The sequence below is a fragment of the Isoptericola sp. NPDC055063 genome, from assembly GCF_053608125.1.
Genome location: NZ_JBSGUW010000010.1, coordinates 177,386 through 221,872, shown reverse-complemented (window position 1 = coordinate 221,872; position 44,487 = coordinate 177,386). Strand labels below are relative to the sequence as shown.

Sequence of the window (44,487 nt, the reverse complement as noted above, 5' to 3'; positions counted from 1 at the left end):
GCCCAGGGCAGCGGTGGGGGCGTCGACGAGGCAGGCGCGCTCGCGGGCGCCGCCGGCGCGGCGGCACGGGCGGAGGGCGCGGCGCTCGGGGCCGACGTCGCGCCGAACGGCGAGTCCGAGCCTGCGCTCGACCCCGTGGTCGCGAACGGCGACCGGCGCGCCGGGCCGTCGGGGCGTGGAGCCACCGAGGCGGGCGGCGTCGCCGCGGGCGGCGCGGCGCTCGCCGGGGCGGACAGGGGCGGCAGCGTCATGCCGGTCGGGGCGGGAGACGGTGCCGCCGACGGCGCGCCGAGGTCGCGACGTGCGGAGGTGCGCACGGGGGCCGCCGGGGCGCTCGGCGCGGCGGGCCGGGCCACCGGGGCGGGTGCGACCGCGCGGGACATCTCCCCCGTGGGGCGCTGGATCGGGGCCAGACGACCCGTCTCGTCCAGGCCGCGGACGCCGGCCGAGGCCGACGGCGGGCGCACCATCGGCGCCGGGGCGGGCGCGGGCGCGGGGCTCTGCTCGCGCAGCGACCGGCGCGACGGAGCGCTCGCCGGCGGAGCGGCGAACCGCGACGCCGGGGCGCCGCCCGTCGACCCGGCGGGCGGGCCGAACGGAGACGGCGCGGCGGGGCGCCCGTAGTCCGGGCCGGCCGCGGGCGGGGCTGCGGGGGCAGGGGCGGCCTGCGCGGCGGCGGCGGCCTGCTCCCGCTCGCGGATCTCGCGACGGGTCAGCGGGCGGGACGGGTTGTTGTCACTCATCGAGACCTCGATACAGACCGTGCTTGGCGATGTACTGGACCACGCCGTCCGGCACCAGGTACCACACCGGTTGACCGGCCTGCGCCCGGCGACGGCAGTCGCTCGACGAGATCGCCAGCGCCGGGACCTCCAGCGTCGTGACCCCGTCGTGGGGCAGCCCGTCGACCGTGAGCTGGTGCCCCGGCCGCGTGACAGCCACGAAGTGTGCCATCTCCCACAGGTGGGCGGCATCCTTCCAGGTGAGGATCTGCTCGATCGCGTCGGCGCCGCTGATGAAGAACAGGTCGGCGTCGGGGCGTTCGTCGCGCAGGTCCCGCAACGTGTCGACGGTGTACGTGAGCCCGGGGCGGTCGATGTCCACCCGGCTCACGGTGAAGCGCGGGTTCGACGCCGTCGCGATCACCGTCATGAGGTAGCGGTGCTCCGCCTCGGTGACGTGCTGGTGCTGCTTGAAGGTCGGCTTGCCCGTGGGGACGAAGACGACCTCGTCGAGATCCAGCAACGCCGCCGCCTCGCTGGCGGCGACCAGGTGCCCGTGGTGGATGGGGTCGAACGTGCCGCCCATCACGCCCAGGCGCGGACGGCGCGGCTGCGACGACGGCTCGTTCACGCTGGCCGGACGGCGGTCGTCAGTGGCGGTTGGACACGTTGCGGAAGGCGTACGTCACCACGAGCGCGGCGACCAGGCCACCGAACGCGAGGAGACCCATCGCGATCGGGGAGATGGTCTCGGCGTGCTCGGCGGCCTCCTGGGCCACCTGGACGGCGGTGTGCAGCACGGGTTCCTCCTGTGTGCGGTCGTGGACTGCGGGTGCGGTCGGGGGTCAGTCTCTCACGCGGGCCGGACGTGCCCGTCGCCGTGCACCACCCACTTGGTGGTGGTCAGCTCGGCCAGGCCCATCGGGCCGCGGGCGTGCAGCTTCTGCGTCGAGATGCCGATCTCGGCGCCCAGGCCGAGCTGGCCGCCGTCGGTGAAGCGGGTCGAGGCGTTCACCATCACCGCGGCCGAGTCCACCTCCGCGACGAACCGCTCGGACGCGGCGAGGTCGCGGGTGAGGATCGCCTCGGTGTGCCCGGACGACCAGGTGCGGATGTGCTCGATCGCCTCGTCGAGCGAGCCGACCACGCGCACCGCGAGCTCGAGCGCCAGGTACTCGGTGGCCCAGTCGGTGTCGGTCGCCGGGAGCACCTCGACGCCGGCGGGGGCGAGGGCGGCGGCGCCGGCGTCGCCGTGCAGTACCACCCCGGCGCCGGCGAGGGCGGCCAGGGCGGCCGGCAGGAACGCCTCGGCGGCGTCGGCGTGCACCAGCAGCGTCTCGGCGGCGTTGCAGACGCCGACGCGCTGCGTCTTGGCGTTCAGGACGATCTCGACGGCCTGCGCGACGTCGGCCGTCGCGTCCACGTACACGTGCACGTTGCCGACGCCGGTCTCGATGACGGGCACCGTCGAGGACTCCACGACCGTGCGGATGAGGTCCGCCCCGCCGCGCGGCACCAGCACGTCCACCAGCCCGCGCGCCTGCATGAGCGCCACGCCGCCCGGCCGGCCGTACGCGTCGATCGTCTGCACGAGGTCGGCGGGCAGGCCCTGGGCCTCCAGCGCCGCGCGCAGCACGTCCACGATCACCGCGTTGGACGACGACGCCGCGCTGCCGCCGCGCAGGATCACGGCGTTGCCGGACTTCAGCGCGAGGCCGGCGGCGTCCACCGTGACGTTGGGCCGGGCCTCGTAGATCATCCCGACCACGCCCATCGGCACGCGCAGCTGGCGCAGCCGCAGACCGTTCGGCAGGGTCTGGCCGCGCACGACCTCACCCACGGGGTCCGGCAGCGCCGCGAGCTCGCGCAGGGCGTCCGCGATGGCGCCCACGCGCTCGGGGGTGAGCGCCAGCCGGTCGAGCAGCCCGTCGGCGAGCCCGCGCTCCCGGCCCCGGGTGAGGTCGTCGGCGTTGGCGGCGACGATCCGGTCGGCGGCGTCCTCGAGCGCCGCGGCCAGCGCGCGCAGCGCGGCGTCCTTGGTGGCCCGGTCCGCCGTCGCGAGCGTCCGCGACGCGACCTTGGCGCGCCGCGCGACCTCGTGCACGGCGGAGGTCACGTCGGCGGCCTCGTCAGCACCATGGCCGCTGCCGGCGGCCTGCTCGGGGAGGGTCGTGGTCATCCCCCGAGGGTACGACGCGCGGTCCGCCGCGAGGAGCCCCCTCTCACCAGGAGGGACGGGGCGCGCGCGGGGGCACGAACCGCGTGAACGCGGGCGCGTGGTCGAAGGTCTGCAGCGTCACGACCTCGAAGGTCGCCCGGTAGTCCGGGCCCAGCGCGTCGGCCGCACCGTTCAGCTGCCGCGGGGCGAGCGAGGGCCACCGCCCGCTGTCGATCCGGCGCTCCAGGGTGCGCAGCGCCACGAGCTCCTCGCCCAGGCTGACCGACAGGTGCGCGCCGCGCTCGACGTACAGGCTGCGGAGGTTGCCGGGGTCGCCCACCTCCCGCACCCGCTGCGCGAAGGACCGCTCCCCCGACGGCGGGGCGCCGCCGTCGCCCGTCGTGTGCAGGGTGAGGACCGGCGACGGCGTCGTGCCCTCCGGACGGTGGGAGATCATCGCCGCGCGGGCGGACGCGTCCGCCACGATCGGGTCGGCCGCCTCCAGGGCGGCCAGGTCGGCGCGCAGGTCCAGGCCCGCCGCGGCGTACGCGGCCCGTACCCCGGCGCCGTCCCCGGACCGCGCGAGGCGCGCCCGCAGGCGGGTGAGGTCGGTGCTGCTGGGGTTGCCGCCCAGCGTGGCCTCGAGGTGCACGCGCGCCGTGGGCCCGAGCCCCAACGTGTACGCACCGATCAGCCACTGCGCCTGACCGCGGGCCCACGCCTCGGCGTCCGCGGGGCGCGGCTCGTTCATCCAGTACCACCCGGTGACCGTGTTGAGCGAGGCGATGAGGGAGATCCTCGCGCGCCCCTCAGGAGTCTCCGCGGCCGCGGTGAGCGCGGCCACCAGCGCGTCGCGGCTGGCCTGCGGGTCGGCTGCGTCGACGAGCTCGATCGGGCTCCCGTGGGCGTCGGTGCCGTCGGTGAGCAGCACGCGGGTCGCGAGGTTCATGTCGAGGATCGCGTCGAGCTGCCCCACCCAGTCGATGACGCCGCCGACGGTGAGCACCCCGTCGATCCGGTCGGGCTCGGCCTCGGCGTGCTTCACCGCCGTGACGGCGCCCATCGACTGCCCGTAGGTGATGGTGCGGTCCGGCTCCCCGACGTGCGCGGTGAACCAGTCCAGGAGGCGCGACTGGTCGGCCACCGCCGTCGGCACGGTGAAGTCCAGCCCGCCGCCCTGGAAGAGCGAGGCCGCCACGGCGTACCCCTGGTCCGTGAGCGTCTGCTCGCTCAGCTCCTGGTTGCCCAGCAGGTGCGGCACCGGGAAGCCGCCGAAGAACTCCGACGGGTAGTGCCCGTGGCTGAACATCACGAGCGTGCCGTTCCAGTCGCGCGGGACCAGCACGCGGTAGCGGGCGCCCGCGAGCTCCCCCGTGTACTCGGTCGGTGGAGCCGCGGCCGGCGCCGCCGCGGGGGACGGGCGGGGCGCCGCCGACGCCGGGGCGACGGCGAGGACCAGCGCCGTACCGGCGGCGGTGACCAGGGAGGTGACGAGCGCGAGGACGGGGTGCGGGCGACGCATGGGGGCCTCCTGGGGCGGGGGCGCGCGTCGCGCGCCGCTGCCCCTACCGACGCCCGCGACGCGCCGAACTCATCGCCGCGTCGTCAGCGCCGGTGCTCCAGCACGAGGTCGTCGCGGTGCACGACCTCCCGGTCGTAGCCCTCCCCCAGCTCGGCGCGCAGGTCGAAGGTCGACCGGCCGAGCAGGCCGGGCAGCTCGCCCGAGTCGAACGCCACGAGGCCGCGCGCGAGCACGACGTCGTCGGGCCCGACCAGCTCCACGGGATCGCCTGCCTCGAAGGTCCCCTCGACGCGCGTGACGCCCGCGGGCAGCAGGGACGCCCGGCCGCCCAGGACGGCGCGGGCCGCTCCGGCGTCCAGGTGCAGGCGGCCGTGGGACTGCGCCGCGTGCGCGATCCACAGCCGCCGCGCCGTCGTGCGGCGGCCGGTCACCTCGAAGAACGTGCCCACGTCCTCGCCCGCCAGCGCGGCGGCGACGTGCGTCGCGCTGGTGAGGACGACCGGCACGCCGGCGCCGGTCGCGATCCGCGCCGACTCCAGCTTGGTGACCATGCCACCCGTGCCGACGGCGCTGCCGCGCGCGGTGACCTCGACCCCGGCCAGGTCGGCGAGGTCGGCCACGTGCGCGATGCGCCGGGCGCCGGGCCGCGACGGCGGGGCGTCGTGCAGCCCGTCGACGTCGGTGAGCAGCACCATCGCGTCGGCCCGCACGAGGTGGGAGACCAGCGCGGCCAGGCGGTCGTTGTCGCCGAACGTCAGCTCGTCCGTCGTGACCGCGTCGTTCTCGTTCACGACGGGCACGACGCCGAGCGCCAGCAGGCGCTCCAGCGACCGCTGCGCGTTGCGGTACCGCGACCGCCGCACCGTGTCCTCCGCGGTGAGCAGCACCTGCCCCATCTGCAGGCCGTGCGCGGAGAACGCCTCGGTGTACCGGGCGACGAGCTGCCCCTGGCCCAGCATGGCCGCCGCCTGCATCGTCGCGACGTCGCGGGGCCGGGCGCTGAGCCCGAGCGGGCCGATGCCGGCCGCGATCGCGCCCGAGGAGACGAGCACGACCTGCCCGCCGTCCGCCACCCGCGCGGCCAGCACGTCGACCAGGGCGCGCAGCGCGCCGAGGTCGAGCCGGCCGTCCGGCCCGGTGAGCGACGACGACCCGATCTTCACGACGATCCGGTGTGCCGTGGGCAGGCTGGCGCGAGAGAGGGCGGCGTTCACCCCGGCATTCTCGCCGGAACCGCGGTCAGGCGTCGTCGGGGTCCGTCCAGTGACCCGACTCGCGCTCCGTCCACAGCTCGCGGCGCGCCTCGGTCTTGGCGTCCATCCGCTCCTGGTGCTCGCGGCGCTTCTCGCCACGGGTCGGGCGGGCGCTCTCGTCGAGGCGCAGGTCGGTGCCGCGCGCGCCCAGCAGCTCGGGGCCGGTGGTGAGCGTGGGCTCCCAGTCGAAGACGACGGCGTTCGTCGGGTCGCCGATGCGCACCTCGTCGCCGGCGACCGCGCCGGCCTTGAGGAGCTTGTCCTCGACCCCGAGCTTGGCGAGCCGGTCCGCGAGGAAGCCGACGGCCTCGTCGTTGTTGAAGTCGGTCTGGCGCACCCAGCGCTCGGGCTTGGACCCGCGCACCTCGTAGTAGACGCCCTCGTGCTCCCGCTTCCGGGTGACGGTGAACCCGGCCTCGTCGACCGCCCTCGGACGCAGCACGACCCGGGTCGGCTCGGGCGCGGGGGCGGCCGCGCGGGCGCGCTCCACGAGCTCGCCGAGCGCGAAGGTCAGCGGCCGCAGGCCCTCGTGGCTCGCCGTCGACACCTCGAAGACGCGCAGCCCGCGCGCCTCCAGCTCCGGGCGCACCAGCTCGGCGAGCTCGCGCGCCTCGGGGACGTCGATCTTGTTGAGGACCACGAGCCGCGGGCGCTCGGTGAGCGGCACCCGTCCGCCCTCGATCCCGAGGTCACCGGCGTACGCGGCGAGCTCGGCCTCGATGACGTCCAGGTCGCTCAGCGGGTCGCGGCCCGGCTCGAGGGTGGCGCAGTCCAGCACGTGCACCAGCACGGCGGTGCGCTCGACGTGGCGCAGGAACTCCAGGCCGAGGCCCTTGCCCTCGCTCGCGCCGGGGATCAGCCCCGGCACGTCGGCCACCGTGTAGCGGGTCTCCCCCGCCTGCACGACGCCGAGGTTCGGCACGAGCGTGGTGAACGGGTAGTCGGCGATCTTGGGCCGCGCGGCGGAGATCGCCGCGACCAGCGACGACTTGCCCGCGCTCGGGTACCCGACGAGCGCGACGTCGGCGATCGTCTTGAGCTCGAGGACGACCTCGCGCTCCTCGCCCGGCTCGCCGAGCAGCGCGAAGCCCGGCGCCTTGCGCTTCGGGGAGGCGAGGGCGCGGTTGCCGAGCCCGCCGCGGCCGCCCTGCGCGACGACGTACTCCGCGCCGGCCCCGACCAGGTCGGCCAAGACGTTGCCTTCGCGGTCCTTGACGACGGTGCCGTCCGGCACGCCCAGCACGAGGTCGCTCCCGTTGGCGCCGTCGCGGTCGTCGCCCATGCCCTGGGTGCCGTTCGTCGCGCGGCGGTGCGGCGAGTGGTGGTACTCCAGCAGCGTCGTGGTCTGCGGGTCGACGACGAGGCGCACGGTGCCGCCGTCGCCCCCGTTGCCGCCGTCGGGGCCCGCGAGGGGCTTGAACTTCTCGCGGCGGATCGACGCGACGCCGTGGCCGCCGTCACCGCCCACGGCGTGCAGCACCACGCGATCGACGAAGCTGGCCATGGTCAGATCCTCTCAGGCAAAGCGACGAGGGGCGCACCGCGACGGTGCGCCCCTCGTCGTCGACTCGGATGGGAGTCGAGGAAGTGTGTTGCGGCTCAGACCTCGGCCGCGACGATGTCGATGACCTTGCGGCCACGACGCGTCGCGAAGGCGACCGAGCCGGCGGTCAGCGCGAACAGCGTGTCGTCGCCGCCACGGCCGACGTTCTCGCCGGGGTGGAAGTGGGTGCCGCGCTGGCGGACGATGATCTCGCCGGCCTTGACGACCTGGCCGCCGTAGCGCTTCACGCCGAGGCGCTGCGAGTTCGAGTCACGACCGTTGCGCGAGGAGCTCGCGCCCTTCTTGTGTGCCATCTGTCAGACCTGCTTTCTGCGAAGAACGAGGGAATCAGTGCCGCGGGCCGTGCTGCGGGGTGTCGCGCTCGGCCCGGGGGTGAGTCACTTGATGCCGGTGACCTTGAGGCGGGTCAGCGACTGGCGGTGACCCTGGCGCTTGCGGTAGCCGGTCTTGTTCTTGTACTTGAGGATCGTGATCTTCGGGCCCTTCTCGTCCCGCACGACCTCAGCCGTGACCTTGACCTTCGCCAGCTTCGCGGCGTCGGTGGTCACCTTCTCCCCGTCCACCAGAAGCAGAGCGGGCAGCTCCACCGTGTCACCGGCCTGGGCCTTGAGGCGGTCCATGACGACGATGTCCCCGACGGACACCTTCTCCTGACGGCCACCGGCCTTGACGATCGCGTACACCACGTTGCTGCTCATCTCTCCTGGTCTGGGCATGCCGCACGACGTTCTTCACCGACTTGGTCTGCAACTCGGCCCGCCGCGGCGGTCGAGTGCGGTGCGTCCTGGGCACACGGGACTGGCACACCAGAGGCGCGCCGACGTCCAAGACTACGCGAGGGAGCCGAAGGGTTCAAACCTCCGGCGGGCGCGCAGGGCGTGACGTCGCCCACCGCCGGGCGGCGGCGGGCGCGCCGTACAGGCCGGGGAGCCCTCAGTCGTCGAGGACGAACGTCACCTGCATGTCCACCTGCCACGCGACGACGGCGCCGTCGGACACCTCGATCTTCTGCTCCTTGACCCAGGCGCCGGTGATGTTGCGGACCGTCCGGCCGGCGCGCTCGAGGCCGACGCGGATCGCGTCCTCGAAGCTCGTGTCCGAGCGGGCGGTGATCTCCGTGACGCGTGCGACCGTCCCTGCCATGCCGTCCTCCGATCTCCGGGGCCGGCGACGGGGTGCCGGCCGGTCCCTCGATCGTCACGCCCTGCCGGCTCGCTCGCCCGGTGTCCGGGCGGCGCCGGAGTGACGATGGGGGGATGGCCGGACGCACGGGACCTGCCGACCTGCCGACGGGCGCGGGAGGGGTCGACGACGCGGTCGCCGACGCGCTGCGCGACGTCGACCGGCGCGGCTTCCTGCCCCGCGCCGCGGCGCGCTGGTCCGCCGCCGACCGGCCCCTCGAGATCGGGCACGGGCAGACCTGCTCGCAGCCGTCGACCGTCGCGGCGATGCTGCGCCTGCTGGCCGTGCCCGCCGGCGCGCGGGTGCTGGACGTGGGGGCGGGCTCCGGCTGGACGACGGCGCTCCTCGCCCGGCTGGTCGGGCCGGAGGGCACGGTGCTCGGCCTGGAGCGCCACCCCGACCTGGCCGCGCGCGCGTCGGGTGCCGTGCGGCGCACCGGCATGACCTGGGCGCACGTCGTCCACGCCACGCCCGGCGTCCTCGGGGCGCCCCGGGACGGCGGCTGGGACCGCGTGCTCGTCTCCGCCGCGGCCACCCGGCTGCCGGACGAGCTGGTCGACCAGGTGGCGCCAGGCGGCCGCATGGTGATCCCCGTACGGCACGTCATGGTGCTCGTGACGCGCGACGACGACGGCAGGGTCCGCACGTCCGAGCACGGCACGTACTCCTTCGTCCCCCTGGTCGAGGACTGAGGGACTGCGGCGGGGCGTGCCAGGATGCCGCACGTGACGCACCCCACGGACGCTCCCCCGACCTCGCCCGCGCCCGAGCCCCCACCCGAGCCCCGCCCGTCCGACGTGGAGGTCGCGATCGCCGCCGCCCTCCGCGGCGCCGCGGAGGTCGCCGCCGCGTTCGGCCGCCCCGTGACGCGGCACGCGAAGTCCGCGCTGGACTTCGCCACGGACACGGACGTCGCCGCCGAGCGGGCGGTCCGCGAGGTGCTGGCGGACGCGCGCCCGGACGACGCCGTCGTCGGCGAGGAGCTCGGCACGTCCGGCGGGGACGCGCCGCGGCGCTGGTACGTCGACCCGCTGTGCGGCACCCTCAACTTCGCCGCCGGGGTCCCGTCCTTCGGCGTCAACGTGGCGCTCGCCGAGCAGCAGGACGGCACCGAGCGCGTCGCCGCGGCGGCCGTCGCCGACCCGCTCACCGGCGAGGTGCTGTGGACCGACGGGGCCCGCGCGTGCCGCCGCGCGCCGGGCACGGGCGCCGACACCGACCTCTCCCCCACCCCGGTGACGCGGCTGGTCAACGTGGACGTCGACAACGGCGGCGCGGCCCCCGGCCTCGTCGCGGACGAGGCCGTGCGCGCGGCGTTCGCCGTCCGCGTGGCGTCGACGTCCCTCGCCCTCGCCTGGGTGGCCGCCGGGCGCCAGGCCGCGTACGTGACGGGCGCGCACGTCGACGGCAGCGTGCACTTCCTGCCGGGCGTCGCACTGTGCGAGGCGGCCGGGTGCGTCGTCACCGACCTCGACGGCGGGCAGGTCCGCGGGGGGCGCGGGATCGTCGCCGCCGCGGACGCCGCGACGTCGGCCGCGGTCCTCGCGCGGGTCCGGGCGGTCGGGGGGACATCCCCCTTGTCCTGAACCTACGGTTCCGTAGGCTCGAGGCATCCGCACGACGGAGCATCCGCTCACCCCTCGGCTGGGAAGTCGACCCCGACCCCTGCGAGGCACGCATGCCCCCAGTCGTCCCGGCCGTCCGTCAGGCCCCGTCCACCGCTCGCGGCGGTCAGGCCGCCCGGTTCACCGGCACGTACGCCACCCTGTCGAAGGAGGTCCGCGACGCGGGGCTGCTGCGCCGCGCCTACGGCTACTACCTCGGCGTCGCCGTCGCGCTCGCCGTCGCGCTCGGCGGGCTCGTGACGGGGTTCGTCCTCCTGGGCGACTCCTGGTTGCAGCTCCTGGTCGCCGGCGGCCTCGGCCTCGTCCTCACGCAGCTGGCCTTCCTCACGCACGAGACCGCGCACCGCCAGGTGTTCGCGTCCGGACCGCTCAACGACCGCGTCGGGCGGCTGCTGGCGAACGCCGTCGTCGGGATCAGCTACTCCTGGTGGATGACGAAGCACACGCGCCACCACGCGAACCCGAACCACGTGGGCAAGGACCCCGACGTGGCGCCCGGCGTCATCTCCTTCACCGAGGAGGCGGCCGCCGACCACCACGGGTTCCTCGGCGCCATCACCCGCCGCCAGGGCTGGCTGTTCTTCCCGCTGCTCACGCTCGAGGGGCTCAACCTGCACGTCACCGCCGTGCGGTCGCTGCTGACCGGGCCGCCCGAGACGCGCGCGGCCCGCCGGCGCGAGCTGGTCACCATCGTGGCGCGGCTGACCCTCTACGTGGCGGTGATCTTCTGGTGGCTGCCGATCGGGCTCGGGCTCGCCTTCCTGGGCGTGCAGCTCGCCGTGTTCGGCGTCTACATGGGCGCGACCTTCGCCCCCAACCACAAGGGCATGACGATGATCCCGCCGGGCAGCCGGATCGACTTCCTGTCGAAGCAGGTGTTGACGTCGCGCAACGTGCGCGGCGGCGCCTGGATGAGCGTCCTCATGGGCGGGCTCAACCTCCAGGTCGAGCACCACCTGTTCCCGAGCATGCCGCGCCCCCACCTGGCGCGGGCCCGGCTCATCGTGCGCGAGCACTGTGCCCGCCTCGGGATGCCGTACACCGAGACCACGCTGCTGCGCTCCTACGCGATCGTCGTGCGGTACCTCAACGAGGTCGGCCTCGCCGCGCGGGACCCGTTCGACTGCCCGCTGCGCCAGCGGCTCGGGCGCGGCTGACAACCCGGCACCCGAGCCCGGCACCCGGCCGGCGGTCAGGCGGCGCGGTGCCGCCGGCAGCGCGCCTCGTACGACTCGGAGCCGCCTACGTGGCCCGACGTCGGGGACAGCGCATCATCGTCCGCCGGCGCCAGCTCGAGGCGGACGTGGTACGCCGCGTCGCGCCCGCAGACCGCGCACACCGCGGTCAGCTTCGTGACCTGCTCGGCCACCGCCATCAGCGCGGGCAGCGGCGCGAACGGCCGGCCGTCGAACGTCACCGACAGCCCCGCCACCACCACGACGAGGCCGGCGTCCGCCAGCGCCGTGACGACGTCCACCAGCTCCGGGCCGAAGAACTGCGCCTCGTCCACCGCCACCAGCTCGGTGCCGGCCTCCACGAGCCCGGGGACCTCCTGCGCGGATCGCACGCTGCGCGACGGCACCTCCAGCCCCGAGTGGGACGCCACCCGGCCGGGGCCGCTGCGCGTGTCCAGCGCGTGCGCGACGACGAGCACGCCGCGCCGCGCGACCTGCGCGCGGTGCACGCGGCGCACCAGCTCCTCCGTCTTGCCGGCGAACATCGGCCCGGCGATCACCTCGAGCCGCCCGCCGATCCCGTCGTCCATGGCCCGAGCATGGCACGCACTCCCGCCCGGCACGCGGGTACACGAAAGCCCGAGGCCGACGTCCGGTGACGTCGGCCTCGGGCCCTCGTGCCGGGCTCGCGGTCAGGTCACTCGCCGGTCACTCCCGGCGCAGCCTCCCCAGCAGCCGGCCGAGCAGCCCGGGGCGCTCCGGCTCCTTTGCGCGCCCGGCGGGGAGCCTTCTTCGCAGGCTTCTCGGCGGGGTCCGCCGTCGGCTCCGGCGCAGACGCCTCCGGCTTGCGCTCGGGCAGCTCGATGAGCGTCTCGGGCGCGACGGGCGTCACCACCGCGGCCTCGACCGGCTCGGGGAGCGTCAGCGGCGCGGGCGCGGGCTCGGGCGCCGCGGTCGGGTCCGCCGTACCGCCGTCCTTCGCCTCGTGCTCGTGCTCGTGGGCGTGGGCCGCCGCGGCCGCGATCGTGGCGAGCGTGGCCTTGACCGCCTCGCGCGCCTCGGACCGGTCCTCGGGCAGCGTCGGCACCTCGGCCGCCGGGGCCGGGGTCGCCGGCTCGGCCTGCTTGCCGCCGCGCTTGCGGCGCGAGCGCTTGGCGCCCTCGCCCTGGTCGGCGTCGCTGTGCTGGTGCGGCGCGCCGCCCTTCTCGATGGGCTCGCTGTGCACGATGAAGCCGCGGCCCTTGCAGTGCTCGCAGGTCTCGGAGAACGCCTCGACCAGGCCCTGGCCCACGCGCTTGCGGGTCATCTGCACCAGACCGAGGGACGTCACCTCCGCCACCTGGTGCTTGGTGCGGTCGCGGCCCAGGCACTCGACCAGGCGGCGCAGCACGAGGTCGCGGTTCGACTCGAGCACCATGTCGATGAAGTCGATGACGACGATGCCGCCGATGTCGCGCAGCCGCAGCTGGCGCACGATCTCCTCGGCCGCCTCGAGGTTGTTCCGCGTGACGGTCTCCTCGAGGGTGCCGCCGGCGCCGGTGAACTTGCCGGTGTTGACGTCGACGACCGTCATCGCCTCGGTGCGGTCGATGACCAGCGACCCGCCGGACGGCAGCCAGACCTTGCGGTCCATGCCCTTGGCGAGCTGCTCGTCCACGCGGTGCACGGCGAACACGTCGGTGTTCTCGGTCCACTTGGTGACGCGGTCGCGCAGGTCGGGAGCGAGCTCCTCGACGTACTGCGCGATCTCGTCCCACGCACCCTGGCCCTGGATCTGCAGCGACGAGAAGTCGTCGTTGAAGATGTCGCGCACCACGCGGATCGCGAGGTCCGGCTCGCCCTGCAGCAGCGCGGGGGCGCTGGCGGACGACGACTTCTTCTGGATCGCGGCCCACTGCGACTCGAGGCGCTCGACGTCGGCGCGCAGCTCGGCCTCGCTCGCCCCCTCGGCGGCGGTGCGCACGATGACGCCCGCGCCCTCGGGCACGACGTCGCGCAGGATCTTCTTGAGGCGGCTGCGCTCCGTGTCGGGGAGCTTGCGGCTGATGCCGGTCATGCCTCCGCCGGGCACGAAGACGAGGTAGCGGCCGGCGAGCGTGACCTGCGAGGTCAGGCGCGCGCCCTTGTGCCCGATCGGGTCCTTGGTGACCTGCACGAGCACGGAGTCGCCCGACTTCAGCGCCTCCTCGATGCGGCGCGGCTGGCCGCCCTCGAGGCCCGCGGCGTCCCAGTTGACCTCGCCGGCGTACAGCACGGCGTTGCGGCCCTTGCCGACGTCGACGAACGCGGCCTCCATGCTGGGCAGCACGTTCTGCACGCGCCCGAGGTAGACGTTGCCCACCATCGACGCCTGCGACTGCTGCGAGACGTAGTGCTCCACGAGCACGCCGTCCTCGAGCACGGCGATCTGCGTGCGGCCGTCGAGCTCGCGCACGACCATCGACCGCGTCACCGACTCGCGGCGCGCGAGGAACTCCGCCTCCGTGATGATCTGGCGGCGGCGGCCGGCGTCGCGGCCCTCGCGACGGCGCTGACGCTTCGCCTCGAGACGCGTGGAGCCCTTGAGCGCGGTGACCTCGTCGCGGTCGCGCGTGCGCGCCACCGCGGCCTCGGCCCGCTCCGCGCGGGTGCCCCGGCGACGGCGGCGACGGCGACGGCCCGACGCGGACTCGCCGCCCTCGTCCTCGGCGTCGTCCCGGTCGTCACCCTGCTCGTCGTCGTGGTCCTCGCCGTGCTCGTCCGTGCCCTCGTCGGCGGGACGCCCGGCGGCCTCGTCGTGCGGGCCGTCCTCCGCGTCCTCGTCGCCGTCGTGCTCGGCGCCGTCCTCGGGACGACGCCCGCCGCGGCGGCCACGGCCACCCCGGCGCCGGCGGCGGCGCGGACGGATCTCGTCGTCCTCGCCGTCCTCGTCACTCAGGTCCTCCGGGCCCAGGTCGACGAGCTCGACGCCCTCGGCGACGAGCTCGGACTCGATGACGCCGACCTCCTCGACCGCGGCGGCCTCGTCGTCCGTGAGCTCGACGGCGGGCGCCTCGGCCTCCACGACCGACGGCGCCTCGTCGACGGCCGGCACCTGCGCGACCGGCTCCTGCTCGGAGGCCGTCTGCGCGAGCTGCTCCTGGGCAGCCTGGTCCTGGACGGCCTGCTCCTGCGCCGCTGCCGGCTGCGCCGCCTTCGACGGGCGGGTGGCGCGGCGGGACCGCGAGCGCGTCGCCGGGGCCTTCGGGGCCTCGGTCGCCGGCTCCGTCGTCGCCTCGGCGGGCGCGGCAGCGTCCGCGGGCGCAGCAGCCTCGGCGGGCGCGGCGGTCACCCGCGACGCGAACGAGGGCGCGGCCGGCTCGTCGTGCGGGCGCGGCGGCCCGGCGGGGGCCTGCGCGCGGCGCGCGCGGCGGCCGGAGAGGTCCGGCGCCTGGAACAGCACGGCCGTCGTCGCGAGGCGCGGGGTCACCGACCCGCCGCCCCGGGCGGCCGGGGACCGCGGGGCCGTCGGTTCCTGCGCTGCGGGGGCGTCGGTCGCGGGAACGACCGCCTCAGGCGCGGTCTCCTCCGTCGCCGCCGGGGCGGCCTTCTTGCGGGTCCGCTTCGTGGTCTTCGCCGCGGGCTCCGTCGCCGCCTGCTCGGCAGGCTCCTTCTCGGTCGCCTTGGTCGCATCCGTGGTCTCGGCGGCCTTGGTGGTCCGGGTGGAGCCCTTCGCGCCGCCCTTGGCGGCGGACCTCGTGGCTCGCTTCGGCGCAGCGGGCTCGGCGGTCTCGGGCTCGGCGGCCGTCTGCTCGGCGGCCTCGGGCTCAGGGGCCCCGGCCGGCGTCGCCTCAGCCGTCTCGGTCACCTTCTTCGCGGCCGACCCCGTGGCGCGGCGCGCCCGGGTGCGGGTCTTGGCCGCGGGGGCCGGCTCGGCCGCGGACGCCGGCTCGGCCACCTCGGGCGCGGGCACCTCGGCCGGCGCCTCGACGGCGGGCGCCGGCTCGGCGGCGGGCTGGGCCTCGCGCTGGGCGCCGGTGGAGCGGGTGGCCCGGCGACGGGTGCGGGCGGGCTTCTGGGCGGCCTCGTCGCCCTCGCTGCGGCCGGTCGGGCCGTCCGGCAGCACGATGCCGGCCAGGCCGGCAGCCCCGGCCGTCGGGGCGGCGGGGGCGTCGTCGCGGGCGGCGGACCGCTCCGGCAGGACGAGGTCGGACAGCGAGGCGGCCGAGGCGGCCGGGGCGGCCGCCGTCGTCGCGGGCTGCTCGCCGGCCGCGGCCTTCGCGCCGCCGGCGGCGCGGGTCGCGCGGCGGCGGGCGGGCTTGCGGGCTGCGGCGTCGGTCGGGTTGTCGGACGTCACGGAAGGCGCTCCAGCTCCGGCGGCCCCGCCCCCACACGTGCGGACCACCGGTGGTCGTCGTCGGACGGCGGCGCTGCTCAGCGCACCGGCCGACGGAAGTCTCGGTTCCGGCTGCGGCACCGCGCTCTTCGCGGACGCCCGCCTCCCGGCCTCGTGCCGGACGGCGGCATCGCGTGCGGATCGCGAGTGCTGCGAGCTCGTGGGCCGCCCCGGGATGTGGGCCCGTGCGGCTTCGCACCAGTATCGCATCCTGCACGACCCGCCGCGTGACACGCCGCCGTCGGACACGCCGTGACCGACCCGGGTTTGACTTGTGAAGACCTTCACGACCAAGATCGTGAAAGTCTTCACGAGCAGGGCCTCGTGGCGGCGACCGTCCTGGTCGTGCGCCCGCGGGCCGGTGGTCATACCGTCGACAGACGACTCGGACGAGTATCAGGAGAACCCGTGGACGCCCTCGCACTGGCCCGCTGGCAGTTCGCCATCACCACCGTCTACCACTTCATCTTCGTCCCGCTGACCATCGGCCTCGCGCCGCTGGTCGCGGCGATGCAGACGGCGTGGGTGGTCACCAAGAAGGAGCGCTGGCTCCGCCTGACGAAGTTCTTCGGCAAGCTCCTGCTCATCAACTTCGCCCTCGGCGTCGTCACCGGCATCTGGCAGGAGTTCCAGTTCGGGATGGCGTGGAGCGAATACTCCCGCTTCGTGGGCGACGTCTTCGGCGCCCCCCTCGCGATGGAGGCGCTCGCCGCCTTCTTCGTCGAGTCCGTCTTCCTCGGCCTGTGGATCTTCGGCTGGGACCGCGTGTCCAAGAAGGTGCACCTCGCGTCGATCTGGCTGTTCGCCCTCGCCACGAACCTCTCGGCGTTCTTCATCCTCGCCGCCAACTCGTGGATGCAGCACCCGGTCGGCACGATCTACAACCCCGAGACGGGCCGCGCCGAGATGGAGTCCATCGGCGCGGTGCTCGGCAACAACACCCTGTGGGCCGCGTTCCCGCACACCATCACGGCCGCGTTCCTCACCGCCGGCACGTTCGTGTGCGGCATCGCGGCGTGGTGGATGGTGCGCCTCGCCCGCACGAAGAGGGCCGAGGACGTCGAGACGGCGCGCAACGTCTACCGTCCGGCCGTCGTCCTCGGGGCCTGGGTGATGCTCGTCGCGGGCGCCGGCGTCATCTGGTCCGGCGACGTGCAGGGCAAGCTCATGTTCGAGCAGCAGCCCGGCAAGATGGCGTCGGCCGAGGCGCTGTGCGACGGCGAGGAGGCCGCCGCCTTCTCCATCCTGTCGATCGGCAACCTCAACGAGGGCTGCGAGGGCGTGCGGCACATCCTCACCGTGCCGGGCCTCGCCAGCTACCTCGGCACCGGCCACTTCTCCGGCCCCGAGTCCTTCCTGCCCGGCGTCAACGACGTCCAGCAGCAGTACACGGAGCGCTACGGCGACACCACCGCCTCCGGCGACCCGGTCACCTACACGCCGCCGCTCGCCGTCGCGTACTGGTCGTTCCGCCTCATGATCGGCTTCGCGGCCTTCTCCGCCGCCCTCGCGCTCCTCGCGCTCTGGCTGACGCGCAAGGGCCGGGTGAGCGAGAACGTCTGGCTCGGCCGGCTCGGCATCCTGGCGCTGCCCATGCCGTTCATCGCCTGCTCGTTCGGGTGGATCTTCACCGAGGTCGGGCGGCAGCCCTGGGTCGTGGCGCCCAACCCGAGCGGCATCGACCAGGTGCGCCTGCTCACCGAGCGCGGCGTGTCCACTGCCGTGCCGCCGGGCGTGATCCTCGCGTCGATGATCGTGCTCACGCTGGTCTACGCGCTGCTCGCCGTCGTCTGGTACCGGCTCATGCACCGGTACACGATCGAGGGCGCGCCCGCCTCGGTCCGCGACGAGTCCCCGGAGGCGCAGGACCCCGAGGACACCGACCGCCCGCTGTCCTTCGCGTACTGAGCGCCGAGAAACGAGACTGGAGCTACTGCCGTGGACCTCGCGATCCTCTGGTTCGTCATCATCGCCGTCCTGTGGACGGGCTACCTCGTGCTCGAGGGCTTCGACTTCGGCGTCGGCATGCTGCTGTCGATCCTGCCGCGCGGCGGCAAGGAGCAGCGTGACTCCGAGCGCCGCGTCCTCATCAACACGATCGGGCCCGTGTGGGACGGCAACGAGGTGTGGCTGCTCACCGCGGGCGGTGCGACCTTCGCCGCGTTCCCCGAGTGGTACGCCACCATGTTCTCCGGCTTCTACATCCCGCTGCTTATCATCCTGCTGGCGCTCGTCGCCCGCGGCGTCGCGTTCGAGTACCGCGGCAAGATCGCCGACGCTCGCTGGGTGCGGCGGTGCGACCTCGCCATCCAGGCAGGGTCGTGGGTCCCGGCGGTCATGTGGGGCGTGGCGTTCGGCAACCTCGTGCGCGGTCTGCTGCTCGACGAGTCGTTCCAGTACGTGGGCGGGTTCTGGGCGCTGCTCAACCCCTTCGCCCTCGTCGGCGGCCTCACCACGCTGGTGCTGTTCCTGCTGCACGGCAGCGTGTTCGTGGCGCTCAAGACGGACGGCGACGTCCGCGAGCGCGCGGGCCGGCTCGCGTCGGTGCTGTCGGTGGTCGCGCTGGTCGTGGCCGGCGGCTGGGCGATCTGGGCGCAGGTCGCCTACTCCGTGGCGTGGACCTGGGTGCCGGTGGCCGTCGCGGCCCTCGCGCTGGTCGGCGTGGTCGTGACCGCGCGGGCCCGCCGGGAGGGCTGGGCGTTCACGCTGTCGGCCGTGACCATCGCGGCCGCCGTCGTGCTCATCTTCGGCTCCATGTACCCCGACGTCATCCCCGCCGTCGACGGAGGCGTCGCGCTCTCCGTGGCGGACGCCGCCTCCACCCCCTACACGCTCACCGTGATGTCGTGGGTGGCCGTGGTCCTCACGCCGCTCGTCATCGCCTACCAGGCGTGGACGTACTGGGTGTTCCGGCGCCGGCTGTCCAGCAAGGACATCCCGGCGCCCGCGGGCCTGTCCTGGCAGAAGATCAAGGACGCGGCATTCTGACGTGGTGAAGCCCCTCGACCCGCGCCTGCTGCGACGCGCCCGCGCGGCCCGGTGGTACGTCACCCTGACCGCCGCGCTCGGCGTCGCCGCCGCCGGCGCGGTGGTCGTGCAGGCGTTCGCGATCGCCCACACCCTCGGACCCGCGGTCACGGCGGGCAGCGCGGGCACGCCCCTGGCCCTGGCGGACCTCGCCCCGTGGCTCGGGGTGCTCGTCGCCGCGCTCGCGGCGCGGGCGGCGATCGCCTGGGCCCAGGAGCGGTACGCGCAGAAGGCGGCCGCGGACGTCGTCGCCGAGCTGCGCGAGCAGGTCGTGGCGCACACCGTGGCGCTCGGCCCGCGCGCCGGGGGCGAGGCGGGCCCCGCGGCCACCGCCACGCTGGCCACCCGCGGCCTCGACGACCTCGCGCCGTACCTCGTCCGCTACCTGCCGCAGCTCCTGCTCACCGCGATCCTCACCCCGGTGCTGGTGCTGGTGGTGCTCGGCCTGGACTGGGTCTCCGCGCTGATCTGCGTCGTGACGCTGCCGCTCGTGCCGCTGTTCATGTGGCTCGTCGGCGTCATGACCGCGGGCGCGTCCGAGCGCCGGCTGCGCACCATCGAGCGCCTGGGATCCCAGGTGCTCGACCTGCTCGCCGGGCTGCCCACGCTGCGCGCGTTCGGGCGCGAGATCGGGCCCGGCGTCCGCGTGCGGGCCCTCGGCGACGCGTCGCGGCGCGCGACCATGGGCACGCTGCGGATCGCGTTCCTGTCGGGCATGGTGCTCGAGCTGCTCACCACGCTGTCCGTCGCGATCGTCGCCGTCGGAGTCGGCCTGCGCCTCGTGGAGGGGATGATCGCGCTCGTCCCCGCCATCGCCGTCCTCGTCCTCGCCCCCGAGGTGTACCTGCCGCTGCGCCGTGTGGGCGCCGAGTTCCACTCGTCCACCGACGGCCTCGCGGCCGCCGACCGTGCCTTCGCCGTCCTCGAGCAGCCGCTGCCGGACGCCGGCACCGTGGCCGCGCCGGCCCTCGCCGGCGCGACCCTCGTGCTCGACGGCGTGGGCGTCCGCGCCGGGGACCGCGGCCTGTCCGCGCCGGCCGGGCTCACCGCCCGGGTGCCGCTCGGCACGGGCCACCCCGGCGGCGGCCGCGTGGTCGCGCTGCGCGGCCCCAGCGGGGCGGGCAAGTCGACCACGGCGCTCGTGCTCCTCGGGCTGCTGCGGCCCGACGCGGGGCGGGTGCTGGTCGAGCCCGCGGGCGCGGCCTCCGCCGACCCGATCCCCGTCGACCTCGCCGACGTCGACCCCGCCACCTGGTGGCCCCAGGTCACCTGGGTGCCGCAGCGTCCCAGCCTCGCCCCCGGGACGCTGCGCGACGCGGTCACGGATGGCCGCGACATCGGCGACGACGCGCTGGCCGCGGCCGCGCGCACCACCGGGCTGGACGCCGTCGCCGCCGGGCTGCCGCAGGGCTGGGCCACGCCCGTCGGCCTGGGCGGCACGGGGCTGAGCGTCGGGCAGCGGCAGCGGGTGGCGCTCACGTCGGCGCTGCTCGACGGCGCCACGCCGGAGGGCGCCGCTCCCCCGCCCCTGGTGCTGCTCGACGAGCCCACCGCCCACCTCGACGCCCGCGGCGAGCAGGTCGTCCTCGACACCGTGCGCGCCTGGCGCGACGCCGGCCGCACCGTGGTGGTCGTCGCCCACCGCGCGTCGCTGCTGGCCCTGGCCGACCAGGTGGTGGACGTCGCCGCGCGCGCCGTCGGCCCGGCCGAGGCGGTGGCGTCGTGACGCGCGCCGGGCAGACTGCCGACCCGCTGCGCCGGGTGCTGCCGATGCTCGAGGTGCGCTGGTCCCGCGTGCTGCGGGCGGTGGTGCTGGGCACGCTCGCGCTCGGGTTCTCCGTCGGCCTGGCGGCCGCCGCGGCGTGGCTCATCGCGCGGGCGTCGCAGATGCCGCCGGTGCTGCAGCTGTCGGTGGCCGTCGTCGCCGTGCGCGCGTTCGGCACCGGGCGCGGCGTGCTGCGCTACCTGGAGCGCCTCGCCTCCCACGACGTGGCGCTGCGCGGCATGGCCGCCCTGCGCGCCAACCTCTACGACGCGCTCGCCGCCGGCCCCGTGACCCGCGTGATCGCGCTGCGCCGGGGCGACCTGCTGGCCCGGGTGGGCGCCGACGTGGACACGGTGGGAGACGTCGTCGTGCGCGCGCTGATCCCCGCCGGCGTGTCCGTCGGGGTCGGGCTCGGCTCGGTGGTCCTGGTGGGCGCGTTCCTCCCTGCCGCGGGCCTCACGCTGCTCGGCTGCCTGCTGCTCACGGGCGTGCTCGCGCCGTGGCTGGCGTCGCGGGCCGCGGCGTCCGTCGAGCGCCGCGGGGCGGCCGCCCGCGCCGAGGTCACCGGCCGGGCCCTCGAGCTGCTCGAGGACGGGCAGCAGCTGCGCGTCGCGGGCCGCCTCGACGAACGGCTGGCGGGGCTGCGCGCCGCCGACGCCCGCCTCACGCGCTCCACGCACGACGGCGCGCGCATCTCCGGCACGTCGGCCGCCATCGACGCCGGCGCGCAGACCCTCGCCGTCCTGTGCTCGCTGCTGCTCGGCGTGCCGGCCGTCGCGGCGGGCGCGCTGACGCCCGTCGAGCTGGCCGTCGTCGTGCTCACGCCGCTCGCCGTCTTCGAGGCCACGTCCACGCTCCCGGCCGCCGCCGTCCAGCTGCGCCGTTCCCGCGAGGCCGCTCGCCGGCTCGTCGCCCTCCTCCCCGACGCCGCCCCTGCCGGCCCCGCGCCCGAGCCGCCCCCCGTGGGCGGCGACCTGCTCGAGCTCGACGGCGTCGCCGCCGGCTGGGCCGACCGCACGGTCGTGGCGGGCGTGGACCTCACGCTGCTACCCGGCGCCGTGGTCGCCCTGGCCGGCCCGTCCGGCGTCGGCAAGACGACGCTGCTGCTCACCGCCGCGGGGCTGCTCCCGGAGCGCGGGGGGCACGTGCGCACCGCCGCCGGGGGCACGCTCTTCGTCGCCGAGGACGGCCACCTCTTCGGCACCACCGTGCTGGAGAACCTGCGCGTGGCCCGCCCCGACGTCACCGAGGGCGACGCCCGCGGAGCGCTCGCCGCCGTCGGCCTCGACTCCTGGCTGGCGGGGCTGCCCGACGGCCTCGAGGCGATGCTCGGCCCGGACGGCGCGGACGTCTCCGGCGGCGAGCGCCGCCGCCTGCTGATGGCCCGCGCGCTGCTGGCGCCGGCCCGAGTGCTGCTGGTCGACGAACCCGCCGAGCACCTCGACGCCGCGACCGCCGACGCCCTGGTGGGCACCCTCGCGGCCCACGCCCGCACCACCGGCCGGGCGGTCGTGGTGGCGTCGCACCGGCTCACGCCGCTGGCGTCGGCCGACGAGGTGCTGCTGCTCGGCACGGACCCGGCCGGCGGTCCCGCTCGCGTCGTCGCGCGGGGCCCGCACCACGACCTGCTGCGCGACGACCCCGGCTACGCGTGGGCCGCCACTCAGGAGCGGACGGTCGGGGCCCCCGGCTGAGCGCACGAATCAGGATGACCGGCCGGGCCGGGAGGCTCATGATGGGCCGGGACGCGAAGCACGACCGACGAGGAGACCGCGACGCATGCCCGTTCCCGCTGATCCGACGATCCTGCACCCGATGCCCGGCCAGCCGAGGGTGGTCCAGCTCAAGCCCCTGGTGACGTCCCCGCTGATCGAGGTCGGGGAGTACTCCTACTACGACGACCCCGACGACGCGACCGCCTTCGAGACCCGCAACGTGCTCTACCACTACGGCCCGGAGAAGCTCCGGATCGGCAGGTACTGCGCGCTCGGCACGGGCGTCCGCTTCCTCATGAACGGCGCCAACCACCGGATGGACGGCCCGTCCACGTTCCCGTTCCCCACGCTCGGCGGGTCCTGGGCGGAGCACGTCGACCTCCTCACCGGGCTCCCCGGCCGCGGCGACACGGTGGTCGGCCACGACGTCTGGCTCGGCAACGGCGCCACGGTGCTACCGGGCGTGCGCATCGGGCACGGCGCGATCGTCGGCGCCGGCTCGGTGGTCACCCGCGACGTGCCCGACTACGGCATCGTCGGCGGGAACCCGGCCGACGTCCTCCGCACCCGGTTCGACGCGCGGGACATCGCCCGGCTCCTCGCACTGGCCTGGTGGAACTGGCCCGTCGAGCACGTCACCGAGCACGTGCGCACGATCATGTCGGGGAGCGTCGACGACCTGGAGGCCGTCGCGCCGAAGGCGGTGCGGTCATGACCAGCAGGCTCACCGAGGTGGTCGTGCACTGCCACGACCCGGAGCGGCTCGCCGCCTTCTGGTGCGAGGTGCTGGGGTTCTCCGTCCTCGAGCGGCGCGACGACCAGGTGGAGATCGGCTCGTGGGAGCCGACCGTCGAGGGCGTCCGCGACCGCCAGGAGGCCCCCACCCTGGTCTTCGCGCGGGTGCCGCAGGCCAAGACCGTGCAGAACCGTCTCCACCTGGACGTCAGCCCGATCGACAGGAGCACCGACGACGAGGTCGCGCGGCTGCTCGCGCTCGGCGCCACCCGCGTCGACGTGGGCCAGGACCCCGACGCGAGCTGGGAGGTGCTGGGCGACCCGGAGGGCAACGAGTTCTGCGTCCTGCGCACCCTGGCCCCGCAGGGCTAGCCGCCGAGCGCCGCCATCGCCGCGGCGCGGCCGGGGACGCCGCTCACTCCCCCACCGCGCCGCGCGCCGGCACCCGCCAGCAGCACGCGCGGGTGCACGGTCTCGACGCCCCACGACCCGGGCCGGTCGAGGCCGGCCGCGTCGTCGTCCCGCGTGCCGTCGGCATCGCCGGCAGAGCTGTCCGGGGCCCAGGGCCACGACAGGTCGCGGTGGAAGATGTGGCCGCCGGGCAGCCCGACGTCGCGCTGCAGGTCCACGGGCGTGCGCGCCTCCAGGCACGGGCTGCCGTCCGGGGCGCGCAGCAGCACGTCCTCGATCGGCTCGGCGAGCACGGAGTCGAGCGACGCGAGCGTGGCGGCGAGCGCCCGGTCCCGGGCGGCGTCGTGCGCGGTCGGGCCGTCACCGCGGAACAGCCGCTCGGGCATGTGCAGGCCGAACAGTGTGAGCGTGTGAGCGCCGGTCGCGCGCAGCTCCGAGCCGAGGATGCTCGGGTCGGTGAGCGAGTGGCTGTAGATCTCGCACGGCGGCACCGCGGGGACCTGTCCGGCCGCCGCCTGCGCCTGCGCGTCCTGGAGCTGCGCGAACGACTCGTTGACGTGGAACGTGCCGCTGAACGCGGCGGCCGGGTCGACGCCGTCCCGCAGGCGCGGCAGCCGGCGCAGCAGCATGTTGACCTTGAGCTGCGCACCCTCGGGCGCCCGCGGCCCGGCACGGCCGGAGGGCGCCGCCCCCGCCGCGGCGAGCAGGCGGTCGAGGGTGGCGGGCGCCGCGCCGCACAGCACCGCGCCCGCGGCGACGTCGTGGTCACGACCGTCGTCGTCCGTCCAGGAGACCTGGGCGTCGCCGCCCTCGCCCGGATCGACGGCGGTCACGTCGGCACGCGTCACGACCGTGGCCCCGGCCGCGAGCGCCGCGTCGCGCAGCGCCCCGGACACCGCGCCCATGCCGCCCACCGGCACGTCCCAGTCCCCCGTGCCGCCGCCGACCACGTGGTACAGGTAGCAGCGGTTCTGCACCAGCGCCGGGTCGTCGAGGTCGGCGAACGTGCCGATGAGCCCGTCGGTGGCGACCAAGCCGCGCACGACGTCGGAGGAGAACCCCGCGCGCAGAGCCTCCCCCAGTGGCCGCTCGACGAGCGCGTCCCAAGTGGCGTCGTCGTCGACGAGGGCGCGGGCCTCGGCGCGCGACGGGAGGGGCTCCGTGAGCGTGGGGAACAGGCGCCGCGCGAGGCGGCCGGTGGCGGCGTACCAGCGCCCCCACGCTTCGTGGTCGGTCACGGGCGCGCCGACGGCGGCGAACGACGCCCGGGTGGCGGCGTCGTCGCCGGTGTCGACGAGGAGACCGGCGTCGCCCACCGGCGTGTACGAGGAGTACCGCCGGCGGCGCAGGGTCAGCGGCAGCGCCAGCTCCCGGACGATCCGCCGCGGCAGCAGGGACACCAGGTAGGAGTACCGCGACAGCCGTGCGTCGACGCCCGGGAACACCCGGGCGGAGACCGCGGCCCCGCCGAAGTGGTCGAGCCGCTCCAGGACGAGCACGGCCCGCCCCGCCCGCGCGAGGTACGCGGCGGCGGTGAGCCCGTTGTGCCCGCCGCCCACCACGACCGCGTCGTACCGGGCGGCTGGCACGGCGCTCAGCCCTGGCCGAGCCGGGCGAGGAACAGCGCCTCGCCCACGGCCAGGTTCTCGATCTCGCTCGGGTGCACGCTCTCGTTCGGCGCGTGGATGAGGCAGGCCGGCTCCTCGACGCCGAGCAGCACGATCGACGCGTCCGGGTACTGGCTCGCCAAGATGTTGCACAGCGGGATCGACCCGCCCTGCCCGGCGGTCACGGTGGCCTTGCCGTAGGCGTCCGCGAGCGCCGAGGACAGGGTCTCGAAGACGTGCCCGTCGGTGCGGGCGGCGAACGGCTGCCCGACGGCGTCGCGCTCCACGGTGACGCGCACGCCCCACGGTGCGTGCGCCTCGAGGTGGGCCACGAGCTTGTCCTGCAGCTCGCGGGCGTCCGCGCCGGGCGGCACCCGCAGGTTGAGGCGGGCGGCCGCACGCGGCTGGATCGCGGCCGCGGAGCCCACGACCGACGGCGCGTCGATCCCGAGGATCGTCACCGCCGGGCGCGCCCAGAGCATGTCGGCCACGGCGCCGTCGCCGAGCAGCCGCGTGCCGGGCAGGGCGCCGGCGTCGCCGCGGAACTGGTCGGCGTCGTACCCGACGCCCGGCCAGGTGCCCGACGTGTCCACGCCGTCGATGGTGGTGTTGCCCTCCGCGTCGCGCAGCGACGCCAGGATCGCGACCAGCGCAGCGAGCGCGTCCGGGGCCGCGCCGCCGAACATTCCGGAGTGGATCTCGCCCTCGAGCGCCTCGACCCGCAGCACCACGGTGGTGGCGCCGCGCAGCGACACGGTGAGCGTCGGGAGGCCGAGGCGGGCGTTGCCGGTGTCCTGCACCAGCATCGCGTCGGCGGCGAGCGCCCCGGGGTTGGCCTCGACCCACTGGTCGAGGCCGCCGGTGCCCTGCTCCTCCGAGCCCTCGATCACGATGCGCACGCCCACCGGCAGGTCGTCGCCCACGAGGGAGCGCAGCGCCCGCAGGGCGGTGAGGTGCGTGACGACGTTCCCCTTGCAGTCGGCCGAGCCGCGCCCGTAGTAGCGGCCGTCCCGCTCGGTCAGCTCGAACGGCGGCGTGGTCCACGCGGCGTCGTCGAGCGGGGGCTGCACGTCGTAGTGGGCGTACAGCAGCACGGTCGGCGCGCCGGGCGGGCCGGGGCGGTACCCGACGACGACGTCCGAGCCGTCGGGGGTGCGCTCGCGGCGGGCGTCGTCGATGCCCTCGGCGCGGAACGCGTCGACCACCCACTGCGCCGCGCGCTCGCACTCGGCGCGCGGGTAGAGGCGCTCGTCCGCGACGGACGGGATGGCGACGAGGGTGCGCAGGTCGTCCAGCGCGCGGGGCAGCAGCGGCGCGACCGCGGCGCGGACCGCCTCGACGTCCGGGGCGGCGGTCATGAGCCCTCCTGAGTGGTGGTCGTGTCCAGGTTGAGGGAGTCGACGTACGCGTCGAACTCGTCGAGCTGGTCCGGGCAGTAGGTCTCGATGACGAGGCGGTCGCCCGCCAGGCGCCGCTCGTCCAGCACGGACGGGCGGATGCCCGGCCCCGCGGCGCCGTTGGCGGACCCGAGGTTGGCGGTGGCGTCGACCAGTGCGGCCGGGTCGGTGCAGAACCCCCCGCCGTCGGCGCCCAGCACGCGGGCGATGGTCTCCTCGGAGAAGGCGGTGATCCCGATCTCTGCGAACGCGGCGTGCAGCGTCGCGGCCTTCTGCTCCGCCTCGCGCTGGTCCTGCCGGTCCTGGTGGCCGGCGAACTGGATCATCATCACCGCGCCGAGCAGGAGCAGCAGCACCGCGGCCGCGGTGTACGTGATCCAGCGCTTGCGCCCCTGTGCCCCGCGCTCTGGCTCGTGCGACGTCGTCGTGGTCATCTCACGCCTCCGTCCCGGTCGTGGCCGGGCCCGCCGACTCGTCCGCCGACGGCTGCCGCCACGACGGCTTGCGCAGCTTGAGGAAGAGCCACGGGATCAGCAGCCCGATGACGCCGAGCCCGCCGCCCACGATGAGGATGTAGAGCCCCACGGACCCGCTGGAGAACTGCGCCGGCGGCACGAAGCCGATCACGAGCGCGGCGATCGAGGCGACGAAGCCCACCACGCACAGCAGGCCGAGGGCGGGGGCGCGGTAGCCGCGGGGGTGGTCGGGCGCCGTGCGCCTCAGCCGCATCGCGGCGACGAACAGCAGCAGGTACATGATCAGGTACACCTGCGTGGTGATCACCGACAGGATCCAGTAGGCGCTGGAGACGTCGGGGATGAACGCGTAGAGCAGCGCGATGACCGTGGTGAACACGCCCTGCGCCACGAGGATGTTCTGCTGCACGCCGTGCTTGTTGAGGCGCTGCAGGAAGGGGGGCATGTAGCCCTCCTCGCGCGCGACGGTGAGCAGGCCCTTCGACGGCCCCGCGAGCCAGGTGAGCATGCCGCCGATCGACGCCACGATGAGCATGAGGCCGAGGATCGGCGTCAGCCACGAGACGCCGAAGTTGGCGAAGAACGCGTCGAACGCCTGCATGACGCCCGCCGTGAGGGAGAGCTGGTCGGCCGGGATCACCCAGCTGATCGCCACCGCCGGGAGGATGAAGATCACCAGCACCAGCCCGATCGCGAGGAACATCGCCCGCGGGAACTCCTTGCCGGGCTTGCGCAGCGTGTTCACGTGCACGGAGTTCATCTCCATGCCCGCGTACGACAGGAAGTTGTTGACGATGAGCACCAGCGACGCGATGCCGGTCCACTGCGGCAGCAGGTGCGAGGAGTCCATCGGCGCGGCCGACGCGTGGCCCTGCCCGAGGAACACCATGCCGAGGACCACGAGGATCGCGGCCGGGATGAGCGTGCCGATGATCAGCCCCGCGCTGGACAGGCCCGCGACCGTCTTCGTGCCCTGCGAGGACACCCACACGCCGGCCCAGTAGATGACCATGATGACGATCGCCACGTACACGCCGTTGGACGCCAGCGCCGGGTTGATGACGTACGCGAGCGTGCTGGCCACGTACCCCAGCAGGCTCGGGTAGTAGAAGATCGTCATCGCGAACTGGCACCACACCGCGAGGAAGCCGAGCGGCTTGGAGAGCCCCTCCGCCACCCAGCGGTAGACGCCGCCCGACCAGCCGGACGCGAGCTCCGCCGAGACCAGCGACGTCGGCAGCAGGAACACGATCGCCGGCACCACGTACAGGAACACCGCGGCGAGCCCGTAGACCGCCATCGTCGGCGCCGCCCGCAGGCTCGCCACCGACGACGTGATCATGAAGGCGAGCGTGAGCCACGTGATGTAGTTCCGTGGCGTGCGCGCGGTCATCGCCTGCCGCACCTGCTCGCGGGTCGGCGGTGCCGTCCCCGTCCCTGACGTCGTCATGCCGACCTCCCGACACCCGTGCCTCCCGGCGGACGCCGGACCTCTCGAACGATAAGAGGGCAGGTCACAGGCCGCACGGCGAACGGGACGGAACCACCCCGCGGCCGGGCTGATAGCGTCCCGAGGCGTGAAGATCCTGGTGCCCGGCAACGTCCCCTTCGACCTGACGATCGACGTCCCGGGCGTCGAGGTGGCGCACTACGTCATGCGCGACCCGGTGCCCGAGGAGCACGCCGACGCCGACGCGCTGGTCACGTGGTCCAGCCCCCAGCGCGTCATGGAGGACGCCGCGCGCCGGATGACGCGGCTGCGCTGGGTGCAGACCCTCAACGCCGGCCCCGACCAGGCGCTCGCCGCCGGGTTCGCACCGGACGTGGTGATCGCCTCGGGCCGTTCCCTGCACGACACGACCGTCGCCGAGCACACCCTGGCGCTCGTCCTCGCGTCGGTGCGCCGGCTCGACCGCACGCTCGCGGCGCAGCGCGAGCACGTCTGGGACCGCGACCTCGGCCGCGAGCAGGCCCGCGACGAGGCGCTGTTCACGCTGCGCGGCGCCCGCGTGACCGTGTGGGGCTTCGGCTCCATCGCCGCCGTGCTCGCGCCGCTGCTCGCCGCGCTCGGCGCCCAGGTCACGGGCGTCGCGACGAGCCCGGGCGAGCGCTACGGCTTCCCCGTCGTCGGGTCGATCGACGAGGTGGCGCCCACCACGGACGTGCTGATCTCCCTGCTGCCGGCCACCGACGACACCCACCACGCGCTCGACGCGCGGGTGCTCGGCCTGCTGCCCGCGCACGCGCGGTTCGTCAACGCCGGCCGCGGTGCCACGGTGGACGAGGACGCGCTGGTCGCCGCGCTGCGCGCCGGCACCCTCGCCGGGGCGGCCCTCGACGTCACCGGCACCGAGCCGCTGCCGGAGTCCTCGCCGCTGTGGGACGCGCCGCACCTGATCCTCACCCCGCACGTCGCGGGCGGGCGCCCTCAGGACGCCGCCGCGTTCGTCACCGCGCAGCTGGAGGCCTGGCTGGCCGACGGCGCGGCGGGCCTGCGCAACGTCGTGGCGCGCTGAGGGCGGACGGCGGAGAGGACACCCGTGAGGAGAACCGTCCGGCCGATCGGGCCACGACGCCGAGGGCCTTCGTCAGCGACAGCCTGCTCGACCACCCCCGGATGGACCGGGGCATCGACGCCGTCCTGATCGGGCTGGCCGCGCTCGGGCCCGGCCTCTACCTGGTCGCCCACGACCTGCCGGAGACGTCGAGCTGTCTGGCGCCGATCATGCTCAGCGGGCTACCGACGCGTCTCCCGGGTCGCGGCCGTCCACTACCGCAACGCCGCCACCATCAGGCCGCTGTGGGACCGGGCCGACCTCCACCGCGCCCTCGTCGTCCGTCTCGCGCACCCCTGGACCTGCCGCGAGTGCGGACGAGGCGCGGCGGACCGGCGGGGCCGGGCGGGCGGGCCCGCTACCAGCGGCCGGCGCGGGGCCGCGGCTGGCAGACCGGGCAGGTGTACGACGAGCGGTTCATGAACGCGTCGCGCCGGATCGGCGTGCCGCAGCGCGGGCACGGCTCGCCCTCGCGCCCGTAGGCGGCGAGGCCGCGCGCGAAGTAGCCGGACTCGCCGTTGACGTTGACGTACAGCGCGTCGAAGCTGGTGCCGCCCTGGGCCAGGGACTCCGTCATCACCTCGGTGGCGGCGTCCAGGGCGCGGCGCACCTCCACCGGCCGCAGCCGGTCGGTCGCGCGCGCGAAGTGCAGGCGGGCCCGCCACAGCGCCTCGTCGGCGTAGATGTTCCCGACCCCGGACAGCAGGCCCTGGTCGAGCAGCGCGCGCTTGATCCCGGTGCGGCGGCGACGCACCGCGGCGACCACCGCGTCGGCGTCGAACGCCGGGTCCAGCGGGTCGCGGCCGATGTGCGCCACGGGCTCCGGCACGGCCGGCAGGTCGCTGCCCAGCCCGCCGGCCGCGCCGTCGGGAGTCGGCTCCAGGTCGACGACGGACAGGTGGCCGAACGTGCGCTGGTCGACGAAGTCGAGGTACTCGGCACCCGACGGAGCGCCGCGCAGGTGCAGGCGGACACGCAGGTGCGGGTGCGCCCAGTCCCCCGCCACGCCCGGGTCGCGCACCAGCAGCTGGCCGGACATCCCGAGGTGGGCGAGGAGGGCGGCGCCGTCGCCGGACGCCGCACCGGCCCCGGCGGGCGCGCCCAGGGGCAGCCAGAGGAACTTGCCGCGCCGCACGGCGGCGTCCAGGCGCCGGCCGCGCAGCTGGTCCACGAACCCGGCGGGGCCGCCGTCCTGGCGGCGCACCGAGTAGTCGCGGAACACCTCGACGTCGCGCACGACGGCGCCCACCACGAGGCGGTCGAGGCCGTCGCGGACGGTCTCGACCTCGGGGAGCTCAGGCACCGGCGGAGTCGGGCGCCGCGCCGGGCACCGGCAGCTCCTGGAGGGCGTGGTACGCCTCCTCGGCGGCCGCCTGCTCGGCGTGCTTCTTGGCCGTCCCGGTGCCGAGGCCCAGCACCGGCCCGGCGGCCACCTGCGCGTGGAAGACGCGCGCGTGCTCGGGGCCCTCGCCCGTCACGTCGTAGACGGGGGCGCCGAACCCGCGCTCGGCGGCCGCCTCCTGCAGCGACGTCTTCCAGTCGAGGCCAGCACCGAGGTCCGCGGCGGCGTCGAGGGTGGTGTCCACGAGGCGGTGCACCAGCGCGCGCGCCGGCTCCAGCCCGTGCGACAGGTAGGCCGCGCCGATCAGCGCCTCCACGGTGTCCGACAGGATCGAGTCCTTGTCGAAGCCGCGCGTGCGGATCTCGCCCTTGCCCAGCAGCACGAAGGCGCCGAGGTCGAGGCGGCGGGCGATCGCCGCGAGCGCGCGCTGGGACACGGTCGCCGCGCGCATCTTCGCCAGCTCGCCCTCGGACTGGTCCGGGTGACGCCGGTAGAGCGCCTCCGTGACCACCAGGCCGAGCACGGTGTCGCCCAGGAACTCGAGCCGCTCGTTGGTCGGGATGCCCCCGGCCTCGTGCGCGAACGAGCGGTGCGTCAGGGCAAGCACGAGAAGCTCGGGATCCAGGTGGATCCCGAGCTTCTCGAGAAGAGCGGTCGGCTCCGGCTGCTGCCGGGTGCCGCGTGCAGGCATGTCAGCCCGCGTGCTCGGTGCGCAGCGCCTCGGCGTACTGACGGCCCTTGTAGGCGCCGCAGGTGGGGCACGCGGCGTGGGACAGCTTCTGCCCCTTGCAGCTCGGGCACGTGGTGAGGACGGCCGCGGTGGTCTTCCACTGCGAGCGACGCGCCCGGGTGTTGCTGCGCGACATCTTGCGCTTCGGAACAGCCACGGCTAGCTCTCTTTCGTCTCGTCGGACACGCTCGGATCGTCGAGCATGGTCTGCAGTGCCGACCAGCGAGGGTCGACCAGATCGTGATGGTGGTCAGGATCGTCGGCCAGCCGCGCCCCGCAGACGGAGCACAGGCCAGGGCAGTCCTGACGGCACAGCGGTTGAAATGGTAGTGCAGTCACGAGCGAATCCCGAACCGCCGGCTCGATGTCGGCCAGGTCGTCGACCAGCACCGCCTCGTCCTCGGCCTCGTCGTCGCCCGCGTCCTCCGCCGCCTGCGCCCTCTCGGGGTAGGCGAAGAGCTCCTGCACGCGCACCGTCACCTGCTGGGAGACCGGGTCGAGGCAGCGCACGCACTCCCCCACCGCCGTGCCGCGCACGACGCCGGACACCAGCACCCCCTCCAGGACCGACTCGAGCCGCAGGCCCAGGGTCAGGTCGTCGCCCTCGGGCACGCCGATGACGGCGGTCCCCATGTCCGCGGGGGCGGACACCACGCGGGCGACCTCCTCCATCGTGCCGGGTCGCCGAGACAGCTCGTGCGTGTCGAGCACGAGCGGCGAGGGCTTCGCGGTGGCGATGGCAGGCTCCAGGGACTGACGGGCAGGAAAGGGGGTCGGCCCGACTCGGGCCAGCGACCTAGTCTAGGCCATCCCCGCCGCAGGTGGCAGCACGCCCGGACGTGACCCGTCTCTCATGCGCGGGTCGGGGGCGCGAGATCAGGACTGCGCGCCCTGCGGCCACCGCGGGTCGGCGACGGCGTCCCACCGCACGCGCGGCGCCCCCTGCTCCAGGCGGTCGGCCAGCTTCTCGCGGCCGGCACGCACCTGGTTCGTCAGGGCGTCCAGGTCCTGCTGGAAGTCGGCGAGGCGGCCGTCGCAGTACGCGTCCGCGTCCGTGCGCAGGGCCGCCGCCCGGCGCTCCGCCTCGGCCACGATCTCCGCGGCACGGGACTGCGCCTGCACCACGACCTGCTCCTTCTGCACCAGCTCGATGGCGCGGGCGCGGGCCGACGCCACGATCTCCTCCGCCTGCCGGTGCGCGTCGTCCAGCGTGTCCCGCGCGGAGGCGAGCACTTCGTCGGCGCGCGCCACCTGCGTGGGCAGCGCGTCCCGCAGCTCGTCGACCAGCGCGAGGGCCTGGTCGCGATCCACCTTCACGTTGGCCGACAGCGGGACCGACCGCGCGTTCTCAACCAGCGCCGCCAGGTCCTCGAGGATGTCCAGGAGGCCGCCCGCGGGGTTCTCCTGGTCGTCGTGGCCCCGCACGGCCGGGGTCTCGGTCGTCTCGCTCATCCCTTGCTCCCTCGCTCCAGTGCCTCCCGCACCGCCGCGGCGACGCCGGGCGGCACGAGGTCCTCGATCGGCCCGCCGTACCGTGCCACGTCCTTGACCAGCGACGACGCGACGTGCGCGTAGCGCTGCTCCCCGGGCACGAAGACCGTCTCCACGCCCGTCAGGTGCCGGTTCATCAGGGCCATCGGCAGCTCGGCGTCGAAGTCCGCGCCGCCGCGCAGCCCCTTGACCACGGCGACCGCGCCGACCTCGTGGCAGAAGTCGACCAGCAGGCCCGGCACGACCTCGACCCGCACGTCGGCGGTCTCCGGGTCGGCGGCGAGCGCCGCCCGGGCGAGCTCCACCCGCTGCTCCGGGGCCAGCAGCGCGTTCTTGGACGCGTTGCGCGCCACCCCCACCACGACCTCGTCGAACATCCGGCGCGCGCGCCGGACGATGTCGAGGTGGCCGAGGGTGATCGGGTCGAACGACCCGGGGCAGACGGCGATGCTCACGCCGTCACGCTAGTACAGGGGGTGGGCGATCCCCGGGAGCCCGGCCGGGCCCGTCGCGGGGTGCCGCCGGCGCCCCTCGGGGACACCATGGGGGCATGGCCACCGCCCCCGGTCCGGCGCCCGCCGTCGTCCCCCTCACCACCGACGCCCAGCTCGCGTCGCTGTGGCGCGACGTGCTCGAGCCGTCCTTCCCGCCCGCCGAGCTGATGCCGCTGGAGGACCTGCGCGCCGGCTGTCGCGCCGGGGAGCAGACCGCACTCGGAGTCGAGCGCGACGGCCGCGTGACCGCCGGGATCGTCGCGTCGTGGTCGCCGTCCACCCGGGTGCTGCTGGTCGACTACCTCGCCATCGCCCCCGGCGGGCGCGGCGGCGGCGTCGGCGGCCTGCTGCTGGACCGGTCCGTCGCGGCCTGGCGGGCGGAGCGCTCGCCGGCGCTGGTGCTGGCGGAGGTCGAGCACCCCGCCCACCACCCCGCGCACGCCCAGCACGGGGACCCTGCGGCCCGCCTGCGCTTCTACGCGCGGCACGGCGCGCGGGCCCTGGCGCTCCCCTACTTCCAGCCCGGCATGGGCGGGCCGGGCTCTCCGCGCGTCCCGGCGATGCTGCTCGTCGCGCTGGACGTGGGTGAGGTCCGGGGCGGCGACCCGGTGCCCGGCGACTCGGTGCCCGGCGACTCGGTGCCCGGCGACTCGGTGCCCGGCGACCCGGTCCGCCGGTTCCTCGCCGAGCACCTCGTCGCGTGCGAGGGCTCGCTGGTCGACGACGACGCCACCCGGCGGCTGCTCGGCGCCGCGTCCGCCGACCGCGTCCCGCTGGTCGACCCCGCGGACCCGGACGCGCTGGCCGCCGTCCCCGTAGCGACGCTCGAGGGCGCCGAGCGGTACGCCCCGCCGCGGTCAGCCGGCTGAGCCGCCGCCGCCCTCGGTCGCGACGTCAGGCTCGGTCGCGACGTCGGGCTCTGTCGCGGCGTCGGGCTCTGTCGCGGCGTCGGGCTCGGCGTAGTGCACCGCCGTCTCGCCGTAGTCCTTGCGCGCGAACGCCGCCAGGCCGGCGGGCCAGGCGGGCTCGGGGCTGCGCGCCGAGCGCTCGACCACGACGACGGCACCCGCGGCGAGCACGCCGGGCGCGGCGAGGTGCGCGAGCACGGTCGCGAGCGCGTCCTCGGCCAGGTCGTAGGGCGGGTCGAGGAAGACGACGTCGAACCCGCGACCCGCCGAGCCGCCCGTCGAGCCCTCGGCGGGCGCGGCGCCCGCCGCGAACCGCTCGGCGGCGTCGGCGACGACCCGCACCTCGCGCTGCAGGCCCAGGGTCGCGACGTTGCGGCGGGCGACGTCCGCCGCGCGCCGGTTCGCGTCGACCAGCACCACCTCGGCGGCACCCCGGCTGGCGGCCTCCAGGCCGAGCGCGCCGGAGCCCGCGAACAGGTCCAGCACCCGCGCGCCGTCGAGCACGTCGAGGTGGTCCAGCCGGGAGAAGATCGCCTCGCGGACCCGGTCGCTGGTGGGTCGCGTGCCCTTCGGCGGCACCTGCAGCGAGCGCCCGCCGAACCGGCCGGCCACGATCCTCGTCATGGCGGTGAGCCTAACCAGTCGACGGGTCACGCCCGCTCGAGGAACTCCTCCTGCTCGTCGTCCAGCTGGGCGGCGATCGCGGCGCGCAGCTCCGGGTGGTCGACGAGCTCCAGGTCGGCGCCGACCACCGCGGACGCCTCGCGGCGGGCGTCGGCGATGAGGTCGGCGTCCTGCACCACGCGCAGGAGCCGCAGGGAGCTGGACCGCCCGGACTGGGCGGCGCCGAGCACGTCCCCCTCGGCGCGCAGCTCCAGGTCGAGGGTCGCGAGCCGGAACCCGTCCGTGGTCTCCGCGAGCGCCTCCACGCGCGCCGCGGCGGGCGTGCCCGGCTGCGCCGTCGACACGAGGAGGCACAGGCCGGCCGCGGCGCCGCGCCCCACGCGCCCGCGCAGCTGGTGCAGCTGGGACAGGCCGAACCGGTCGGCGTCGAACACCACCATCACGGTCGCGTCGGGGACGTCGACGCCCACCTCGATCACCGTCGTGGAGACCAGCACCTGCAGCTCGCCGGACGCGAACCGGGCCATCGCGGACTCCTTGTCCGCGGCCGCCATCTGCCCGTGCAGCACCCCGACGTCCAGCCCGGCGAGCGCGGGCGTCTCCCGGAGCATGTCGGCCACCTCGAGCACGGCGCGCAGCGGCGGTCGGTCGTCCGCGCCCTCGGCGTCCATCAGCTCCAGGAGGTCGGGGACGTCGTCGAAGTCCTTGGCGGCTGCTCCGCCGCCGGACGGCAGGTCCGCGTCCGGGTGGATCCGCGGGCACACGACGTACGCCCGGTGCCCCTTGTCGACCTCCTCGCGCACGCGCGCCCAGGTGCGCTCCATCCAGCGCGGGTTGCCGGCGGGCACCACGTGCGACGTGATCCCGGCGCGCCCGGCGGGCACCTCGGTGAGCGAGGACGTCTCGAGGTCGCCGAACACTGTCATCGCGACGGTGCGCGGGATGGGCGTGGCGGTCATGACGAGCACGTGCGGCGCCACGCGCCCCTTGGCGCGCAGGGCGTCGCGCTGCTCGACGCCGAACCGGTGCTGCTCGTCCACGACGACCAGCCCGAGGTCGGCGAACTGCACCTGGTCGCCGAGCAGGGCGTGCGTGCCCACGACGATCCCCGCCTCGCCGCTCGCCGCCTGCAGCAGCGCCTCCTTGCGCGCGGCGGCGCCGAGCGAGCCGGTGAGCAGGGCCACGCGGGTGCCGTGCGCGGCGCCGCCGAGCAGGCCACCTTCGGCGAGCGGCCCCAGCAGCTGGCGCAGGGTGCGGGCGTGCTGCGCGGCGAGCACCTCCGTGGGTGCGAGGAGCGCGGCCTGCCCGCCGGCGTCGACCACCTGCAGCATCGCGCGCAGCGCCACGACCGTCTTGCCGGAGCCCACCTCGCCCTGCAGCAGCCGCTGCATCGGCCGCGCCTGGGCGAGCTCGCGCTCCAGGTCCTCGCCGACGGAGCGCTGCCCGTCGGTGAGCGTGAACGGCAGGGCCGCGTCGAAGTCGGCCAGCAGGCTCGCGGCGCCCGGCCCGGCCAGCGGCCGCGCGGTGGCCTCCTGCTCCGCGGCGTGCGCGCGGCGCTGCGCGAGCGCCGCCTGCAGCACGAACGCCTCCTCGAAGCGGAACCGGTGCCGTGCCCGCTGCCACGCGCGCTGGTCGTCCGGCACGTGGATCGCGCGCAGCGCCTCGAGCCGCCCCGGCAGCCCGGCGCGCTCCCGGACGTCGGCGGGGACCGGGTCCTCGACGTCGGCCTCGGTGAGGGGGTCCAGCACCGTGCGCACGGCGCGCTGGATGCGCCAGCTCGGCACCGACGACGACGCCGGGTAGATCGGGATGGGGCGGCTCGCCTCGAACATGGCGGCCTCGGCGTCGTCCGCGTCCACGCCGACCAGCACGTAGTCCGGGTGCGTGAGCTGCCGGGTGCCGCGGTACTCGCTGACCACCCCGGTGAACAGGCCGACCCGGCCCGGCCGCAGCTTGTCCTCGTGCGGCCGCAGCGCCCCCGCGCGCTTGGCGAAGAACGTCAGGGCGAGCTCGTGCCGCCCGTCCGTCACGACCGCCTGCAGCATCGCGCCCGCCCGCGAGCGCATCGTCCGCACCGTTGCGTGCGCGACGCGGGCCATCACCGTGACGTGCTCGCCCAGCGCGAGCCGGTCCATGTCCGTCAGCGTCCCCGGGTCCCCGTAGCGGCGGGGGTAGTGCCGCAGCAGGTCCCCCGTCGTGACCAGCCCGAGCTTCTCCAGCGGCGCCGCGCTGCGCGCCCCGAGCACCTTCGTCAGGGCCTCGCCCTCGCGCCCGGTCACGACTCGGTCCCGATCGACTCGACCCCGACCGTCTCGACCCCGATCGTTACGCCCGCGCCGGGGCGGCCGGTCGCGAGCACGACCACCTCGGCGTCCGGCGCGCCGGCGGCCGCGGCCCGCACGACGTCGTCCAGCGCCCCGGGCGGCGCGGCCGCGTCCGCCAGGACCGTCACGAGCTCCGCGTCGGGCGCCGCCGCCAGGAGGTCACCGAGCGCGCGTGCCGCCGCCGCACCGTCGCCGGCCCACGTCGTGAGGCGCGCGAGCGCCGCGCGCACGGCCGCGGGAACCCCGCCGTCGCCGTCCATGTCGCCACCGCCGTCGCCGTCCTCGTCCTGACCGACCTCCGCGAGCGCGGCGACCGCGGTCACGACGCTCGCGTCGTCGGGCGCGTCCAGCAGGACGACGGCGGGCTCGGCCGCGCCGGGGTCGCGGTGCGCCGCGAGCGCCCGATCCAGCGCGCCGGCACCGCCGGGCACCGGGCCGGGCAGGACGAGCACACGCTCGGCGGGCACGCCGAGCGCGGCCTGGGCGAGGTCGTCGGGGGTCACGGGCAGGTCCAGGTCGAGCAGGACGACGGCCCCGCCGCGGGCCAGCTCGCCGGCGAGCGCGGGGGCGCTCGTCGCGACCACGGCGCCCCACGGCGCGTCGGGAGCGACGCCCGACCCGGCCCCGTGCTCGCCGAGCACCGCGAGGTGCCGCACGTGCACGCGCGAGACGGCGCCGTCTGCGGCCCAGCGCCGGGCGACGTCGAGCCCGCCCGCGAGGTCGGTCGTGTGCACGTGCGCCTGCCAGAGCGACTCGTCGCCGGGGACCGCCGGCTCGTCCGGGACGTCGAGGTCGTCCGGCTCGTCGGGCTCGTCCGCGCCGCCCACCACGACGACCGACTCGCCGACCGCGTCCAGGTCACGGCGCAGGGCGTCCGCGACGGCCCCGGGGCCGAAGTCCGCCGCGGCGGCGGGGCGGTGCAGCACGAACATCAGCTCGAGCGCGTCGTCGTGCGCGGGCGCGTCGGCGGCGGGGCCCAGCGACTCCGCGTCGCCGTGCCGCGGCTCGCCCTGGCGCAGCTCGACGTCGAGGGTCACGGTGCCGGTCACGGGCGCCATCGTGCCGGGCGCCTCCGACACGGCCCGGTGCGCCTCGGCGAGCGCGCCGAGCACGAGCAGGAGGCCGCCGGCCCCGGCGTCGAGCACGCCCGCGTCCCGCAGGGCAGCGAGCGAGCCGGCGCTGGTGAGCAGGGCCTCGCGCGCACCGGCCCGGGCGGCGTCGAGCACCTCCTGGCGGCGGTGCAGGTCGCTCCCGGTCACGACGGCTCCGGGCCGGCCGTCCGGGGCCGCCGCGCGCGCCGCCACCGCGGCGGCCTCCGCGGCAGTGAGGATCGTGCCCGGCGCCGGACGGGCGACGGCGAGCCGGGCGGTCCGCGCAGCCGTGCCCAGCGCCCGCTCGACCGGCTCGCCGCGGGTCGCCGCGGCGGCCAGGCCGCGCAGCCACTCGCTGAGGATCACTCCCGAGTTGCCGCGTGCGCCGAGGAGGGCGCCGCGCGCCAGCACGCGCAGGAGCCGCGCACCGCCCGCGCCGCCCGGCTCCTCCTGCACGGTGTGCGCGCCCTCGCGCAGCGTGAGGTACAGGTTGGTCCCGGTGTCGCCGTCCGCGACCGGGAAGACGTTCACGCCGTCGAGCGCCGTGCGCGCGCCGCCGAGCGCCTCCACGGCCGTCCGGACCCACAGCCGCACGACGGCCGCGTCCCGCAGGTCCGGGTCCGTCACGTCGCCTCCCGCTGGCTCTCGAGCACCCCGCCATGCTCCCCTGGCCGGGCGGTGTCCGCGGCCCACCGTAGCGGTGAGGCACCCCACGTTGAGGGGCACCCTCAGCATCGGCTATCCTCGTGTGGTTGCCCGGGCGGTTCCGGGCTCCCCCAGACCACTCACTTTCACGTCCTGCTGCCCTGGCGCGGGACGTGTCACGACGATTCAGGAGAGACCGTGGCTGCCAACTGCGACGTCTGCGGCAAGGGCCCGGGCTTCGGGCACAGCATCTCGCACTCCCACATCCGCACGAAGCGCCGCTGGAACCCGAACATCCAGCGCGTCCGTGCCGTGGTCGCGGGTACCCCCAAGCGAGTCAACGTCTGCACCTCCTGCCTCAAGGCGGGCAAGGTGACGCGCCAGGCCTGAGCCTGCGCGCCGGGCACGCGCCCGGTCGTCGACGCTTTTCGCGAGACGCCCGTCGGGATTCTTCCCGACGGGCGTCTTGTCGCCCCCGCCCAGGTCACGGGCTCTCCGTTGCCCGCCGCGACCGGCAAAGAATTCGTGAAGGATTCACCAAACCACCTTGGCCAGGGCGGTGCCGTCGTGGCACCCTGGGCAGATGATCGTGCAGACCGACAGCGACGTGGAGATCCGCCCCGCCGACACGACGGACGCCGGGCGCATCGCCCAGGTGCACGTCACGTCCTGGAAGGGCGCCTACGCCAGCGTGCTGCCGGCCGAGTACCTCGACTCCCTCGACGTCGCCGACCGCGCCGCGCAGTGGCAGCGCATCCTCGACGAGGGCACCCGCACGACGCTCGTCGCCGAGGGCGACGGCCGGCTCCTCGGCTTCGCGTCCTACGGCCCCTCCCGCGACGAGGACGCCGAGGACGGCGACCTCGAGCTCTACGCGATCTACCTCGACCCGGAGTCGTGGGGGCGCGGCGTGGCCCGCGACCTCATGCGCACCGTCCTGGCCGACGTGCCGGACGGCGTGCCGATGTCGCTGTGGGTGCTGACCCAGAACGACCGCGCCCGGCACTTCTACCGCCGCCACGGCTTCCAGCCCGACGGCGTGGAGCGCATGGACGACATCGGCGACACCCCGGTCACCGAGGTCCGCTACCGCCGCGGCTGACCCGCTCCGGTCCTCCCCGACCACCCGGCCTCCAGCTCAGCCCGCGAAGTGGTCCCAGCCCGCGCCGGTCGTGGGCTCGTCGCCGTCCACGGTGACGCCGGGCTCCGAGGCGTCGATCACCCGCCCGATCCGCCGGAACCCCTCAGGCAGCGCGACGTCCGGCGCGAACGCGGCGAGCAGGCCGTGGTCCTCTCCCCCGGACAGCACCCAGCCGAGCGCCGCGCTCCGGTCCGCGCCGTCGTTCAGGCCGAGCGCCCGTGCCGCGGGCACCAGCCGCGCCACGTCGTCCTCGAGGGCGGCGGTCTCCAGGTCGACGCCCACCCCGCCGGCTCGGGCGAGCCGCCCGGCGTCGCGCAGCAGCCCGTCGGACACGTCGAGCATCGCGGTGGCGCCCGCGGCCGCCGCACGCGGCCCCGCGGCGAGCGGCGCCTCGGGGCGCAGGTAGCCCGCCACGCACGGGGCGAGCTCCCCCACCGCTCCCGCTGCTCCCGCCCTGCCCGGTGCGCCGGTCGCCGGGTCGGCGGCGCCCGCGTCGAGCAGCGCCAGGCCCGCGGCGGACAGGCCGCGGTTCCCCGCGTACGCGAGGACGTCGCCCGGCCGCGCCCCGGCACGGGTCACCGGGGCGAGCCCCTGCAGGTCCCCGTGCGCGGTGACCGCGACGACGACGGCGTCGCCCCCCGACAGGTCCCCGCCGACGACGCCCGCCCCTGCCGGCGTCGCGACGTCCGCCAGGCCGCGCGCGAGCCCGGTCACCCAGCCCACCGGCAGGTCGCCGGGCACCACCAGCGAGACCACGAGGGACGTCGGCCGCGCGCCCATCGCCGCGACGTCGGCCAGGTTGGCCGTCGCCGCCCGGAAGCCCACGTCGTACCCCGTCGACCAGCGGCGGCGGAAGTGCCGGTCCTCGACGAGCACGTCGGTCGTGACGACGAACCGGGCGTCGGGGGCCGCGACCACCGCGGCGTCGTCCCCGGGGCCCAGGAGGGTGCCGTCGGCGGCCGGCAGCAGGGGGAAGATCCGGGCGAGGAGCTCCTCCTCGGACAGGTCGCGCACGAGGGGGTGGGTGGCGTCGGTCACGGCACGACTGTAGGCGGTCGCCGGCCCCTGGCCGCCCGGTAGCGTGGGCGTCGTGCCCCGCCGTTCCCCGCTGATCAGCGTCGTCCGCAGCCCTGCCGCCCGTGCCGTCGCGCTGGGCGCGGCCCTCGTCGTCCCGCTCGCGGCCTGCGCGCCCACCATCGGCACCAACCCCCCGGCGCCGGACGCCGCCGACCCGGCGTGCGCACCGGTGATGCTCGCCCTCCCGGACACGCTCGCGGGCGACCTGCCGCAGCGGGACACCAACGCCCAGGCCACCACGGCATGGGGCGACCCGGGCGCGGCCGTCACGCTGCACTGCGGCGTGGAGGCGCCCGGCCCGTCGGCCGACTGCCAGCGCGTCGAGTCCGCCGCGGGCGCGGTCGACTGGATCGTCGAGGCCGGCGAGGACGGCACGTGGCGGTTCACCACCTACGGGCGCCAGCCCGCCGTCGAGGTCGTGGTGCCCCCGTCCGTCACGGCGGACCACTCCACGGCGTTCGTCGGCGACCTCGCGCAGGCCGTGAGCAACGTCCCCGCGACCGCGGAGTGCAGCTGAGTCCGCGGCCGACCCGCCCGCGCCGTCGCGACTGTCGGTCCCTCGTGCCACGGTGGGCGGCATGGACCAGCGCGTGAGCCTCGTCACCCTCGTCGTCGCCGATCTCGCCGCCACCCGCCGCTTCTACGTGGACGGGCTGGGCTGGGAGCCGCTCCTCGAGGCGCCCGGCGAGGTGCTCATGTTCCAGGTGGGTCAGCACCTCGTTCTGTCGCTGTGGGACGAGGCGCACGCCGTCGAGGAGATCGGGCCGGTCGTGCGGGGCGGCACCGCGCCGCTCACGCTCGCGCACAACGTGGGCGCGCCCGCGGCCGTGGACGCCGTGCTGGCGGACGCACGCCGGGCCGGCGCGACGTCCGTGCGCGACGGCCTGCACCGGGAGTGGGGCGGGTACTCGGGCTACTTCACCGACCCGGACGGCTTCCTGTGGGAGGTCGCGCACGCGCCCGGGCCGCTGGGCGACCTCGTCGTCCCGTGACGCGACCGGCGGGGAGGGGTCAGCGCAGCCCGGTGGGTCGCTCGAGGGCGAGCTGGATGAGCTCGTCCACCAGCTCGGGGTAGCTCATCCCGGAGGCCTCCCACATGCGCGGGTACATCGAGAACGGCGTGAACCCGGGCATCGTGTTGATCTCGTTGACCACGACCCGCTCGTCGGGCGTGACGAAGACGTCCACGCGCGAGAGCCCCTCGGCCTCCACGGCCTCGAAGGTGCGCACGGCGACCTCGCGGACCTCCTCGAGCACGTGCGGGGGCAGCTCCGCGGGGCAGCGCAGGTCGACGTGCGCCTCGTCGAGGTACTTGGCCTCGAAGTCGTAGAACGCGTGGCTGTCGTGGTCGACGACGATCTCACCCGGCAGCGACGCACGCGTCGGGGCGCCGGCGCGGCCGCCGAGCACGGCGCACTCGATCTCGCGGCCGTCGATGCCGGCCTCCACGATCACCTTCGGGTCGTGCACGCGCGCGGCCTCGACCGCGGCGGGCAGGTCGGCCAGGTCGTCCACGCGGGTGATGCCGAGCGACGACCCGGCGCGCGCCGGCTTGACGAACAGCGGCAGCCCCAGCGGCTCGACGGCGGCGGTGCACGCCGCGGGATCCTGCTCCCAGTCCCGGGGCCGGATGACGACGTACGGCCCGACGGCGAGCCCCTGGCCCGCCAGCACGAGCTTCATGAAGTGCTTGTCCATGCCGACGGCCGAGGCGAGCACGCCCGCACCGACGTAGTGCACGTCCGACAGCTCCAGCAGGCCCTGCACCGTGCCGTCCTCGCCGAACGGGCCGTGCAGCAGCGGGAAGACGACGTCGACCTCGCCGAGCAGCGCCGGCACCTGGCCGGGCTCCAGGACGCGCAGCGTGCGCTCGCCCTGGGTGAGGGACAGCACCACCTCGGCGCCGGACTCGGCGGTGACCTCGGGGAGGCGGCCGTCGGCGATCTGCCAGCGCTCCGGGTCGTCGGCGGCGATGACCCAGCGGCCCTCGCGCGTGATGCCCACGGGCACGACGTCGTACCGGTCGCGGTCGATCGCGCGCAGCACGCCGCTCGCGGTCGACGCGGAGATGGCGTGCTCGCCCGAACGGCCGCCGAACAGCACGGCGACGCGCGTCTTGCGGGGGGCGTCGCCGCCCGGCGTCGGGACGGCGGGGACGGGGCTCGTGGACGGAGCTGAGGTGGCGTCGGACATCGCCGCCCAACCTACCGGACCGCCGCCCCGTGCTGTGAGCGGGAGACACGCCCTCGACACGCCGTCGGCCGGGGCCAGAATCCCGCTCACAGCATCGCGGCGGCTCAGCGGGCGCGCAGCTCCTTGCGCAGGATCTTGCCCGCCGCCGACTTCGGCACCGCGTCGACGAACTCGACGACCCGCACCTTCTTGTACGGGGCGACCTGCTCGGCGACGAACTCCTGCACGTCGCCGGCCGTGAGCGTGCTGCCCTCCGCCCGCACGACGAACGCCTTCGGCACCTCGCCGGACTCCGGGTCGGGCACGCCGATCACCGCGGCGTCCACGACCTCGGGGTGGGTGAGCAGCAGCGCCTCCAGCTCCGCGGGCGCCACCTGGTAGCCCTTGTGCTTGATGAGCTCCTTGAGCCGGTCCACGACGGTGAACGCGCCGGCGGCGTCGACCGTGACGATGTCGCCGGTGTGCAGGAAGCCGTCCGGCTCGAGGGTGTCGCGGGTGGCCTGCTCGTCCGCCAGGTACCCCACCATGACGTTGGGCCCGGCGCACAGCAGCTCGCCGGGCGCGCTGACCCCCGCGGCGGGCTGCGGGATGGTCTCGCCCGTGGCCGGGTCCACGATCCTGGCCAGCATGTTCGGCACGAGCATCCCGACCGTGCCCGGCGAGACGTCGGTGCGGTCGACCGGCACCACGTGCGAGACGGGCGACATCTCCGACATGCCGTAGCCCTGCAGCACGCGCGCGCCCGGCAGCCGGCGGCCCACCGCCTCGGCCAGGTGCTCGTCGAAGGGCGCCGCTCCGGACATGAGCATCCGCACGCTCGACAGGTCGCGGCCGGCGGCCGCCGGGTGCTTCGCGAGCGCCAGCGCGATGGGCGGCGCGACGAACAGCACGGTGGCGCGGTGCTGCTCGATGACCCGCAGGTACTCCGCCAGGTCGAACCGCGGCAGGGTGACGAGCGTGGAGCGCTGGTAGACCGCCCCGTTCATCAGCACCGTCATGCCGTAGATGTGGAAGAACGGCAGCACCGCCGGGATGACGTCGTCCGCCGCCAGCGGCAGGAACGCCTCCGTCTGCACCACGTTCGCCACGAGGTTGCGGTGGGTGAGCATCACGCCCTTGGGCAGGCCTGTCGTGCCCGACGAGTAGGGCAGCACCGCGAGGTGGGTGCGCGGGTCGAACGTGAC

General features: G+C 75.6%; 42 protein-coding genes and 1 pseudogene (1 of these 43 running past the window's edge). 16 read left to right on the top strand and 27 right to left on the bottom strand.

All coding sequences use genetic code 11. The features are described from left to right. Window positions 1-624, top strand: a pseudogene (locus ACWF41_RS14200) (hypothetical protein); the annotation flags it as partial. A gap of 111 nt (window positions 625-735) precedes the next feature. Here the strand turns inward: ACWF41_RS14200 and nadD are convergent. The 9 genes from nadD to ACWF41_RS14155 all read right to left on the bottom strand — a co-directional run bounded on the left by nadD (window position 736) and on the right by ACWF41_RS14155 (window position 8,362). Further along, on the bottom strand, window positions 736-1,353 hold the full coding sequence (gene nadD / locus ACWF41_RS14195) for a nicotinate-nucleotide adenylyltransferase (protein WP_380314883.1): 618 nt from the start codon (window positions 1,351-1,353) through the stop codon (window positions 736-738). A gap of 19 nt (window positions 1,354-1,372) precedes the next feature. After that, a complete protein-coding gene (locus tag ACWF41_RS14190; protein ID WP_380314886.1) occupies window positions 1,373-1,522 on the bottom strand; it encodes a hypothetical protein in 150 nt (49 codons plus the stop codon). A gap of 53 nt (window positions 1,523-1,575) precedes the next feature. After that, complete coding sequence (locus tag ACWF41_RS14185; protein ID WP_380314889.1) at window positions 1,576-2,901, bottom strand: glutamate-5-semialdehyde dehydrogenase; 1,326 nt, start codon at window positions 2,899-2,901, stop codon at window positions 1,576-1,578. Window positions 2,902-2,944: 43 nt separating this feature from the next. Next, complete coding sequence (locus tag ACWF41_RS14180; RefSeq protein ID WP_380314892.1) at window positions 2,945-4,402, bottom strand: alpha/beta hydrolase family protein; 1,458 nt, start codon at window positions 4,400-4,402, stop codon at window positions 2,945-2,947. Between the two features lie 83 nt (window positions 4,403-4,485). Continuing rightward, window positions 4,486-5,616 carry a glutamate 5-kinase gene (proB, locus tag ACWF41_RS14175; protein WP_380314895.1) on the bottom strand — a complete coding sequence of 377 codons (1,131 nt, stop codon included), beginning with the start codon at window positions 5,614-5,616 and terminating at the stop codon, window positions 4,486-4,488. Between the two features lie 25 nt (window positions 5,617-5,641). Then, window positions 5,642-7,159 (bottom strand): GTPase ObgE, encoded by a 1,518-nt coding sequence (obgE, locus tag ACWF41_RS14170; RefSeq protein ID WP_380314898.1) that lies wholly within the window; start codon window positions 7,157-7,159, stop codon window positions 5,642-5,644. Between the two features lie 95 nt (window positions 7,160-7,254). After that, on the bottom strand, window positions 7,255-7,512 hold the full coding sequence (gene rpmA / locus ACWF41_RS14165) for a 50S ribosomal protein L27 (RefSeq protein WP_079574743.1): 258 nt from the start codon (window positions 7,510-7,512) through the stop codon (window positions 7,255-7,257). A gap of 84 nt (window positions 7,513-7,596) precedes the next feature. Further along, entirely contained in the window at window positions 7,597-7,905 is a 309-nt protein-coding gene (rplU, locus tag ACWF41_RS14160) for a 50S ribosomal protein L21 (protein ID WP_380315082.1), read from the bottom strand. A gap of 247 nt (window positions 7,906-8,152) precedes the next feature. Then, entirely contained in the window at window positions 8,153-8,362 is a 210-nt protein-coding gene (locus tag ACWF41_RS14155) for a dodecin family protein (RefSeq protein WP_380314901.1), read from the bottom strand. Window positions 8,363-8,475: 113 nt separating this feature from the next. Here ACWF41_RS14155 and ACWF41_RS14150 point away from each other — a divergent pair, with 113 nt between their 5' ends. The 3 genes from ACWF41_RS14150 (at window position 8,476) to ACWF41_RS14140 (ending at window position 11,183) form a co-directional block, all read left to right on the top strand. Beyond that, complete coding sequence (locus tag ACWF41_RS14150; protein ID WP_380314904.1) at window positions 8,476-9,093, top strand: protein-L-isoaspartate O-methyltransferase family protein; 618 nt, start codon at window positions 8,476-8,478, stop codon at window positions 9,091-9,093. 33 nt (window positions 9,094-9,126) lie between these two features. After that, complete coding sequence (locus tag ACWF41_RS14145; RefSeq protein ID WP_380314907.1) at window positions 9,127-9,987, top strand: inositol monophosphatase family protein; 861 nt, start codon at window positions 9,127-9,129, stop codon at window positions 9,985-9,987. Between the two features lie 92 nt (window positions 9,988-10,079). After that, window positions 10,080-11,183, top strand: coding sequence for a fatty acid desaturase family protein (locus ACWF41_RS14140; RefSeq protein WP_380314910.1), 1,104 nt, complete (start codon window positions 10,080-10,082; stop codon window positions 11,181-11,183). Window positions 11,184-11,218: 35 nt separating this feature from the next. Here ACWF41_RS14140 and ACWF41_RS14135 read toward each other — a convergent pair whose 3' ends face one another. Both ACWF41_RS14135 and ACWF41_RS14130 read right to left on the bottom strand, forming a co-directional pair. After that, window positions 11,219-11,791 (bottom strand): thymidine kinase, encoded by a 573-nt coding sequence (locus ACWF41_RS14135; RefSeq protein ID WP_380314913.1) that lies wholly within the window; start codon window positions 11,789-11,791, stop codon window positions 11,219-11,221. A 107-nt stretch (window positions 11,792-11,898) separates the two neighbouring features. Further along, a complete protein-coding gene (locus ACWF41_RS14130; RefSeq protein WP_380314916.1) occupies window positions 11,899-15,516 on the bottom strand; it encodes an Rne/Rng family ribonuclease in 3,618 nt (1,205 codons plus the stop codon). A 447-nt stretch (window positions 15,517-15,963) separates the two neighbouring features. Between ACWF41_RS14130 and ACWF41_RS14125 the strand changes: the two genes are divergently transcribed. From ACWF41_RS14125 to ACWF41_RS14100, 6 genes are all read left to right on the top strand, one after another. Then, a complete protein-coding gene (locus ACWF41_RS14125; RefSeq protein ID WP_380314919.1) occupies window positions 15,964-17,463 on the top strand; it encodes a cytochrome ubiquinol oxidase subunit I in 1,500 nt (499 codons plus the stop codon). Window positions 17,464-17,493: 30 nt separating this feature from the next. After that, a complete protein-coding gene (cydB, locus tag ACWF41_RS14120; RefSeq protein WP_380314922.1) occupies window positions 17,494-18,543 on the top strand; it encodes a cytochrome d ubiquinol oxidase subunit II in 1,050 nt (349 codons plus the stop codon). 4 nt (window positions 18,544-18,547) lie between these two features. Further along, window positions 18,548-20,308: a thiol reductant ABC exporter subunit CydD gene (gene cydD, locus ACWF41_RS14115; protein ID WP_380314925.1), complete on the top strand. Its 1,761-nt coding sequence runs from the start codon at window positions 18,548-18,550 to the stop codon at window positions 20,306-20,308. Next, window positions 20,305-22,041, top strand: a complete 1,737-nt coding sequence (cydC, locus tag ACWF41_RS14110; protein WP_380314928.1) for a thiol reductant ABC exporter subunit CydC — start codon at window positions 20,305-20,307, stop codon at window positions 22,039-22,041. The genes cydD and cydC overlap by 4 nt, the downstream gene beginning before the upstream one ends. An 85-nt stretch (window positions 22,042-22,126) precedes the next feature. Beyond that, window positions 22,127-22,777, top strand: coding sequence for a CatB-related O-acetyltransferase (locus ACWF41_RS14105; RefSeq protein WP_380314932.1), 651 nt, complete (start codon window positions 22,127-22,129; stop codon window positions 22,775-22,777). Then, entirely contained in the window at window positions 22,774-23,169 is a 396-nt protein-coding gene (locus ACWF41_RS14100; protein WP_380314935.1) for a VOC family protein, read from the top strand. The genes ACWF41_RS14105 and ACWF41_RS14100 overlap by 4 nt, the downstream gene beginning before the upstream one ends. Here the strand turns inward: ACWF41_RS14100 and ACWF41_RS14095 are convergent. Genes ACWF41_RS14095 through ACWF41_RS14080 form a run of 4 tightly spaced genes read right to left on the bottom strand, consistent with a single transcriptional unit; the run spans window position 23,166 to window position 28,138 of the window. Further along, window positions 23,166-24,806, bottom strand: coding sequence for a phytoene desaturase family protein (locus tag ACWF41_RS14095; RefSeq protein ID WP_380315085.1), 1,641 nt, complete (start codon window positions 24,804-24,806; stop codon window positions 23,166-23,168). The genes ACWF41_RS14100 and ACWF41_RS14095 overlap by 4 nt on opposite strands. Further along, window positions 24,803-26,173, bottom strand: coding sequence for a dipeptidase (locus tag ACWF41_RS14090; protein WP_380314939.1), 1,371 nt, complete (start codon window positions 26,171-26,173; stop codon window positions 24,803-24,805). The genes ACWF41_RS14095 and ACWF41_RS14090 overlap by 4 nt, the downstream gene beginning before the upstream one ends. Next, window positions 26,170-26,646 (bottom strand): hypothetical protein, encoded by a 477-nt coding sequence (locus ACWF41_RS14085; RefSeq protein WP_380314942.1) that lies wholly within the window; start codon window positions 26,644-26,646, stop codon window positions 26,170-26,172. Before ACWF41_RS14085 ends, ACWF41_RS14090 begins: the two co-directional genes overlap by 4 nt. 1 nt (window position 26,647) lies before the next feature. Beyond that, entirely contained in the window at window positions 26,648-28,138 is a 1,491-nt protein-coding gene (locus tag ACWF41_RS14080; protein WP_380314945.1) for an APC family permease, read from the bottom strand. 127 nt (window positions 28,139-28,265) lie between these two features. Between ACWF41_RS14080 and ACWF41_RS14075 the strand changes: the two genes are divergently transcribed. After that, window positions 28,266-29,204, top strand: coding sequence for an NAD(P)-dependent oxidoreductase (locus tag ACWF41_RS14075; protein ID WP_380314948.1), 939 nt, complete (start codon window positions 28,266-28,268; stop codon window positions 29,202-29,204). A gap of 397 nt (window positions 29,205-29,601) precedes the next feature. Here ACWF41_RS14075 and mutM read toward each other — a convergent pair whose 3' ends face one another. The 6 genes from mutM to coaD form a co-directional block, all read right to left on the bottom strand. Next, a complete protein-coding gene (gene mutM / locus ACWF41_RS14070; RefSeq protein WP_380314951.1) occupies window positions 29,602-30,546 on the bottom strand; it encodes a bifunctional DNA-formamidopyrimidine glycosylase/DNA-(apurinic or apyrimidinic site) lyase in 945 nt (314 codons plus the stop codon). Further along, window positions 30,539-31,276, bottom strand: coding sequence for a ribonuclease III (gene rnc / locus ACWF41_RS14065; protein WP_380314954.1), 738 nt, complete (start codon window positions 31,274-31,276; stop codon window positions 30,539-30,541). Before rnc ends, mutM begins: the two co-directional genes overlap by 8 nt. Window position 31,277: 1 nt before the next feature. After that, a complete protein-coding gene (gene rpmF, locus ACWF41_RS14060; RefSeq protein ID WP_079574722.1) occupies window positions 31,278-31,472 on the bottom strand; it encodes a 50S ribosomal protein L32 in 195 nt (64 codons plus the stop codon). A 2-nt stretch (window positions 31,473-31,474) separates the two neighbouring features. Then, window positions 31,475-32,026 (bottom strand): YceD family protein, encoded by a 552-nt coding sequence (locus ACWF41_RS14055; RefSeq protein WP_380314957.1) that lies wholly within the window; start codon window positions 32,024-32,026, stop codon window positions 31,475-31,477. 165 nt (window positions 32,027-32,191) lie between these two features. After that, window positions 32,192-32,767 carry a hypothetical protein gene (locus tag ACWF41_RS14050; protein ID WP_380314960.1) on the bottom strand — a complete coding sequence of 192 codons (576 nt, stop codon included), beginning with the start codon at window positions 32,765-32,767 and terminating at the stop codon, window positions 32,192-32,194. After that, window positions 32,764-33,261 carry a pantetheine-phosphate adenylyltransferase gene (gene coaD, locus ACWF41_RS14045; RefSeq protein ID WP_380314963.1) on the bottom strand — a complete coding sequence of 166 codons (498 nt, stop codon included), beginning with the start codon at window positions 33,259-33,261 and terminating at the stop codon, window positions 32,764-32,766. Before coaD ends, ACWF41_RS14050 begins: the two co-directional genes overlap by 4 nt. Window positions 33,262-33,356: 95 nt before the next feature. Between coaD and ACWF41_RS14040 the strand changes: the two genes are divergently transcribed. Further along, a complete protein-coding gene (locus ACWF41_RS14040) occupies window positions 33,357-34,169 on the top strand; it encodes a GNAT family N-acetyltransferase (RefSeq protein WP_380314966.1) in 813 nt (270 codons plus the stop codon). Here ACWF41_RS14040 and rsmD read toward each other — a convergent pair. The 3 genes from rsmD to ACWF41_RS14025 are packed head-to-tail and all read right to left on the bottom strand — an operon-like array spanning window position 34,158 to window position 38,874. After that, entirely contained in the window at window positions 34,158-34,832 is a 675-nt protein-coding gene (gene rsmD / locus ACWF41_RS14035) for a 16S rRNA (guanine(966)-N(2))-methyltransferase RsmD (RefSeq protein WP_380314969.1), read from the bottom strand. The two genes, ACWF41_RS14040 and rsmD, sit on opposite strands and share 12 nt — an antisense overlap. Before the next feature lie 26 nt (window positions 34,833-34,858). Then, window positions 34,859-37,111, bottom strand: coding sequence for an ATP-dependent DNA helicase RecG (locus ACWF41_RS14030; protein WP_380314972.1), 2,253 nt, complete (start codon window positions 37,109-37,111; stop codon window positions 34,859-34,861). Continuing rightward, window positions 37,108-38,874, bottom strand: a complete 1,767-nt coding sequence (locus ACWF41_RS14025) for a DAK2 domain-containing protein (RefSeq protein ID WP_380314975.1) — start codon at window positions 38,872-38,874, stop codon at window positions 37,108-37,110. The genes ACWF41_RS14030 and ACWF41_RS14025 overlap by 4 nt, the downstream gene beginning before the upstream one ends. A 216-nt stretch (window positions 38,875-39,090) precedes the next feature. On the opposite strand from ACWF41_RS14025, the gene rpmB reads away from it, so the two are divergent. Next, the gene (rpmB, locus tag ACWF41_RS14020) at window positions 39,091-39,282 is read left to right on the top strand and encodes a 50S ribosomal protein L28 (RefSeq protein ID WP_069984843.1); all 192 of its coding nucleotides are present in this window, start codon (window positions 39,091-39,093) and stop codon (window positions 39,280-39,282) included. A 193-nt stretch (window positions 39,283-39,475) separates the two neighbouring features. After that, complete coding sequence (locus tag ACWF41_RS14015; protein WP_380314979.1) at window positions 39,476-39,994, top strand: GNAT family N-acetyltransferase; 519 nt, start codon at window positions 39,476-39,478, stop codon at window positions 39,992-39,994. A gap of 36 nt (window positions 39,995-40,030) precedes the next feature. Here ACWF41_RS14015 and ACWF41_RS14010 read toward each other — a convergent pair whose 3' ends face one another. Next, entirely contained in the window at window positions 40,031-41,071 is a 1,041-nt protein-coding gene (locus ACWF41_RS14010) for a thiamine-phosphate kinase (protein WP_380314982.1), read from the bottom strand. Window positions 41,072-41,123: 52 nt separating this feature from the next. Between ACWF41_RS14010 and ACWF41_RS14005 the strand changes: the two genes are divergently transcribed. Both ACWF41_RS14005 and ACWF41_RS14000 read left to right on the top strand, forming a co-directional pair. After that, complete coding sequence (locus ACWF41_RS14005) at window positions 41,124-41,627, top strand: DUF3515 family protein (protein ID WP_380314985.1); 504 nt, start codon at window positions 41,124-41,126, stop codon at window positions 41,625-41,627. 61 nt (window positions 41,628-41,688) lie between these two features. Continuing rightward, window positions 41,689-42,102, top strand: a complete 414-nt coding sequence (locus tag ACWF41_RS14000; protein ID WP_380314988.1) for a VOC family protein — start codon at window positions 41,689-41,691, stop codon at window positions 42,100-42,102. Window positions 42,103-42,121: 19 nt separating this feature from the next. Here the strand turns inward: ACWF41_RS14000 and ACWF41_RS13995 are convergent, their stop codons facing one another. Together ACWF41_RS13995 and ACWF41_RS13990 are read right to left on the bottom strand one after the other, a co-directional pair. Continuing rightward, on the bottom strand, window positions 42,122-43,303 hold the full coding sequence (locus ACWF41_RS13995; RefSeq protein WP_380314991.1) for a D-alanine--D-alanine ligase family protein: 1,182 nt from the start codon (window positions 43,301-43,303) through the stop codon (window positions 42,122-42,124). 104 nt (window positions 43,304-43,407) lie between these two features. Beyond that, window positions 43,408-44,487, bottom strand: partial view of an AMP-binding protein gene (locus ACWF41_RS13990; RefSeq protein ID WP_380315088.1) — the 3' portion only. Its footprint extends 498 nt past the window's final position; 1,080 of the gene's 1,578 nt are visible here — the last part of the coding sequence; its start codon lies beyond the right edge, outside the window; the stop codon is at window positions 43,408-43,410.

Excerpts from the sequence above, each read along its gene's own strand:
- rnc (WP_380314954.1), bottom strand. The coding sequence starts at position 31,276 with ATGCCTGCACGCGGCACCCGGCAGCAGCCGGAGCCGACCGCTCTTCTC.
- ACWF41_RS14090 (WP_380314939.1), bottom strand. The coding sequence starts at position 26,173 with ATGACCGCCGCCCCGGACGTCGAGGCGGTCCGCGCCGCGGTCGCGCCG.
- ACWF41_RS14185 (WP_380314889.1), bottom strand. The coding sequence starts at position 2,901 with ATGACCACGACCCTCCCCGAGCAGGCCGCCGGCAGCGGCCATGGTGCT.
- ACWF41_RS14135 (WP_380314913.1), bottom strand. The coding sequence starts at position 11,791 with ATGGACGACGGGATCGGCGGGCGGCTCGAGGTGATCGCCGGGCCGATG.
- rpmA (WP_079574743.1), bottom strand. The coding sequence starts at position 7,512 with ATGGCACACAAGAAGGGCGCGAGCTCCTCGCGCAACGGTCGTGACTCG.
- ACWF41_RS14015 (WP_380314979.1), top strand. The coding sequence starts at position 39,476 with ATGATCGTGCAGACCGACAGCGACGTGGAGATCCGCCCCGCCGACACG.
- ACWF41_RS14100 (WP_380314935.1), top strand. The coding sequence starts at position 22,774 with ATGACCAGCAGGCTCACCGAGGTGGTCGTGCACTGCCACGACCCGGAG.
- ACWF41_RS14180 (WP_380314892.1), bottom strand. The coding sequence starts at position 4,402 with ATGCGTCGCCCGCACCCCGTCCTCGCGCTCGTCACCTCCCTGGTCACC.
- ACWF41_RS14105 (WP_380314932.1), top strand. The coding sequence starts at position 22,127 with ATGCCCGTTCCCGCTGATCCGACGATCCTGCACCCGATGCCCGGCCAG.
- ACWF41_RS14140 (WP_380314910.1), top strand. The coding sequence starts at position 10,080 with ATGCCCCCAGTCGTCCCGGCCGTCCGTCAGGCCCCGTCCACCGCTCGC.
- obgE (WP_380314898.1), bottom strand. The coding sequence starts at position 7,159 with ATGGCCAGCTTCGTCGATCGCGTGGTGCTGCACGCCGTGGGCGGTGAC.
- ACWF41_RS14040 (WP_380314966.1), top strand. The coding sequence starts at position 33,357 with ATGGCCACCGCCCCCGGTCCGGCGCCCGCCGTCGTCCCCCTCACCACC.
- ACWF41_RS14000 (WP_380314988.1), top strand. The coding sequence starts at position 41,689 with ATGGACCAGCGCGTGAGCCTCGTCACCCTCGTCGTCGCCGATCTCGCC.
- ACWF41_RS14085 (WP_380314942.1), bottom strand. The coding sequence starts at position 26,646 with ATGACCACGACGACGTCGCACGAGCCAGAGCGCGGGGCACAGGGGCGC.
- ACWF41_RS14150 (WP_380314904.1), top strand. The coding sequence starts at position 8,476 with ATGGCCGGACGCACGGGACCTGCCGACCTGCCGACGGGCGCGGGAGGG.
- ACWF41_RS14080 (WP_380314945.1), bottom strand. The coding sequence starts at position 28,138 with ATGACGACGTCAGGGACGGGGACGGCACCGCCGACCCGCGAGCAGGTG.
- ACWF41_RS13995 (WP_380314991.1), bottom strand. The coding sequence starts at position 43,303 with ATGTCCGACGCCACCTCAGCTCCGTCCACGAGCCCCGTCCCCGCCGTC.
- rsmD (WP_380314969.1), bottom strand. The coding sequence starts at position 34,832 with ATGACGAGGATCGTGGCCGGCCGGTTCGGCGGGCGCTCGCTGCAGGTG.
- ACWF41_RS14155 (WP_380314901.1), bottom strand. The coding sequence starts at position 8,362 with ATGGCAGGGACGGTCGCACGCGTCACGGAGATCACCGCCCGCTCGGAC.
- ACWF41_RS14050 (WP_380314960.1), bottom strand. The coding sequence starts at position 32,767 with ATGAGCGAGACGACCGAGACCCCGGCCGTGCGGGGCCACGACGACCAG.